General features: G+C 62.3%; 32 protein-coding genes and 2 tRNA genes (1 of these 34 running past the window's edge). 19 read left to right on the plus strand and 15 right to left on the minus strand.

Annotation, left to right across the window (positions count from 1 at the left end):
* A protein-coding gene (gene phbB, locus ACHWUQ_RS16785) for an acetoacetyl-CoA reductase (RefSeq protein WP_230777286.1) crosses the window boundary here: on the plus strand, nucleotides 1–699 show its 3' portion. The gene continues 39 nt to the left of window position 1, outside the view; 699 of the gene's 738 nt are visible here — the last part of the coding sequence; its start codon lies beyond the left edge, outside the window; its stop codon occupies nucleotides 697–699.
* Between the two features lie 59 nt (nucleotides 700–758).
* On the opposite strand, the gene ACHWUQ_RS16790 is transcribed toward phbB, so the two are convergent.
* From ACHWUQ_RS16790 to ACHWUQ_RS16800, 3 genes are all read right to left on the minus strand, one after another.
* Nucleotides 759–832 (minus strand) — tRNA-Gly (locus ACHWUQ_RS16790).
* 77 nt (nucleotides 833–909) lie between these two features.
* Nucleotides 910–1,524: a GAF domain-containing protein gene (locus ACHWUQ_RS16795; RefSeq protein ID WP_239811958.1), complete on the minus strand. Its 615-nt coding sequence runs from the start codon at nucleotides 1,522–1,524 to the stop codon at nucleotides 910–912.
* Nucleotides 1,525–1,682: 158 nt separating this feature from the next.
* Nucleotides 1,683–2,276, minus strand: coding sequence for a YigZ family protein (locus ACHWUQ_RS16800; protein WP_312458079.1), 594 nt, complete (start codon nucleotides 2,274–2,276; stop codon nucleotides 1,683–1,685).
* Nucleotides 2,277–2,493: 217 nt separating this feature from the next.
* On the opposite strand from ACHWUQ_RS16800, the gene ACHWUQ_RS16805 reads away from it, so the two are divergent.
* Both ACHWUQ_RS16805 and ACHWUQ_RS16810 read left to right on the plus strand, forming a co-directional pair.
* Nucleotides 2,494–2,676, plus strand: a complete 183-nt coding sequence (locus ACHWUQ_RS16805; protein ID WP_021028080.1) for a hypothetical protein — start codon at nucleotides 2,494–2,496, stop codon at nucleotides 2,674–2,676.
* Between the two features lie 405 nt (nucleotides 2,677–3,081).
* On the plus strand, nucleotides 3,082–5,595 hold the full coding sequence (locus ACHWUQ_RS16810) for a YgiQ family radical SAM protein (protein WP_394681823.1): 2,514 nt from the start codon (nucleotides 3,082–3,084) through the stop codon (nucleotides 5,593–5,595).
* A 114-nt stretch (nucleotides 5,596–5,709) separates the two neighbouring features.
* Here ACHWUQ_RS16810 and ACHWUQ_RS16815 read toward each other — a convergent pair whose 3' ends face one another.
* Both ACHWUQ_RS16815 and ACHWUQ_RS16820 read right to left on the minus strand, forming a co-directional pair.
* Nucleotides 5,710–6,879 carry a YncE family protein gene (locus ACHWUQ_RS16815; RefSeq protein ID WP_394681824.1) on the minus strand — a complete coding sequence of 390 codons (1,170 nt, stop codon included), beginning with the start codon at nucleotides 6,877–6,879 and terminating at the stop codon, nucleotides 5,710–5,712.
* A 321-nt stretch (nucleotides 6,880–7,200) separates the two neighbouring features.
* On the minus strand, nucleotides 7,201–9,720 hold the full coding sequence (locus ACHWUQ_RS16820; RefSeq protein ID WP_394681825.1) for a putative bifunctional diguanylate cyclase/phosphodiesterase: 2,520 nt from the start codon (nucleotides 9,718–9,720) through the stop codon (nucleotides 7,201–7,203).
* 383 nt (nucleotides 9,721–10,103) lie between these two features.
* On the opposite strand from ACHWUQ_RS16820, the gene ACHWUQ_RS16825 reads away from it, so the two are divergent.
* From ACHWUQ_RS16825 to bioB, 3 genes are all read left to right on the plus strand, one after another.
* Entirely contained in the window at nucleotides 10,104–10,571 is a 468-nt protein-coding gene (locus ACHWUQ_RS16825) for a VOC family protein (RefSeq protein WP_394681826.1), read from the plus strand.
* Nucleotides 10,572–10,584: 13 nt separating this feature from the next.
* Nucleotides 10,585–11,001 carry a glyoxalase superfamily protein gene (locus ACHWUQ_RS16830; protein WP_394681827.1) on the plus strand — a complete coding sequence of 139 codons (417 nt, stop codon included), beginning with the start codon at nucleotides 10,585–10,587 and terminating at the stop codon, nucleotides 10,999–11,001.
* Between the two features lie 476 nt (nucleotides 11,002–11,477).
* The gene (gene bioB / locus ACHWUQ_RS16835) at nucleotides 11,478–12,506 is read left to right on the plus strand and encodes a biotin synthase BioB (RefSeq protein ID WP_394681828.1); all 1,029 of its coding nucleotides are present in this window, start codon (nucleotides 11,478–11,480) and stop codon (nucleotides 12,504–12,506) included.
* Between the two features lie 85 nt (nucleotides 12,507–12,591).
* On the opposite strand, the gene ACHWUQ_RS16840 is transcribed toward bioB, so the two are convergent.
* A complete protein-coding gene (locus tag ACHWUQ_RS16840; RefSeq protein WP_394681829.1) occupies nucleotides 12,592–13,647 on the minus strand; it encodes a quinone-dependent dihydroorotate dehydrogenase in 1,056 nt (351 codons plus the stop codon).
* Nucleotides 13,648–13,701: 54 nt separating this feature from the next.
* Here ACHWUQ_RS16840 and rpiA point away from each other — a divergent pair, with 54 nt between their 5' ends.
* A complete protein-coding gene (rpiA, locus tag ACHWUQ_RS16845) occupies nucleotides 13,702–14,373 on the plus strand; it encodes a ribose-5-phosphate isomerase RpiA (RefSeq protein WP_312409092.1) in 672 nt (223 codons plus the stop codon).
* Between the two features lie 76 nt (nucleotides 14,374–14,449).
* Here the strand turns inward: rpiA and ACHWUQ_RS16850 are convergent, their stop codons facing one another.
* The 5 genes from ACHWUQ_RS16850 to ACHWUQ_RS16870 all read right to left on the minus strand — a co-directional run bounded on the left by ACHWUQ_RS16850 (nucleotide 14,450) and on the right by ACHWUQ_RS16870 (nucleotide 21,673).
* A complete protein-coding gene (locus tag ACHWUQ_RS16850; protein ID WP_394681830.1) occupies nucleotides 14,450–15,109 on the minus strand; it encodes a glutaredoxin domain-containing protein in 660 nt (219 codons plus the stop codon).
* 104 nt (nucleotides 15,110–15,213) lie between these two features.
* On the minus strand, nucleotides 15,214–17,271 hold the full coding sequence (locus tag ACHWUQ_RS16855; protein WP_312458133.1) for a M3 family metallopeptidase: 2,058 nt from the start codon (nucleotides 17,269–17,271) through the stop codon (nucleotides 15,214–15,216).
* Between the two features lie 202 nt (nucleotides 17,272–17,473).
* Nucleotides 17,474–18,322 carry a bifunctional methylenetetrahydrofolate dehydrogenase/methenyltetrahydrofolate cyclohydrolase FolD gene (gene folD / locus ACHWUQ_RS16860; RefSeq protein ID WP_239811971.1) on the minus strand — a complete coding sequence of 283 codons (849 nt, stop codon included), beginning with the start codon at nucleotides 18,320–18,322 and terminating at the stop codon, nucleotides 17,474–17,476.
* 162 nt (nucleotides 18,323–18,484) lie between these two features.
* A complete protein-coding gene (locus ACHWUQ_RS16865; protein ID WP_133856160.1) occupies nucleotides 18,485–19,117 on the minus strand; it encodes a response regulator transcription factor in 633 nt (210 codons plus the stop codon).
* 36 nt (nucleotides 19,118–19,153) lie between these two features.
* Nucleotides 19,154–21,673 (minus strand): PAS domain-containing sensor histidine kinase, encoded by a 2,520-nt coding sequence (locus ACHWUQ_RS16870; RefSeq protein ID WP_239811972.1) that lies wholly within the window; start codon nucleotides 21,671–21,673, stop codon nucleotides 19,154–19,156.
* Between the two features lie 216 nt (nucleotides 21,674–21,889).
* Here ACHWUQ_RS16870 and aceE point away from each other — a divergent pair, with 216 nt between their 5' ends.
* From aceE to lpdA, 3 genes are read left to right on the plus strand one after another with little or no spacing between them, the layout of a single operon-like run.
* A complete protein-coding gene (gene aceE / locus ACHWUQ_RS16875) occupies nucleotides 21,890–24,595 on the plus strand; it encodes a pyruvate dehydrogenase (acetyl-transferring), homodimeric type (RefSeq protein ID WP_239811973.1) in 2,706 nt (901 codons plus the stop codon).
* 21 nt (nucleotides 24,596–24,616) lie between these two features.
* Entirely contained in the window at nucleotides 24,617–26,296 is a 1,680-nt protein-coding gene (gene aceF, locus ACHWUQ_RS16880) for a dihydrolipoyllysine-residue acetyltransferase (RefSeq protein ID WP_394681831.1), read from the plus strand.
* A 15-nt stretch (nucleotides 26,297–26,311) separates the two neighbouring features.
* The gene (gene lpdA / locus ACHWUQ_RS16885) at nucleotides 26,312–28,171 is read left to right on the plus strand and encodes a dihydrolipoyl dehydrogenase (protein ID WP_394681832.1); all 1,860 of its coding nucleotides are present in this window, start codon (nucleotides 26,312–26,314) and stop codon (nucleotides 28,169–28,171) included.
* Between the two features lie 99 nt (nucleotides 28,172–28,270).
* On the opposite strand, the gene ACHWUQ_RS16890 is transcribed toward lpdA, so the two are convergent.
* Nucleotides 28,271–28,912, minus strand: coding sequence for a VOC family protein (locus ACHWUQ_RS16890; protein WP_394681833.1), 642 nt, complete (start codon nucleotides 28,910–28,912; stop codon nucleotides 28,271–28,273).
* Between the two features lie 265 nt (nucleotides 28,913–29,177).
* Between ACHWUQ_RS16890 and ACHWUQ_RS16895 the strand changes: the two genes are divergently transcribed.
* The 4 genes from ACHWUQ_RS16895 (at nucleotide 29,178) to ACHWUQ_RS16910 (ending at nucleotide 33,659) form a co-directional block, all read left to right on the plus strand.
* The gene (locus ACHWUQ_RS16895) at nucleotides 29,178–30,125 is read left to right on the plus strand and encodes a tripartite tricarboxylate transporter substrate binding protein (protein WP_312835846.1); all 948 of its coding nucleotides are present in this window, start codon (nucleotides 29,178–29,180) and stop codon (nucleotides 30,123–30,125) included.
* 131 nt (nucleotides 30,126–30,256) lie between these two features.
* Nucleotides 30,257–31,231, plus strand: coding sequence for a tripartite tricarboxylate transporter substrate binding protein (locus ACHWUQ_RS16900; protein ID WP_312462613.1), 975 nt, complete (start codon nucleotides 30,257–30,259; stop codon nucleotides 31,229–31,231).
* Between the two features lie 200 nt (nucleotides 31,232–31,431).
* The gene (locus ACHWUQ_RS16905; protein WP_312462603.1) at nucleotides 31,432–32,760 is read left to right on the plus strand and encodes a putative DNA modification/repair radical SAM protein; all 1,329 of its coding nucleotides are present in this window, start codon (nucleotides 31,432–31,434) and stop codon (nucleotides 32,758–32,760) included.
* Between the two features lie 11 nt (nucleotides 32,761–32,771).
* A complete protein-coding gene (locus tag ACHWUQ_RS16910) occupies nucleotides 32,772–33,659 on the plus strand; it encodes a TIGR03915 family putative DNA repair protein (RefSeq protein ID WP_394681834.1) in 888 nt (295 codons plus the stop codon).
* A 22-nt stretch (nucleotides 33,660–33,681) separates the two neighbouring features.
* On the opposite strand, the gene ACHWUQ_RS16915 is transcribed toward ACHWUQ_RS16910, so the two are convergent.
* A complete protein-coding gene (locus ACHWUQ_RS16915) occupies nucleotides 33,682–34,635 on the minus strand; it encodes a bile acid:sodium symporter family protein (RefSeq protein ID WP_239811981.1) in 954 nt (317 codons plus the stop codon).
* 736 nt (nucleotides 34,636–35,371) lie between these two features.
* On the opposite strand from ACHWUQ_RS16915, the gene ACHWUQ_RS16920 reads away from it, so the two are divergent.
* The 3 genes from ACHWUQ_RS16920 (at nucleotide 35,372) to ACHWUQ_RS16930 (ending at nucleotide 38,617) form a co-directional block, all read left to right on the plus strand.
* A complete protein-coding gene (locus ACHWUQ_RS16920; RefSeq protein ID WP_312528582.1) occupies nucleotides 35,372–36,655 on the plus strand; it encodes a cation:proton antiporter in 1,284 nt (427 codons plus the stop codon).
* Nucleotides 36,645–37,757, plus strand: coding sequence for a YbdK family carboxylate-amine ligase (locus ACHWUQ_RS16925; protein ID WP_239811983.1), 1,113 nt, complete (start codon nucleotides 36,645–36,647; stop codon nucleotides 37,755–37,757). The genes ACHWUQ_RS16920 and ACHWUQ_RS16925 overlap by 11 nt, the downstream gene beginning before the upstream one ends.
* 77 nt (nucleotides 37,758–37,834) lie before the next feature.
* Nucleotides 37,835–38,617: a glutamine amidotransferase gene (locus ACHWUQ_RS16930; RefSeq protein ID WP_394681835.1), complete on the plus strand. Its 783-nt coding sequence runs from the start codon at nucleotides 37,835–37,837 to the stop codon at nucleotides 38,615–38,617.
* Here the strand turns inward: ACHWUQ_RS16930 and ACHWUQ_RS16935 are convergent.
* The gene (locus tag ACHWUQ_RS16935) at nucleotides 38,590–38,904 is read right to left on the minus strand and encodes a DUF2322 family protein (RefSeq protein WP_369459276.1); all 315 of its coding nucleotides are present in this window, start codon (nucleotides 38,902–38,904) and stop codon (nucleotides 38,590–38,592) included. The two genes, ACHWUQ_RS16930 and ACHWUQ_RS16935, sit on opposite strands and share 28 nt — an antisense overlap.
* A gap of 140 nt (nucleotides 38,905–39,044) precedes the next feature.
* Nucleotides 39,045–39,527 (minus strand): EVE domain-containing protein, encoded by a 483-nt coding sequence (locus ACHWUQ_RS16940; protein ID WP_239811986.1) that lies wholly within the window; start codon nucleotides 39,525–39,527, stop codon nucleotides 39,045–39,047.
* A 456-nt stretch (nucleotides 39,528–39,983) separates the two neighbouring features.
* On the opposite strand from ACHWUQ_RS16940, the gene infA reads away from it, so the two are divergent.
* Together infA and ACHWUQ_RS16950 are read left to right on the plus strand one after the other, a co-directional pair.
* Nucleotides 39,984–40,232 (plus strand): translation initiation factor IF-1, encoded by a 249-nt coding sequence (gene infA / locus ACHWUQ_RS16945; protein ID WP_133856176.1) that lies wholly within the window; start codon nucleotides 39,984–39,986, stop codon nucleotides 40,230–40,232.
* A gap of 79 nt (nucleotides 40,233–40,311) precedes the next feature.
* Nucleotides 40,312–40,388 (plus strand) — tRNA-Pro (locus ACHWUQ_RS16950).
* The last annotated feature ends 327 nt before the right edge of the window (nucleotides 40,389–40,715 follow it).

Consider the following 40,715-nt stretch of genomic DNA (forward strand, 5'->3'; position numbering starts at 1 on the left):
GGCATTGGGACGGCCATTTGCCAGCGCTTGCACAAGGATGGATTCAAGGTCATTGCGGGCTGCGGGCCCACACGCGATTTCCAGAAATGGCTCGGCGAGCAAAAGGCGCTGGGCTATGAGTTCCACGCTTCTGTTGGCAATGTCGGCAACTGGGAGTCTACGGTGGAAGCCTTCAGCAAGACCAAGGCTGAACATGGCAGCATCGATGTGCTGGTGAACAATGCCGGCATCACCCGGGACCGCATGTTCATCAAGATGACGCCAGAGGACTGGCAAGCGGTGATCGAAACCAACCTGAACTCCATGTTCAATGTGACCAAGCAGGTTGTCGCCGACATGGTGGAAAAGGGCTGGGGCCGCATCGTCAACATCAGCTCCGTCAACGGCGCCAAGGGTCAGGCGGGCCAGACCAATTACTCTGCCGCCAAAGCAGGCATGCATGGTTTCTCGATGGCTTTGGCCCAGGAGCTCGCTGGCAAGGGTGTCACCGTCAATACGGTGAGCCCCGGCTATATCGGTACCGACATGGTCAAGGCCATCCGCCCCGATGTGCTGGAGAAGATCGTCGGCACCATTCCGATGAAGCGCCTGGGCGAACCGACCGAGATCGCTGCGATCATTGCCTGGTTGGCATCGGAGGATGGCGGTTATGCGACCGGTGCGGAGTTCTCGGTCAACGGTGGTTTGCATACCCACTGATCGCCGCAGCAGCAGCTACCGATAAAAAACGCGCCTCACAAGGCGCGTTTTGTTTTGTCTGGAGCGGGTGATGGGAATCGAACCCACATTATTTGCTTGGGAAGCAAGAGTCCTACCACTGAACGACACCCGCGAATCGATGCATTGTAGCGTGATAAGCAGCTGCGCCCACCTGCGCACTGCCGCATAGGCTACAGCCAGGTGTGCAGCCTAGTTTCCCTTCTTGTCTGGGAACTGCCAGCCTTGCTTTTTCTCCTCTAACGGCTGCAGCTTCCATTTTTCCAGTTCCGCCTCACGCTCCGTCTCGCGGCGCACATCGATGCGCTTGGCGGTGTGCTTGGCCACGACAGCCAGCTTTTGCAGATCGGTATCGCGCAGCGAAGGATCGGGCTCGGTGCTGAAGCAGCACAGCGTGCCGTAGATCTGGCCATCGGCAAGGATGATGGGGGTACTCAAATGGGCGCCGACGCGGAAGGGCGTGGCTGGGAGTTTCGCGGACTCTGTGTATTGGGCGGCATCGTGCACCAGCGGCGGCAGGCGGCCATCCAGCACGCATTGGCAGAACGATTGCTCCAGTGAGGAGCCACCACCGGTCTCGATCAAGGCCTTGTCGGCGCTGTGGTCCACATGCTTGAAAGTGCGCTGGCCGTTGCGGATCTCGGAGACAAAGATCACATCCATCTTCAGATGCTCGCGCAGCCCGTGCAGCACCTCTTTCACGTTCTGGTCGATCAGGTCATCGGCGCCTTCGGCCGTGGCCACCAGCAGCTCACTCATCGATACCTCCAGCGCGTCAGGTGCGTAATCCCATAAATGAATCGCCATAGTTACTCTCACTATTTCCATGCGCTACCCGCTAGCGCATCCCGGTCGCATTTGATGATAACGGCACTGAAAAGTGCTGGCCGGTCTGGCAGCGGGAATGAATTATTCTTTTACATCGAAGCGAGGGACCATGCCGCACGCACGTCAACAGCCGGGATTCAGGCCGGCGCGTCGATCCAGACCAGGCGGCCCTGGCCGAGTTCATTCATCCGGGCTACAAAATCGGGCACCTGCGACGCGACCAGCTCAATCTCTGCCAGCACATCGTCACCATGGCTCACGTGGAGCAATTGCGCATGGGCGCTGCTGACCTCACGCCGCATACCGCCTTCAAGCGCATAGGGCAATCGGCATTGCAAACGGGTCATGGCCTGGCGCTCGATTTTTTCGGCCTTCAACATGGCCTGCGCAATGGCATCGGTGTAGGCGCGGACGAGGCCGCCAGCACCCAGCTTGACGCCGCCAAAATAGCGCACCACGGTGGCCAGCGCGCCTTCGATCTGCTGGTGGCGCAGAACATCCAGCATGGGCCGGCCGGCGGTGCCGCTGGGCTCGCCATCATCAACGGCGGCAGACTGCCCGCCCGCCATCAGTGCCCAGCAGACATGGTTGGCGCCGGGGTGCTGCTCGCGCAGACCTTGAACGATGACCAGCGCCTGTGCGCGGTCCTGCACCGGTTGGACGCAGCCGATGAAGCGGCTTTTCTTGATGACCAGTTCGCTATGAACGGCCTGGGCCAGGGTGTAGGGCATGCGTTGCGTGGAGAAGACGTTTGCTTACACTGTGATGCGTCAACGTCGCCTAGATGTCATGCGTTAGACACATATCATTGTTTCAATGGCGGGAGCGCTCCAGTGATGGTGTGGCTGACCGCAGCGGAGACCTCAGGCGCAGCCAGGCGCGAAGTCTACCCCGATTTTTCCAAGAACCATTTCATACCACCGACTGACACATTACCCGGGAGCGATCATGCAACACCAACTGCAAACCAATTTGGATTCCTTGAACAACCATGGGTTCGGACGTGCAGGTTTGGAGACGCCCGCCTATGTGACGGAGGTGCTGGCAGCACTGCCCACTACCCCCAGTGCCAACGACGATGGCAGCTACGTGGACCTGGCCCAACGGGTTCGCGAAGGCGGCGAGTGGTGAGGCGCTGAACAAGAGCGCCAGATTCCGGTACCGGTTGACTGACGAAACTCGCATCGCATCAACGCGATAGGCAGCTTGGGCTGCCTTTTTTGTTTGCGGTGCAATGCCTAGCCATGCGACAATGGCGGGCTATTTGATGCAGCGCAAAAAAATGCGGTTTTTGCAGCTCAGGCCCTTGAGGCCATGGCCCCGCCAGCCAGGGGCCGGCGATGGCCCCGGCCTGGAGCTGCGCTGCAACCCCTTGACCGCCCTGGTCCGAGCTAGGGCTTTGCGCCGTAGATGCTTCCAAATACATAGCATCAATACCCGTACAAATGCGCGCTACGGGCTATTTTTTTAGAATATCGGACCCTGCCACCGCTGGCACCGAGCCCCGCGTGCATTACTCCACGACTGTTGTTGCCCATGTCTGCCCCGATTGATGTCTCTTTTTTTGAACGTGCTGCCAAGCCGCTGACCAGCTACAAGCCGTACTGGGCCAAGCGCTTTGGCCCAGCGCCATTTCTGCCGATGAGCCGTGCCGAGATGGACCAGCTGGGCTGGGACAGCTGCGACATCATCCTAGTCACCGGCGACGCGTATGTGGACCACCCGAGCTTTGGCATGGCCGTCATCGGCCGTGTGCTGGAAGCCCAGGGCTTTCGTGTCGGCATCATTGCACAGCCCGATTGGCACAGTGCCGATGCCTTCAAGGCCCTGGGCAAGCCCAATCTGTTCTGGGGCGTGACGGCCGGCAACATGGACTCGATGATCAACCGTTATACGGCTGACCGCAAGATCCGCTCCGACGACGCCTACACCCCTGGCGACGTGGGTGGCAAGCGCCCCGACCGCGCGGCCATCGTCTACAGCCAGCGCTGCCGTGAAGCCTACAAGGATGTGCCCATTGTTCTGGGCGGTATCGAAGGCTCGCTGCGGCGCATTGCCCACTACGACTACTGGAGCGACAAGGTGCGCCGCTCCATCGTGGTGGACAGCAAGTGCGACATCCTGCTCTATGGCAATGCCGAACGTGCGCTGGTCGAAGTGGCCCACCGCATCGCTGCGCGGGAGCCAGTTGAGAACATCACCGATGTGCGCGGCACCTCGTTTTTCCGCCGCGCGTCGGAAGAGGGCTGGTTCGAGGTGGATTCCACCACCGTCGACGAGCCCGGTGAGGTCGAGCCCCACATCAACCCCTACATGACCACCAGCGAGCAGGCAGAGGCCCAAGGCCAGAGCTGCGCGAAGGAAGACGCGGAAAAGCAGGGTGCTGATGCAGTGCCCGCCGCAACCGCTTGTGGCACCGCTGCTGGCGCTGCCAGCCCAGGCGCGCCAACGCTGTCGAATGTGCAGCCGCTGCAGTTTGTGCCCAACCTGTCGCTGCGTCACAAATCCAAGATGCCGGCGCGCGACCGCACCGTGCTGCGCCTGCCCAGCTTTGAAGAGGTCAAGAGCGACCCGATTCTCTACGCCCACGCCAACCGCGTGCTGCACCTGGAAACCAACCCTGGCAACGCCCGGGCACTGGTGCAGGCCCATGGGGAGGGCACCACGGCCCGCGATGTGTGGATGAACCCGCCGCCCATCCCGCTGACCACCGCCGAAATGGACTGGGTGTTTGGCCTGCCCTATGCACGCAGCCCGCACCCTGCCTATGCCGACGAGACCGGCAGCCACGATGGGGCGACCAAGATCCCTGCGTGGGAGATGATCCGCACCTCGGTCAACATCATGCGCGGCTGCTTTGGCGGCTGCACCTTCTGCTCGATCACCGAGCATGAAGGCCGCATCATCCAGAGCCGTTCGGAAGACTCCATCATCCAGGAACTCGAAGAGATCCGCGACAAGGTCAAGGGCTTCACCGGCACCATCTCCGACCTGGGTGGGCCCACGGCCAACATGTACCGCCTGGGCTGCAAGAGCCCGCAGATCGAGGCGGCCTGCCGCAAGCCCAGCTGCGTGTTCCCCGGCATCTGCCCGAACCTGCACACCGACCACGGTCCGCTGATCAAGATCTACCGCCGCGCGCGCAAGCTGCCCGGCATCAAGAAGATCCTGATCGGCTCGGGTCTGCGCTACGACCTGGCCGTCAAATCGCCCGAATACATCAAGGAGCTGGTGCAGCACCATGTGGGCGGCTACCTGAAGATCGCACCTGAGCATACCGAGGCCGGCCCGCTCAATAAGATGATGAAGCCGGGTATTGGCAGCTATGACCGCTTCAAGCAGCTGTTCGAAAAGTTCAGCGAAGAGGCGGGCAAGAAGCAGTTTCTGATTCCCTACTTCATTGCCGCCCACCCGGGCACCAGTGATGAAGACATGATGAACCTGGCGATCTGGCTGAAGAAGAATGGCTTCCGCGCCGACCAGGTGCAGACCTTCTACCCCAGCCCGATGGCCACCGCCACCGCGATGTACCACAGCGGCCGCAATACGCTCACCAAGGTGCGCCGCCAGATGCGGGACGAGGCCGAGGAGCGCGTGGACATCGTGCGGGGCGAAAAGCGCCGCCGGCTGCACAAGGCCTTCCTGCGCTACCACGATCCCAATAACTGGCCGCTGCTGCGCGAAGCGCTCAAGACCATGGGCCGCTCGGACCTGATCGGCAACGGCAAGCAGCACCTGATCCCGACCTTCCAGCCGCTGGTCGACGGCAGCTACCAGAGTGCGCGCAAGAAGAACAGTACCGCTTCCAAGAGTGGCACCGGCCTGGGCTACACCACCAACAAGGAGGGCAAGGCCGTGGCGATGGCGCCGCGCCGCCCGCAAGAGCAGCAAGAGCCCAAGGGGGATGTGCGTTTCCGCACTGCGCAGCCCAAGCCCGGTCAGCTGCTGACCCAGCACAGCGGCTTGCCACCCCGTGCGGGCGTGCGCGCTGCTGCGGGCAAGCCTGGCCAGTCCAGGAAACCCGGGTCCGCGCGCAAAAGCGGCCGCTGAGTCGGCTCTGCGCCTTCCAGCGCTGATTACGCCAACAAGGCGCCAAGCACAGGTTTGGCGCCTTGGTTTTTTGTGCAGGCGCCAAGACGGCCCGCCACCCGCCGACCGGCACGGTCAACCGGTGAATTTCTGGCCATGGCGGTGAAGCGCCGTGATGCCCGCAACCACCAGCAGCAGGCCCGCCCAGACGCCGCTGATCGGAATGGGTTTGGCGGCCACGACGCTGCCCGCCTCCAGGCCGCTGCCGTCGGCTTTGCCGGTTGCCATTCGCGCGTCGCTGGCAAAGGCCACACCCCAGGGTGCGCTGCCGACCGTCACGCTGCCCCGCGGCTGCTGGGTCATGGTATCGATGACGGACAGTGTGTCGGATTGCGGATGGCTGACATAGGCATGCTTGCCATCCGGGTGGAAGACCAAATGCTGGGGCGCCTGCTCAACAGGAATGGACCCGGCCACCGCATGGCGGGCCGTGTCGATGACGGACACTGTGCCATCGCCACTGTTGGTGACATAGGCGGGTGTGCCAGCGGGGTGAAAGGCGACGCGGCTGGGGTGCTTGCCGACCTTGATGGTTGCAATAACGGTGTGCGTGCGGGTATTGATCACGGTGACGCTGCCCTGGGCCTGGCGGGACTCTCCATTCACGACATAGGCATAAGCGCCCGCAGGGTGCACCTTGATGTCGGTCGCATCCATGCCCACGCTGATGCGTTCCAGAACGGTGCCGCTGACAGGATCGACTACCGCAACCTTTCCGGCATCCGGGGGGCGGTGCTGTTCAAGCGCATAAAGACGTGAACCATCGGGGTGAATGGCCATGCCACGCGTGTTCTGGGGGCTGACGACAAAGGTTCGCATGATCTGGTGGTTGGCAGTGTCAATGACGGCAATGGCGCCGCCGCTGGAAGTCGGGGTGTCTACATAGGCGAGGGCGCCCGAAGGGCTGAATACCACGGCGTTGCCGACGCTGTTCAACGGAATGCCGGCCAGCAACTGCTGTTTGCCCAGGTCCAGCACGGCAATGGTGGCGGACCAGACGCTGGACAGGTAGGCGAGGCATCCATCCGGGCTGATGGCGATTTCCTGTGGCATGGCCATGCCTGCAGGCAGCGTCCGGATCGTGCGTTGGCGCGCGACATCGACCACCGACACCAGGCTGTCGTCACGGTTGACGACATAGGCCAGAGGTGCTGCTGCCTGGGCCCATACGGTAGCGCTGCACAGCAGCAGCGCGCTGCAGTTGCGCACGGCGACTGACAGCCATTCTTTCGCATTGACTGACACGATTGAAATTATGTAATTGATTAATTATATTAATGTACATTACAAAATGGTAAAAGTGTCAGTATTGGCTCCCAGAGCTAAGGATTGTTGGCAATCAATGGGTTGTTTGCCAAGAATGGCATCAACTCAGAACGATTGGTATAAAAGATTGATCATTCGTTGGATGGTGGGATGCAGAATGCTGCGTCCGTGACTGCTTGAAACATGGCCCATGCCCATCCAGCGGAAAGGGCAACGCCCCACTGAAGTGGCAATGGTGGCCACGCAGAACGCGAGCCTTTGCCGGCCAGGCCCTGAGACAGGCCGGGTGCCAGGCCGGGGTCAGACCGGGAATGGTTCAGCAGCCGGGTGGGAAAAGGGCTGAGGCCGGCCCACCGCATAGCCTTGCGCATAGTCGATACCCATGCTGCGCAGCGTCTCGACAATCTCGGGCGTGGAGGCAAATTCTGCAATGGTCCGCATTCCCAGTGCGTGGCCGAGGTGGTTGATGGCGTCCACCATCGCGCGGTGCGCTGGCTCGTTGAGCATATCGGCCACAATGGCGCCGTCGATCTTCAGAAAATCCACCGGGAGGTTCTTCAGCGAGCTGAACGAGGACACGCCGGCACCAAAATCATCCATCGAAAAGCGGCAGCCCAGCGCTTTGAGCGCCTTGACCAGGCGGATGGCATTGGGCAGGTGCGTAATGGCAGCGGTCTCGGTGATCTCGAAGCAAAGCGTTCCCGGGTCGACCGCATGCAGCGCGATCTGCTCCTGCAAGAAGCCCAGCAGACGCTCATCACCCAGTGAGGTGCCCGACAGATTGATCGCACAGCAGGAGATGGCAGGCACCTGGCCGGATTTTTGCAAGTGGGCCAGCGTGCGCAGCGATTGCTTGACCACCCAGCGGTCCACCATCGGCATCAGCCCGTAGCGCTCTGCCGCGGGGATGAACAACACAGGGCTGATGATATTGCCATCGGGCAAACGCATCCGTATCTGCACCTCGATATGCAGGCCGCCGCCGGCGATGTCGTCGGCCGTGGTGTTCAACGCGCCGATCGTCTGGGCATACAGGCAGAAATGCCCGCCTTCCAAAGCGGCCTTGATCCGTTCGACCCATTCCATCTCGCCCACATAGCGGGCAATCTCCTGATCGACGCCAGGGTCGTAGGCATAGACGGTATTGCGGCCACGCTGCTTGGCGCCATAGCTGGCCATGTCTGCCACCCGCAGCACTTCTTCAACGGTGGCCAGCGGCGCAGCCAGCTTGACCAGGCCGATGCTGATGCCGGCGCTCAGGCTGCGCTCACCCCACTGTATGCGCACGTTCTGCGCGGCATCCCGGATCTGTTCGGCAATCCGCTGTGCTTCGCCGAATGCACATTCGGTCAGCAGAATGGCAAATTCATCGCCGCCCACGCGTGCCAGCACATCGCCAGTGCGCAGGCAGCGCTGCAGCATCGCGCTGATCGCGCGCAGCATCGCATCGCCGGCAATGTGGCCTGCGGTGTCGTTGATGACCTTGAACTGGTCCAAATCCAGGTACATGATCGCGTTGCCTGCGGAGGGCAGGTCGGCCTGCTGGTTCCTGGCGAGCAGCACACCGAGCAGGCGCTCGAATTCGTAGCGGTTGATCAGGCCGGTCAACTGGTCGTGGGTCGCCTGCCAGGCCAGTTCGCGGATGTAGCTTTGTTCCTGGCTGACATCGTGCAGCACCCATACCGCCTCGGTGGTGCCGGTATGGTCACCGATCGGCGTAAATGCCAGCCTGACTTCGCGCAGGTGGAACTGCGCGTCATAGAGGCGGAAAATCGTATCCCGTGGGTACTCATGGCCCCGCAAGGTCTCCGATATCGCGGTCTGCACCAGCGGGGCGACACCGGGTTTGTCCCCGTCGGTGACCAACGGTGGTGCATGCATGTGCTGCACCAGTTCACAGGTGACCAGTTGCTCCAGTGACATGCCCAGCAGCTCTTCTGCTGCCCGGTTCATGTACATGACATGGCCTGCCGCGTCGGTGGTGATGACCGCCTCACCAATGGCTGCCAACGTCGTCGATGCGCGCTCGCTGACCAGATCCAGCGCGTCTTCAGCGCGGGCGGTCTTGCGCTGCAAGCGCCAGGTGTGCCCCATCAGCAAGCTCAGCATCGCCACCGCGATGCCGATATTGATCGACCACAGCCATGCATTGAGCGCGCGCGATGTATCGCCCAGGACCTTGTTGAAGGCCCGCTCGGCCTCGGACAGCTGAATCTGCAGCGAGTTGATCTGGGCCAGCCAGCTTTGCTTTTGCGCCGGTGTGGGCGGTGCCAGCTGCAGGCAGGCATAGATGTCCCCCGCCAGGTTCTGCAATTCCTGCAGGGGCTCGTCGCTGTCCCGCCAGCGGGCGAGCAGTTGGCCGATGGACTCGGTGTGTTTGAAATACACCGTCAGCCAGATCAGGGCATTGATCTCCTCGGGCTCATTGTGGCCTTGCAGCAGCAGCAGCGATGCCTGGGGTCTGGCAGCGTAGCCGCGATCCTCCAGCATCAGGCGCGCCTGCATATCGCTCATCGGTATATGCAGGCCCTGGTGGAACTGCTCATACGCGGCAGCGTCACCGCTGACCGCATAGCGCGCCAGTGCATAGGTGGCGTCCTTCTGGCCTTTGCTCCACTGGCTTTCCCCGGAGCTGAAGGCCCGCATAGCTCCCAGAATATGCAGGCTGGAAATCGCCAGCACGGTTTGCACGATGGCCAGCGCCACAAACGGCCAGATGCTCAGCAGCAGGCTGCGTTTGCGTAAGGGGCCGCTAAAGCGCGCCGTTGGCGGCGCTCCCACCGAATCGATGCCCGGGGCAGGAGGACTTAGACGGGGCATGGTCCCCCCGGTTCGCGGCGAGTGCTGGCCAGCCCGGCTGCGTACAGGGCAGGCGGTCGAAGGTGGGAGCAGGGAAGGTCAGCAAATAACATGGTGGGAACAGGGCCGGGCAGCGTCGCAGGTGAGTGCCTCAAGCTATCCAAATATAGTAATACGCTATTCGATGAATGAGTCCTTTTAATTGTAGTTATTTAGGGTAAACACTGTACGCTTTGCGGTCACTGATTTAGAAGCAATGTGTAATTGGCGCCCCACCGTTCGTCCTGCCGATGATTGCGGTCGACGGCGCTTCGGGTCGCGCACTCTACCGCCAGCAGCGCCCGGCCTTGGCACAATGGCGTCTGCGGCGCAAGCCTCACACCACCTACAAGGAGCCAATCAGCATGCCGGTACAGCGTCCGTTCAAAGTTTTGGGAATTCAGCAAGTGGCCATAGGAGGCACTGACAAAGAGCGCATGAAAACACTCTGGGTGGACATGCTCGGGCTGTCACAAACGGGCAGCTTCCGCAGCGAGCGGGAGAACGTCGATGAAGACATCCTGGCGATGGGCAAGGGCGCCTTCGCGGTCGAGGTGGATATCATGCAGCCGCTGAATATCGACAAAAAGCCTGCCGTGCATGCCACGCCGCTCAACCACATTGGTTTGTGGATAGACGATCTGCCCAAGGCCGTGGAATGGCTGACGGCCCAGGGCGTGCGTTTTGCGCCGGGCGGCATTCGCCCAGGCGCTGCTGGCCATGACATCTGTTTTCTGCATCCCAAGAGCAATGACGAGTTCCCCATTGCGGGCGAAGGCGTGCTGATCGAGCTCGTGCAAGCGCCGGCCGATGTGATTGCCGCGCTGGATTGAAGGGATCGCAGCGATGGCCGATGCCACAACTTTTCAGCCTTGTGTGATCCCGGTGTTGCGCAGCTTCGACGCGCAACGGGCTGCAGAGTTCTACCAAGGGTTTCTGGGTTTTGTTCAGGACTGGACACACCGCTTTGGTGATGACTTTCCGCTCTACCAGCAGCTCAGCCTGCGCAGCGCTGCGGGCCTGGCCTGTGTGCTGCATGTGAGCGAGCACCATGGCGATGCCTGCCCCGGCAGTACGGTGCGTATTGCCTGGCCGCAACTGGAGGCCTTCCAGCAAAGTCTGCTGGCCAAGAACTACCGCTATGCCAAGCCCGGGCTGGAGCGCATGCCCTGGGGCATGCTGGAGATGCGCATTGCCGATCCCTTTGGCAACCATCTGGTGTTTTTTGAAGAACCGGATGCGCCGGGGAGCGCTGGCGGTTGAGCGCCATGCCAACCTCCACCACAGCCGCACGCCGTTGCGGCTTTTTTACGTCCGGCATCTGCAAAGACCCCCAGCGCTGCAAGGGCAAATCTGGGGCGCTGGCGTCAATAAACTCCCAAATAGTGCCAGTGGTATTGGGCTGGATGGTCTGCAAACGCACGGGATCGGCCTTGCTGCGGGGCTCCACCCCTTGCCAACCACTTATTTGCCGTTAATTGCATGCCTGGCGCGTGTTGTTTGGCGATCTAAAGCGCTCCCAAAGAGGGTCGTTGGCGATGCAATGCACGAAGTTGCAGCAATGCCGCTTCTTCTTGCCTGCAATCTGCCTGCAACAGCGCTTTAAATTAACGGCGCTGCAAAGCTGCCAAACGGCGCTTTCAGAGGCCGCTCTGCACGGGCTGGCCAGTCTTCGGTATTGGACACAATAAGTGCCATACCCGGGCATCCCGCACCGGGTAGCGATTGAGGAGAGCTTCATGTCCAGCCCACATAGCCCCGATGCGAGCACATCGGCGCTGCATTGGCATCCCAAAGTAGCAGTGACCGATCGGACGTCGGCCGCAGAGCCCTGGCCGGTAGCCCAGGTGCAAGCCCTGTTCGATATGCCTTTTATGGCCTTGATGTTCCACGCGCAGACGGTGCACCATGCGCACTGGCCAGCGGGTGATATCGAGCTGGCAACCTTGCTTTCCGTCAAGACGGGCGGGTGCCCGGAGAACTGCGGTTATTGCCCGCAGTCGGCGGCCCACGACACCGGAGTCAAGGCCGATAAGCTGATGGATGTTGCAGAGGTGATCCGCGCTGCCCAAGCCGCCAAGGATGCAGGGGCCAGCCGCTTTTGCATGGGGGCCGCCTGGCGTTCACCCAAGGACCGCGATATCGCGCAGGTCAGCAAGATGATTGCGGCCGTCAAAGCCCTGGGGCTGGAAAGCTGCGCGACGCTGGGCATGTTGGCGCCCCACCAGGCGCAGGCGCTGAGCGATGCAGGTCTTGACTACTACAACCACAACCTGGATACCGGCCCCGCTTATTACCGCGATGTCGTCAGCACGCGCCAGTACCAGGAGCGGCTCGATACGCTGGCCCATGTCCGGGCCGCAGGTATCCGGGTCTGCTGTGGCGGTATCGTCGGCATGGGGGAGACGCCAGTCGACCGCGCAGCCTTGCTGGCCCAACTGGCCAACATGCAGCCCTATCCGGAGTCGGTGCCCATCAACAGCCTGGTGCGCGTGCCTGGCACGCCGCTGGCCGACAGTGAGCCGGTGGACCCGCTGGATTTTGTGCGCGTGATCGCAGTCGCCCGCATCGCCATGCCCAAGGCCCGCATACGCCTGTCTGCCGGCCGCCAGCAGCTGGGCGAAGCGGTGCAGACGCTGTGCTTCATGGCCGGCGCCAATTCCATCTTCTACGGTGACAAGTTGCTGGTGACCGGCAACCCGGAGGCCGACTGCGACGCAAAGCTGCTGGCCAAGCTGGGACTTGCGAGCTTGAAAACTGCGGCCTGAACGACGCGCCTGGACGCACCAGCGAAGCAGGCTGGCACAAAAAAGGCCAGCGCATGCTGGCCTGGTGCTGGTTCCGGTGGCTGAATCAGCGGCGACCGCCTTGCGCTTTCAGCGCCTGGGCAATCTCGGTGACCAGCCCGGGGCCGCGGTAGATCAGGCCCGTGTAGATCTGCACCACATCGGCGCCGGCCTTGATTTTCTCGACCGCATCGGCACCGCTCAGGATGCCGCCCACGCCAATGATCGGGAACTGGGGGCCCAGGGCTGCACGCAGCTGGCGAACCACGGCATTGCTGGCCTCGAACACAGGGCGGCCGGAGAGGCCACCGGTTTCTTGCGCATGCTGCAGGCCTTGCACCGCATCGCGGCTGATGGTGGTGTTGGTGGCGATCACGCCATCCATGCCATGGGTCTTGAGGCTGTTGGCAATCACGCTGATCTGTTCTTCGGTCAGATCGGGAGCGATCTTCAAGAACACGGGCTTGTGCTGGCCATGCTCGCGCTCCAGCTGCTCGCGGCGCTGCACCAGCGCGCTCAGCAGTGCATCCAGCGCCTCATCGCTTTGCAAGGCGCGCAGGTTCTTGGTATTGGGCGAGCTGATGTTGACCGTGATGTAGTCGGCATGGGGATAGACGCCATCGAGGCAAGCCAGGTAGTCGCTGGTGGCGTTTTCAATCGGGGTGGCCGCATTTTTGCCAATGTTCAGGCCCAGCAGCAGCGGCGATGCCTGCTTGCGGAACTGCGCCTTTTTCACATTGGCGACAAAGGCTGCCAGGCCTTCGTTGTTGAAGCCCAGGCGGTTGATCAGCGCATCGCGCTCCGGAATGCGGAACATGCGGGGCTTGGGGTTGCCCGGCTGGGCCAGCGGCGTGACCGTGCCCACCTCGACAAAGCCAAAACCCATGGCGCCCAGGCCGTCGATGGCGCGCGCATTCTTGTCCAAACCGGCCGCCATGCCCACCCGGTTGGGAAACTGCAGACCCGCCAAGCTAATGGGGTCATTGACCCGGCTTTGGCGCCAGGCGCAGGCCAGCGGCGTGTTCTGGCCCTTGGCCAGCATGTCCATCGTGAAGTCGTGGGCCGCTTCGGGCTGCATGCCGAACAGAACGGCGCGGGAGAGGGAATAGGGGATCAGGGACATGGGATGGGATAATCAAGGCGTTATCTGTATTTTCGCTGATCTGATCGCACTACCATGACACAAGACGAATTAAAGGCCGAGGTTGGCCGCGCAGCCCTGCAGTATGTGGTTGCCGGAGAAATCGTAGGCGTGGGAACCGGCTCCACCGTGAACAAGTTCATCGATGCGCTGGCCTCCATCAAGGACCAGATTCCTGGCGCCGTTTCCAGCTCGGTGGCCAGCACCGAGCGCCTGCAGGCGCTGGGCATCAAGGTGTTGGACGCCAACGAGGTCGAGCGCCTCGCAGTCTATATCGATGGCGCCGATGAGATCGACCACCAGGGGTTCATGGTCAAGGGCGGCGGCGCTGCGTTGACGCGCGAGAAGATCGTCGCTGCGCTGGCCGACCGCTTCATCTGCATCGCTGATGCGTCCAAGCAGGTGCAAACCTTGGGTGCGTTTCCGCTGCCGGTCGAAGTCATTCCCATGGCTGCCACCCAGATTGCCCGCCGCTTCGCAGCCAAGGGTGGCCAGGCCAGGTTGCGCCTCAAAGACGGCCAGCCCCTGGTCACCGACAACGGCCAGCACATCCTCGATGTCACCGGTCTGGCGATTGCCGATCCTGCCGCTTTTGAATCGGAAGTGAACCAGTGGCCCGGCGTGGTGACGGTTGGCGTGTTTGCGCACCAGAAGGCGGCAGTTTGCCTGCTGGGGACCGAGCAAGGCGTAGAGACGCTCGAGTTCTAAATCAACCAGTCAAACCTGACAAAATGGCCCGACGCAGGCAACACCTGGTCGGGCCATTGTTGTTCAGTGCGCAGGCTTAGAAAACAATCCCGGTCGGATTGCTGGGCGTGACACGTTCCGGTTCGACATTCTGGTTGCCAGAGGCCGGTGAGCCACCTGGCGCTGCAGGCTGCGCGGCAGCGGGCGCAGCAGGTGCAATGACCTTGGGGATCAGCGGCTGGGCCGGGGCGGGGCGGTAGCTGGACGGCAGCTTGGACTGGGCAGGGTAGCCGGCGGCATCCAGATAGGCGCTCCAGTCGTTTTCGTTGAAGCCACTCAGGTGCTGCGCACCCAACGTCGCAAAGGGGATCGTGCCATCGGGGTTGAGCTTGCGCAGCGCCTGGATTTCTTCGTTGGAGGTGACTGTCTTCTCCGTGAAAGGCACACCCCGCGTCAGCAGATAGCGGCGGGCCGTGTCACAGGCGCCGCAGTCCTTGCTGGTGTAGAAGGTCAGGGGGTACTTGGTAGCCGCTTGCTTGACCTCGAGCGGCAAGTCACTGAGCCGGGTACCAGTCGGCTCGGTGACGGCACCGGTCGAGACCGACTGGCTCGGCGTATCGGATGTCGGCGCACGGTCTGAAAAGGTCACCCTGCCATCGGGTCCCACGATCCGGTACACCGTTTGCGCGCTGGCCCAGCCAGTGGCACAGGCCAGTGCGGTGCCCACCAGGATGCTGCCCAAAGCCATTGTCCTCATGCGTTTCCCTCTCTATAGCTGTTGTGGCTCCATTATGCCTTCGCAACGCCAGCGCCATCAGCGGCTTGCAGGGCCCCAGGGGGCGGCGCTGCAAGCCGGAAGGCTCATGCGGTCAGGGGCTCCGCCATGCCCTGGTGGCGCAGCAGCGCGTCCAGCTGGGGCTCTCGGCCACGGAAGGCCTTGAACGACTCCATCGCCGGACGGCTGCCACCGGCTTCCAGGATGGCATGCAGGTAGCGCTGGCCCACCTCGCGGTCCACCACATCACTGCTGCCGCGCTTTTGCGCTGCTTCTTCAAAGCTGGCAAAGGCATCGGCCGACAGCACCTCGGCCCACTTGTAGCTGTAGTAGCCCGCTGCATAGCCACCCGCAAAAATATGGGTGAAGGTGTTGGGCATGCGGTTGAACTCCGGTTGATCGAGCACAGCCACCTGGCTGCGGACGTCGCGCATCACGCGGTAGATCGCATCTGCGTTGATGCCATCGCCTGACAGCTCGGTGTGGATGCGCATGTCGAACAACGAGAACTCGATCTGCCGCAGGGTCTGCATGCCGGACTGGAAGTTCTTGGCGGCAATCATCTTGTCGTAGAGTGCGCGCGGCAGCGGCTCGCCGGTGTCGACATGGGCCGTCATATGGCGCAGCACTTCCCACTCCCAGCAGAAGTTCTCCATGAACTGGCTGGGCAGCTCGACGGCATCCCATTCCACACCACCGATGCCGGAGACATCGCGCTCATTGACCTGCGTGAGCATGTGGTGCAGGCCGTGGCCGGTTTCGTGGAAGAGGGTGATCACGTCGTCATGGGTCAGCAGCGGCGGCTTGCCGTCCACGCCGGCTGCGAAATTGCAGACCAAGTGTGCAATGGGGGTCTGCAGCTCGCCATTGTCCGGGCGCAGCCAGCGGGTGCGCACATCGTCCATCCAGGCGCCGCCACGCTTGCCATTGCGGGCAGGCGGATCGAGGTAGAACTGGCCCACCAGCTCGCCATCGCGCTCGATGCGGTAGAAGGCCACGTCCTGGTTCCAGACAGGCGCCAGGTCACCCTTGATCTGCACGCCGAACAAGGTCTCGACAATGCGGAACAGACCGGCCAGCACCTTGGGCGCCGGGAAGTACTGCTTGAGTTCCTGCTCGCTGAAAGCGTAGCGTGCCTCTTTCAGGTGTTCGCCGATGTAGCCCCAGTCCCAGGCCTGGGGGTTGTCCAGGCCCAGTTCGGTGCGGGCATAGTCGCGCAGGTCCTGCACATCCTTTTGGCCATAGGGCTTGGCCTTGCTGGCCAGCTCCTGCAAAAACTCCATCACCTGCACTGACGACTGGGCCATCTTGGGCGCTACCGAGAGTTCGCCAAAACTGGGGTAGCCCAGCAGATGCGCTTCCTGCTCGCGCATCTTCAGAATCTCGACCATCAGCGGCGTATTGTCGAGCTTGGCATCGCCAAACTCACTGGCCCGCGTGGTGTAGGCGCGGTAGAGCTTCTCGCGCAACGCGCTGCTCTTGGCAAACTGCATCACCGGCAGGTAGCTGGGGATCTTCAAGGTCAGCTTGTAGCCGGGCTTGCCTTCGGCCTCGGCTGCGGCGCGTGCGGCCTGGATGACGTCTTGGGGCACGCCGGCCAACTCGTCCAGTTCGGCATAGTAGGCAAACTGGTCGGTCGCATCCATCGCGTTTTCGCTGTACTTCTGGCAGGCGATGGCGCTTTTCTCTTGCAGTTGGGCATAGGTCTCGCGGGCCTGGCCTTGCAGCTCGGCACCACCGAGCACAAAGTTGCGCATTGCGTTGTCCCAGGCCTGCTTCTGCTCGCTGTTCAAGCTTGCCGGGTCGATGGCCTTGTATTTGGCATACAGCGCTTCGTCCGCACCCAGCTGGGTCCAAAACGCCGTGACCTTGGGCATCTCGGCGTTGTAGGCAGCGCGCAGCTCGGGAGTGTCTGCAACAGAATTGAGGTGACCGACCATGCCCCAGGCGCGGCCCAGCTTCTCAGTGCTGACATCGAGCACTTTGGCAATCTCGTTCCATTGCGCCGGGAACTCTGGCGCCGTTACTGTCTTGAGGGCCGCTTCACTGTCGGCCAGAAGCTGGTCGATGGCGGGGGCAATGTGTTCAGGTTGGACCTGGTCAAAGCGGGGCAGGCCGCTGAAGTCGAGCAATGGATTGGTCATGGTGCTGTATATGGGGCCTCGCGCGCCGCAATCAATGCCATGTTGGCACAGGCTTGCAAGGCATGATGGCACTTGGGTCTTGCCTGTCATTTAAGCACAAAAAAAAGCCGCTGGCACCGGCAAGGCGGATGCCAACAGCTATCGTTTTCATAGTTTTACCGGCGCGATAAATCGGCGCGGAATCGAGGTGATTTTGTGGAGATCAGGCGCGCTCGGCCGACTCCAGCGTATTGACCATCAGCATGGTGATCGTCATCGGGCCGACACCGCCGGGCACGGGGGTGATGTAGCCTGCCACTTCCTTGACGCCGTCAAAATCCACATCGCCGCAAAGCTTGCCTTCAGCATTGCGGTTCATGCCCACATCGATCACCACGGCGCCGGGCTTGACCATGTCGGCGGTCAGCACATTGAGCTTGCCCACGGCAGCCACGATGATGTCGGCCTGGCGGGTCATCGCGGCCAGATCGGCCGTGCCGCTGTGGGTGATGGTGACGGTGGCATTGGCGGCCAGCAGCATCATGGCCATGGGCTTGCCGACGATGTTGGAGCGGCCGATGACCACGGCATGCTTTCCGCGCAGGTCCTTCATGCCGATCGATTCGAGCATCTTCATGCAGCCATAAGGCGTGCAGGCCTTGAAGCCCACTTCACCCACCATCAGCGCGCCGGCGCTGGCCACATGGAAGCCGTCCACATCCTTCTTGGGTGAGATGGCTTCGATGACCTTGTGGTCATCGATGTGCTTGGGCAGCGGCAGCTGCACCAGGATGCCGTGGATGCTCGGATCGTTGTTGAGCGCTTCGACCCGGGCTAGCAACTCGGCTTCGGTCATGTTGGCGTCGTACTTCTCCAGCACCGAGTGGAAGCCGCACTCTTCGCAGGACTTGACCTTGTTGCGCACGTACACCTGGCTGGCCTGGTTGTCACCCACCAGGATGACGGCCAGCCCCGGCACGATGCCCCGGGCCTTGAGCTGGTCGGCGCGCGTCTTGACATCGGCACGCAGTTGCTGGGAAAGGGCCTTGCCATCGATCAATTGAGCAGTCATGTGGTCATCCAAAAAGGGTTGCGCGTGGTCCAGAAGCCGGGCGAGCCCCCAGCATGGCGCGCGGAATTGAAAAATGCGCCGTACCGAAACCGGTACCGGCGCATTGCGCTTTGAGCAGCGTTGTTGGAACGTCGTCCTTAGGGCGCGAAGGCCACTAATTTATCACGTTGCCTTGGCCGCTGCATTCGAGCCCAGGGCAATCTTGAGCAGATCAGCGACGGTATTGGCACCCAGCTTTTCCATGATGTTGGCGCGGTGCGCTTCCACGGTCTTGATGCTGATGCCCAGGTCGTCGGCGATCTGTTTGTTGAGGCGGCCGGCGACAATGCGTTCGAGCACTTGCGATTCGCGTCCGGTGAGCTTGGCCAGCAGCGCATCGCGGCTGGCGGCCTGCTGGTGGCCTGCGAATGCATCGCGCGCCTGGTCGAGCATGCGCTCGACCAAGGTGTCCAACTGGGCTTCGTCAAAAGGTTTCTGGATGAAATCCATCGCACCCTTTTTCATCGTATCGACCGCCATGGGCACATCGCCATGGCCGGTGATGAAGACGATGGGCAGGGGCGACTTGTTTTCGATCAGACGATCCTGCAGTTCCAGGCCGCTCATGCCGCCCATGCGGATATCGACGATCAGGCATGCCACTTCGCGGGCGTCGTAGCGTGCCAAAAAGGATTCGGCTGAATCAAAGCAGCGCACACGGTAATCCTTGCCCTCCAGCAACCATTGAAGCGAGTCGCGAACCGCTTCATCGTCATCGACTACGTAGACCGTGCCCTTTTTGGGGATCAAGCTCATGCACAATTCCTTCTATCAGTATTGGTATAGCGCTGGCTATTCAGCGGACTCCGCCGGCGTGGCCACCGGAATCCAGAAGCTGAAATTACAACCCGTCACCTCCGAGCCATTGTAGAGGTTCTCTGCCTGCATCCGGCCATGGTGAGATTCGACAATGCTGCGGCAGAGATTGAGGCCGATTCCCATGCCTTCGCTCTTGGTGGAGAAGAAGGCCTGGAACAGGCGCTCCAGTGCTTCAGGTGACAGGCCGCGCCCCGTATCTTGAACGGAAAACTCTATCACATCCGTGGCGTCGATCTTGCGAGGTACAACGCGCAGCTCGACCATCCGCTGGTGGGCCGGGCGCTCGGCGTTAGCGATGGATTCGGCGCCGTTCTTCATCAGGTTGATGAGCACCTGCTCGATCAGGATGCTGTCCACCTTCACTTTGGGCAACCGTGCGGCAACGTGGTGCGAAAGCCGCACATTGTGCCGTTTGAGCTCGATCGAGCCCAGCTCGACCGCTTCGCTGACGATGTCGCTGACATCGGCCAGCGCCCGGTTGGGTTCGCTGCGTTTGACAAACGAGCGTATGCGGTGGATCACCTGGCCGGCACGCTGCGCCTGGTGGGCTGTCTTTTCCAGCGCGCCCAGCAAAGCCTCTTCGCTGAGGCTGCCGTTCTTGACGCGGGTGATCATGCCCGAGCAGTAGTTGCTGATCGCGGACAGCGGCTGGTTGAGCTCATGCGCGACGCTCGAGGCCATCTCGCCCATGGTCACCAGGCGGCTCACGGTGGCGGCTTTTTCGGCCTGGCGCGCGGCTTGCTCTTCGGCATGGCGGCGGGGTGTGATATCGGTCGCAATCACCATTTGCGCGAGCCGTCCGTCCACCCAGTTGAGGTAGCGCGAGCGCACCTCCAGCCATTTGCCCAGTTCAGCGATGTAGATCTCGGCGTTGCCGCTGACGGCCGTCGTGATCTGGTCACTGGGCAGGCCCATCAGCCCGTCCTCATCGTCCATGCTGGTGCTGGCATTGCTGCTGCTGGGCAGCACGCCCGCCTGGGCGACCAGCTGCAAATGGCCCACCGTTTGCGAGCCGAACCACTGCCGGTAGAGCTTGTTGGCAAACAGCAGCTCGGCACTGCCCAGCGGTGCCACCGACACCGAGGCATCCAGTGCTTCGAGCACGATGGTAAAGCGCTCGTAGGAGGCGGAGAGCTGCTCTCGGATGCGGTTGGGCTCGGTGATGTCGGTCATCGAGGTCATCCAGCCGGTCTGACGGCCATGGCCATCGATGAGCGGCGAGACATAAAGCCGCGCCTCGAACATCGTGCCATTCTTGCGCTTGACCCGCATCTGGAAGCCACCGGGAAACACCTTGCCGCTCATCTCGTCGATCAGCATGTCGTGGTAGGTGCTTTGGTCGCCTTCGGGCCAATAAGGGTAGGGGGGCAGCTTGCCCACCAGCTCTTCTTCGCTCCAGCCGGTCATCTGGCAGAAGGCGGCATTCACGTAGGAGATGCGGCCTTGCAGATCGAGCGCACGCATGCCTGTGAGCACGCTGTTCTCCATCGCACGGCGGAAATTGGTTTCTCCCTGCAGCGCCTCCTGCGCGCGGATGCGCTTGCGCGTATGGCGCCAGGTGGCCACCAGCAGCCAGGCCGTCATGAAGCTCAGCACACAGACAAGCCAGAACAGCCCGTTGCTGACCAACCCCAGTGAGGTGTGGTAGGCCTGCGCACGCAGCTTGAGGCTGTTGCCCACCGGCGCCACTGGCATGTCGAATTCGTTGGGCCCCGTGCGCCAGGGCAGCAGCCGCTGCGCAGCCACACGCGGCGCCAGCGGCGTGCCGGCCAGCGTGGTGCCCTTGCCATCCTGCAGCGTCACCGCATAGCGCGCGAGGATCTCGGTGGGCGTGCCGTAGCGCAGCAGATTGTCAATCGAGAACTCGGCCAGCAGCACGCCGCCAAAGCGGCCTTTTTGACTAATGGGTACCTCCAGCAGCAGCATCGGTGCCGTCTCGCTGGTTGCCAGCGGCTGCGAGAACACGGGCTGCTGCAGGTCGCGCGCCATCTCGAACAGCTCCAGCAATTCCTTTTTCTGGATCACCTCATCAAGGGTGAGCAGGTTCTCGGCCGCCACGCTGGGGCCGAACTGGGTGGCCCGCACCTGACGCGCGGTATCGATCCAGGTCAGTGCTTGCAGCTCTGCATACTGGCTGATCAGCGTATCGGCACGGTCATTGAAGCCGTTCTTGTCCACGTCCTGGTTGCCCACATCGCGGGCCAGGCGCATCAGCTGCTCCTGACGCTCCGACAGGCGCAGCCGAATGCGCTGCTGGGCATATTCCACATCCCGGCGCATGGCCTCGCGTTCGCGTTCCAGCTCCTCACTGCGCAGGTACCAAAAGGCCGCGACGATCGCGATGAAGAACATCACCACCGCCACCAATGGAGCAATGGCCGCATAGCGGTCTTGTCTCGAAGGTGACAATCCGCGCCACCAGGTTTGCCACATCTGCACCAAACGGGGTCGGCTGTTCGGGGGCGGGGTGGCGGGGCGCTCGGTCGAATTCATGGTCGATGAGTGTAGACGAGGGCGGTGCAGCCGTGCCCTGATGCTGGGCAAATCTCCTGTTTTGTCCGCGAAGCATCGTGCTGTAGCGCCCGTGGATTGTGCGTTTGCAGCAATTTTCCATAATATGAAAATGAAGACCGCTATTTGAAATCTTCAAAAAATGTGAGAAACTCTGGCACAGTCATTCATAGCAGATCACTTGAAGGAGACGCCAGCATGTCCGAACCATCCGAACAAAAAGCCGTCAACGGCCCCACCCGCACAGACGGCCAAGAAACCCGAGAATGGATGGACGCGCTGTCCGCTGTGATCGACCGTGAAGGCGCCGAGTACGCGCATTCGCTGATCGAGCAACTGCTCGAGCACGCGCGCCAGAACAGCGTCGATCTGCCTTTCTCCGCCAAGACCGGCTACGTCAACACCATCGAGACCGAGCAGGAAGCCCGCAGCCCCGGCAACCTCGAGATCGAACAGCGCCTGCGCGCCTACATGCGCTGGAACGCCATGGCCATGGTGGTCAAGGCCAACCGCATTCACCCGCCAGAAGGCGGCGACCTGGGCGGCCACATCGGCTCCTTCGCGTCGCTGGCCAGCATGTTTGGTGCTGGCTTCAACCATTTCTGGCATGCCGAGAGCGACAACCACGGCGGTGACTGCCTTTACATCCAAGGCCACGTATCGCCCGGCATCTATGCCCGCGCCTACCTGGAAGGCCGTATCAGCGAAGAGCAACTGCTCAACTTCCGCCAGGAAGTGGACGGCAAGGGCCTGTCCAGCTACCCCCACCCCAAGCTGATGCCCGATTTCTGGCAGTTCCCCACCGTCTCGATGGGCCTGGGCCCCATCATGGCGATCTACCAGGCACGCTTCCTGAAGTACCTGCACGCCCGCGGCATTGCCAACACCGAAAACCGCAAGGTCTGGGTGTTCTGCGGCGACGGCGAAATGGACGAAGTCGAATCCCTGGGCGCGATTGGCCTTGCCGCGCGTGAAAACCTCGACAACCTGATCTTCGTGATCAACTGCAACCTGCAGCGCCTGGACGGCCCGGTGCGCGGCAACGGCAAGATCATTCAGGAGCTCGAAGGCGAGTTCCGTGGCTCCGGCTGGAACGTGATCAAGCTGATCTGGGGCAAGGGCTGGGATGCCTTGCTGGCCAAGGACCATGACGGCGCACTGCGCAAGATCATGATGGAGTGCAACGACGGCGACTACCAGGCTTTCAAGGCCAACGATGGTGCCTATGTGCGCAAGAACTTCTTCGGCCGCGATCCACGCACCTTGAAGATGGTCGAGCACATGAGCGACGACGAGATCTGGAACCTGCAGCGTGGTGGCCACGATTCGCAAAAGGTCTACGCCGCCTTCCACGCCGCACAAAACCACCAGGGTCAACCGACCGTGTTGCTGGTCAAGACCGTCAAGGGCTTTGGCATGGGCAAGGTCGGTGAGGGCAAGAACAACGTCCACCAGACCAAGAAGCTGGCCGATGAGGACATCAAGGCCTTCCGCGACCGTTTCAACATCCCGATCCCGGACAGCCAGATCGCCGACCTGCCTTTCTACAAGCCAGCGGACGACACCCCGGAAATGAAGTACCTGCACGAGCGCCGCAAGGCCTTGGGCGGCTACCTGCCCAAGCGCCGCGAAAAGGCCGACGAGCAGTTCACCGTGCCTCCGCTGGAGACCTTCAAGGCCGTGCTCGAAGCCACGCCCGAAGGCCGTGAGATCTCGACCACGCAAGCCTATGTGCGCTTCCTCACCCAGCTGCTGCGCGACAAGGAAATCGGCCCCCGCGTCGTGCCCATCCTGGTCGACGAGGCCCGTACCTTCGGTATGGAAGGCCTGTTCCGCCAGATCGGTATCTACAACCCGCATGGCCAGCAGTACACCCCGGTCGACAAAGACCAGGTAATGTACTACAAGGAAGACACCAAGGGTCAGATTCTGCAGGAAGGCATCAATGAAGCGGGCGGCATGTCCAGCTGGATTGCAGCGGCAACCAGCTACAGCCACAGCAACCGCATCATGATTCCGTTCTATATCTACTACTCGATGTTCGGATTCCAGCGCATTGGCGATCTGGCCTGGGCAGCGGGTGACCTGCAGGCGCGCGGTTTCTTGCTGGGCGGCACCTCGGGCCGTACCACGTTGAACGGCGAAGGTCTGCAGCACGAAGACGGTCACAGCCACATCCTGGCGGGCACCATCCCCAATTGCATCAGCTACGACCCGACCTTCTCGCACGAAGTGGCCGTGATCATGCACGAAGGCCTGCGCCGCATGGTGCAGAACCAGGAAAACGTCTTCTACTACCTGACCCTGCTGAACGAAAACTATGCTATGCCTGGCCTGACGCCCGGCACCGAGGAAAAGATCCTCAAGGGCATGTACCTGTGCAAGGCCGGTGGCGCAGGGGACCTGCGCGTGCAACTGCTGGGCTCGGGCACCATCCTGCGCGAATCCTTCTTTGCGCAAGAGCTGCTGGCTGCCGACTGGGGCGTGACCGCCGACGTCTGGAGCTGCCCATCGTTCAACGAACTGACCCGCGACGGCCAGGATGCTGACCGCTGGAACCTGCTGCACCCGCTGGAAACTGCCAAGGTGCCGTATGTGACCGCCGAGCTGGGCAACAGCACCGGCCCGGTGATCGCCTCGACCGACTACATGAAGTCCTACGCCGAGCAGATTCGTCCCTTCATTCCTGCTGGCCGCACCTACAAGGTGCTGGGCACGGACGGCTTTGGCCGCTCGGACTTCCGCCGCAAGCTGCGCGAGCACTTCGAGATCGACCGCCACTATATCGTGGTTGCCGCGCTCAAGGCGCTGGCCGAAGACGGTAAGCTGCCCGCCCAGAAGGTCGCCGATGCGATTGCCAAGTACGGCATCAATGCCGACAAGATCAACCCGCTGTACGCCTAAATTGCACCAGGAGACACCACAATGGCATTGATTGACATTCAAGTCCCCGATATTGGCGACTTCGCAGAAGTGGGCGTGATCGAGTTGCTCGTCAAGCCCGGTGACACCGTCGCCAAGGACCAGTCGCTGATCACCGTCGAGTCCGACAAGGCCTCGATGGAAATCCCGTCCAGCCACGCTGGCGTGGTCAAGGAGATCATCGTCAAGATTGGCGACAAGGTCGCCGAAGGCTCGGTCATCGTCAAGCTCGAAGCGGCGGATGCAGCGGCTGCGGCACCCGCTGCGCAAGCTCCGGCGCCAGCACCGGCTGCTGCGGCACCCGCTGCTGCAGCTGCACCGACGCCTGCACCCCAGGCTGCTGCTGCGCCTGCGGCCTCGGGCCCGGTCGAAGTGAAGGTCCCCGATATCGGTGACTTCAAGGACGTGGCCGTGATCGAGCTGCTGGTCAAGGTGGGCGATACCGTCACTCCAGAGCAATCGCTGTTCACCGTCGAATCCGACAAGGCCTCGATGGAAATTCCATCGCCCGCCGCTGGCGTGGTGAAGGAACTCAAGGTCAAGATCGGCGACACCATCAATGTTGGCGATCTGGTCGCAATCCTGGAAGGCAGCACCGCTGCGGCGCCCGCATCCGCACCGGCTGCGCAAGCCCCCGCTGCTGCTGCGCCTGCCCCCGCTGCCAGCGCACCTGCTCCTGCAGCAGCACCTGTCGCCGCTGCGCCGGCTGCTGCCGTGCCGGCCCACAACCCCACCGTGCCGCCATCGGGCGCCTTGCCTTATGCATCGCCATCGGTGCGCAAGTTTGCGCGTGAGCTGGGCGTGCCGCTGGAAGAGGTCAAGGGCTCGGGCAACAAGGGCCGTATCACCTCCGACGACGTACAGGCCTTCACCAAGCAGGTGATGGCCGGCGCCGTGCAGACCAAGGCCCAGGCGGCCAAGGCGCCTGCCGGTGGTGGCTCTGGCGCAGGTCTGGATCTGCTGCCATGGCCCAAGGTCGATTTCAGCAAGTTCGGCACGGTCGAGCGCAAGGATCTGTCGCGCATCAAGAAGATCTCGGGCGCCAACCTGCACCGCAACTGGGTGATGATCCCGCACGTCACCAACAATGACGAAGCCGACATCACCGAGCTCGAAGCCTTCCGCGTCTCGACGAACAAGGAAAACGAGAAGAGCGGCGTCAAGGTCACCATGCTGGCCTTCGTGATCAAGGCGCTGGTGTCTGCACTCAAGAAATTCCCTGAGTTCAACACCAGCCTGGATGGCGACACCCTGGTCTACAAGCAGTACTTCAACATCGGCTTTGCGGCGGACACGCCCAATGGCCTGGTGGTGCCGGTGCTCAAGGATGCCGACAAGAAGGGCATCATCCAGATCAGCGCAGAAATGGGCGAGCTGGCCAAGAAGGCGCGCGACGGCAAGCTGGGCGCGGCCGACATGCAAGGCGGCTGCATCTCCATCTCGTCGCTGGGCGGCATTGGCGGCACGCACTTCACGCCTATCGTGAACGCCCCTGAAGTGGCGATCCTGGGCCTGTCCAAGTCGGCGATGAAGCCCGTCTGGGACGGCAAGCAGTTCGTGCCACGCCTGATGCTGCCGCTGAGCCTGTCGTACGACCACCGCGTCATCGACGGCGCCTCGGCCGCACGCTTCAATGCCTACCTGGGCCAGGTGCTGGCGGACTACCGCCGCATCATCCTGTAATCGGAGACGCACACTATGGCAATCGTAGATATCAAAGTGCCCGACATTGGTGATTTCGCTGAAGTGGGCGTGATCGAGCTGCTGGTGAAGCCTGGCGATACCGTCGCCAAGGACCAATCGCTGATCACCGTCGAATCGGACAAGGCCTCGATGGAAATCCCGTCGAGCCATGCCGGCGTCGTCAAGGAACTCAAGATCAAGATCGGTGACAAGGTCGCCGAAGGCTCGGTGATTCTGTCGCTGGAAGCCGCTGAGGGCGCTGCCCCTGCGCCTGCTGCGCCAGCACCTGCACCGGCAGCCTCGTCGCCCGCACCGGCTCCTGCAGCAGCGGCGCCCGCTCCCGCAGCGCAAGCTGCAGCGCCCGCACCGGTGGCCAGCAACTACAGCGGCCAGGTCGATGAAGACTGCGATGTGGTCGTGCTCGGCGGCGGCCCTGGCGGCTACTCTGCGGCATTCCGCGCGGCCGATCTGGGTCTCAAAGTGGTGCTGATCGAGCGCTACAAGACGCTGGGCGGCGTCTGCCTGAACGTGGGTTGCATCCCATCGAAGGCCCTGCTGCACGTGGCGGCCGTGATGGACGAGGTCAAGCACCTGGAAGTCGCCGGCGTCAAGTTCGCCGCGCCTGAGGTCAACATCGACCAACTGCGTGCCCATAAAGAGAAGGTTATCGGCAAGCTGACCGGCGGTCTGGGCCAGATGGCCAAGATGCGCAAGGTCACGATCGTGCGCGGCTATGGCAATTTCGTCAGCGCCAACCATATCGAAGTGCAGGAAACCTCGGGCGACGGCCAGGACAAGACCGGCGCCAAGAAGGTCGTGCAGTTCAAGAAGGCCATCATCGCTGCGGGCTCGCAGGCGGTGCATCTGCCCTTCATGCCCAAGGACGAACGCGTGGTCGATTCCACCGGCGCACTGGACTTGAAGGCGGTGCCCAAGCGCATGCTGATCCTGGGCGGCGGCATCATCGGCCTGGAAATGGGCACCGTCTACAGCACCCTGGGCGCACGCCTGGATGTGGTCGAGATGATGGATGGCCTGATGCAAGGCGCTGACCGCGATTTGGTCAAGGTCTGGCAAAAGATGAACGCGCCGCGCTTTGACAACATCATGGTCAACACCAAGACCGTGGCTGCCGAAGCAACGCCCGAAGGCATCAAGGTCTCGTTCGAGCCTGCCAAGGACGGCGTGACCGTGCCCGAACCCCAGGTGTACGACCTGGTGCTGCAAGCCGTGGGCCGCACGCCCAATGGCAAGAAGATCGGCGCAGAGGCTGCAGGCGTGTCCGTGACCGACCGTGGCTTCATCAATGTCGACATCCAGATGCGCACCAATGTGCCCCACATCTTCGCGATCGGCGACATCGTGGGCCAGCCCATGCTGGCACACAAGGCCGTGCATGAAGCCCATGTGGCCGCTGAAGTCATCGCCGGCGAGCTGCAAGGCAACAAGGAACTGGCTGCTGCCGCTTTCAATGCCCGCGTGATCCCATCGGTGGCCTACACCGATCCCGAAGTGGCATGGGTGGGTCTCACCGAAGACCAGGCCAAGGCCCAAGGCATCAAGGTCAAGAAGGGCCTGTTCCCCTGGGCCGCCTCCGGCCGCGCGATTGCCAATGGCCGCGACGAAGGCTTCACCAAGCTGCTGTTCGACGACTCGCCCGAAGCCCATGGCCACGGCAAGATCCTGGGCGGCGGCATGGTCGGCACGCACGCCGGTGACATGATCGGCGAGATCGCGCTGGCCATCGAGATGGGTGCAGATACCGTGGACATCGGCAAGACCATCCACCCGCACCCGACCTTGGGCGAAAGCATCGGCATGGCCGCAGAAGTGGCCCATGGCACCTGCACCGATGTGCCGCCTGCGCGCAAGTAAGACCAGCCGGTCTTGAGCCACTCTGCAAAAGACAGCCTGCGGGCTGTCTTTTTTTGCATCTTGGTCAGGCGTTCAAGGCCGTGCCAACAGGGCCCGGGCTTATTCGTCATCAAACTCCGCCCGGTAGTCATCCGGGTTAATGCCTTCAGCGCGCAGCGGCTCCACCAGGCGAAAACGTGTGACCTTGGCCGATGCGGTGATATAGCCTTTGATGACCCATTCACGGGTAACAGCGCTGTGTGCTTCTTGCGCCAGTTGCTCGATCACGCGCGTGGTTTTGCGCCGGGCTAGCATGCGGAAGAATGCGGGCACATGGGCGAGCAGGCGTTGCAGCAGCTCTTCGGCATCGGCGGCCCATTCGCCTTGCTTGGGCAGTTCCGGCACAAAACCCCATTCGTCTTCTGTCAACGCGCGCCACAGCACGATCGCATGGCCATCGGCATCGTTCACGCAGGCCATCTCTTCGAGCTCGGGGGTGCGCATCGGCGCATAGCGTGAGCTGCTGCCTGCCGCCAACAGGCTTTGGTAGGCCTGGGCCACATCGGCCACCTGCAGGCGCAGGCTTGTCTGCGACTCCACCTTGGGCACCTGCAGCAGCCGCAGCAGGGCGCTGCCGGTGTCGATATCGACATAGCCCTCGCCGCTGCGCGCGGCCCTGAAGCCGATCACATCACGCCAGAGGTGCGTTGCTTTTTCCAGATCGCTGCAGGGGAGGACGAGGTGGCTGATTCCAAAAAACATGGCATGCGGTGGTAAAAATGACAATGCTGATGATAGCTTTTGGCTGCGCCATCGATCAGAACTGATCGTCCCAGCGAGCAACGATACCCACCACCAGCAGTTGTCTTGGAGACAGCCCAGACTGCCCATTCGCCACTGGATGGGCGAAGATCCCGGCTACACAAGCTCGCGCAGCGCATCGGCGCTTTCTGCCAACGCCGCTGCAGCTCTTCAGGAGACCCACCCCATGATCCCCCATGCGCTCGCTTCTGCTGCCGCATTGGCAATGGCTGCTAGCTTGGCCGTTGCGGCCAGTCCGGCCCTTGCCGCCTATCCAGACAAGCCCATCAAGCTGATCGTGCCGTTCCCACCCGGCCAGGCCACCGATATCTTTGCCCGTGCGCTGGCCGACAAACTCGGCCAAAAGCTCGGCCAACCGTTGGTGGTGGAGAACAAAGCCGGCGCGGGCAGCAATATCGGCTCCGAGCAGGTTGCGCGCAGCGCCGCCGACGGCTACACCTTGCTGGTGGCGGGCAGCGCGATGGCGGTGAACCAGACCTTGTACAAAAAGGTGAACTTCGATCCCCGGGCCGACCTGGTTGGCATCAGCTTGATCGCCAAGGTGCCGCTGGTCTTTCTGGCCAATCCGGCCAGCGGCATCAAAAGCATGAACGACCTGGTGAGCAAGGCCCGCGCCGAGCCCGGCAAGCTGAGCTATGCCAGCGCCGGCATTGGCGGCACCCAGCATTTGAGCGCGGAGATGGTCAAGGCCCGCGCAGCGCTGCAGATCGAACATATTCCCTACAAAGGCAGCGGCCCGGCGCAGGCGGATTTTCTGGGCAACCAGGTGCCGCTGATGGTGGATTCGGTCACTGCGGCCTTGGCCAATATCCAGGCTGGCAAGGCCGTGCCGCTGGGCGTGACCTCGGCTACGCGCTCCAGCCAGCTGCCCCAGGTGCCCACGATTGCCGAATCCGGCCTGCCCGAGTTCAAGGGCTTTGAGGCTGTTGGCTGGTTGGGCCTGATGGCTCCCAAGGGAACGCCCAAAGCCATTGTCGACAAGTTGACCCAAGAAACGGTGGCCATTCTCAGCAGCGCCGAGATGCAGAAATTCATCCGTGACCGGGGCTCCGAGCCCGCACCGACCAGCGGCCCGGAGATGGACCGCTTTGTCGCCAGCGAAATGGTGGAATGGGGCAAGGCCGTCAAGCAATCGGGCGCGACGGTGGAATAGGGCTACCCCCAGGCTGCGCGGTCAGAACCCTTACGCCCCGCCGACCATGTCACCCAGGCGTCCCGGTGCCTGGATGCGCTTTTCTACACTCTTTGTCGCCTATAGACCGAAATGGAGACAAAGACATGGTGTTGACGCGCAGAAGCCTGGTGCAAGCCGGGGCCGCCACGGCAATGGGAGCTTATATCGGGGCCGGCGCATCGCTGGCCCACGCGAACAAGCGCTTTCCCAACCGGGCGATCAAGCTCGTAGTGGCCTTTCCCGCCGGCGGGCCGACCGACCTGACAATGCGCCAGCTCGCCGAGAACGCCGCCAAGGTGCTGGGCCAGCCGATTGTGGTGGAGAACCGCCCCGGCGCGGCGGGCTCGCTGCCTGCGACCCAGCTACAGAACACGGTGGCCGATGGCTATACCATCGCCCAGCTGCCGATGAGCGTGATGCGCCTGCCTTTCACCACGGGCCTCAAATGGAACCCGGTGGAGGATCTGAGCTACATCATCAATGTCACCGGCTATGCGTTCTGCATGGTGGCCAGCACGCAGTCCGGGCTCAAGAATTGGCAGGAGGTCGTGGCCTGGGCCAAGGCCCACCCTGGCAAGCTGACCTTGGGCAATACCGGTACCTATACTTCGCCGCATGTCACCTCGGCCATCATTGCGCAGCAGCTCGGACTGGATGTCGTGCATGTGCCCTACAAAGGATCGGCGGAGCTGATGCGCGCGACGATGGCAGGCGAGGTGATGGTCGCGGCCGACACCAGTGCCGTAATCCCCTATGTGGACCAGGGCCGCATGGTCGCGTTGAACGTCTGGACCGAAAAGCGCCTGCCCACCTTGCCCAATACCCCCACCTTGATCGAGCTCGGCCTGCCGACCACGCAATACTCGCCGTTTGGCCTGGTGGGCCCCAAGGGCATGCCGGCCGATGTGCAAGCCACTTTGCACAAAGCGTTCAAGGAAGCGATGGAGATGGAAAGCTACCAGGCGATGCTGCAGCGCTTTGAGATGCTGCCGATTTACATGAACAGCGCCGACTACAAGAAGTTTGCCGCCGAGTCGACCGTCAAGGAAAAGGCCGTGCTGGCCAAGCTGGGTCCCCAGGCTTGACGGAGCCGAGGCGGCCCATGGGCGCGGCAACGGCAGCAGGGTGATGAAAACTGTATTTATATACAGTATTTGTAAAACACCGCTTCATCTGATCGGTGCCGCCCCTCTATGAAGGGGTCTGCTTACGCTGACAGCATGGAAGGCAGCGCTGGTCATCGCCGGGAGGTTTTGCTAGAATACTGTACATATACACAGTATTTATGCAAACCCTCGCCAAACTCCAGATTCTGGCCGATGCCGCCAAATACGATGCCAGCTGCGCATCCAGCGGCAGCAAGCCCCGCAATTCCCTGGGCGGCAAGGGGATGGGCTCGACCGAGGGCATGGGCATCTGCCACAGTTACACGCCCGATGGCCGCTGTGTCTCGCTGTTGAAGATTCTGCTGACGAACTTCTGCATCTACGACTGCCGCTACTGCATCAACCGCAAAAGCTCCAATGTGCAGCGCGCCCGCTTCAGCGCGGCCGAGGTGGTGGGGCTCACTCTGGACTTCTACCGCCGCAACTGCATAGAAGGCCTGTTTCTGTCCAGCGGCATCATCCAGTCGTCCGACTACACGATGGAGCAACTGGTCGAGGTGGCCCGCAGCCTGCGCGAGGACCACGATTTTCGCGGCTACATCCACCTCAAGACGATTCCAGATGCGTCCCCCGAGTTGTTGGCGCTGGCGGGCCGCTATGCGGACCGGCTCAGCATCAATATCGAGCTGCCCACGCAGCAGGGCCTGCAGCAATTGGCGCCGGAAAAGGATGCTGTGGGCATTGCCTCGGCCATGCACCAGGTCGCGGAGCATATCGAAGTGGCCCGGCAGCAGAAGCAAGACCAGCAGGGCAGCAAGCTGGTATCGCTGCCCCGCCAGCGCCAGGCGGCCCGGGCGGCAGCGCCCAGCTATGCGCCTGCGGGCCAAAGCACCCAAATGATTGTCGGCGCCGACAGCGCCAATGATGCGACCATTCTGCTCACCAGCAGCGCGCTCTACACCGGCCAGCGTCTGCGCCGGGTCTACTACTCGGCTTTCAGCCCCATCCCCGATGCCTCATCCGATCTGCCCCTGCAGGCGCCGCCGCTGATTCGCGAGCACCGGCTCTACCAGGCCGATTGGCTGATGCGCTTTTACGGATTCAGCCCGGCTGAGATCACCGCGCCAGCGAGCGGCGGCATGCTCGATCTGGAGCTGGACCCCAAACTTGCCTGGGCGCTGTCGCAGCGCCAGCATTTTCCGGTGGATTTGAACCGCGCGGCCAAGGCCTGGCTGCTGCGGGTGCCGGGCTTGGGTGTTGGCAGTGTCGAGCGCCTGCTGGCCGCCCGCAGGGTGCGCCGGCTGCGGCTGGCAGATCTGCAGCAGCTGCGCGTTGCCACCAGCAAGGTGCTGCCTTTTGTCGAGCTCGATGATTACCACCCGCCACTGGCCATGCTCGACAGCCCCGGCTTGCGCCAACAGCTGCTTGCCCAGATGGGGCAGGGGGCTGTGCAGCGCCGGCACAGTGGCATGCAACTGGCGGCTGCGGCGCAGATCGCCTTGTTTTGAGGAGGCCAGGCATGCCAGCGGAGAACGACAGCTTGACGGTGATGCTGGAAACACCGGATGACTTTGCCGGCTTTCGCCAGGCCGCGCGGGTGTTATTGGCCCTGGGCGCAGCGCCCGAGGTGGTGCACTGGCGCTGGTCGGATGAGTTGGCTACCCAGGCCGAGGATGGTGATTTGTTTGCGGATGCCGCGGCGGCCAATGATGCACCCGATGCACCAGCCCGCGTCATCAGTCCCGATGCGCTGGACCGTTTGGCCATCGCACCCGGCCAGCCGGTGCACATCCGCAAACCCCAGCTGGCTGTGCTGCGCAATGCTTGCTGCCACCGCAATCCGGGGCGCTTCATGCTGTGCTACCGCTGGCTGTGGCGGCTGCAGGCCATGCCCAGCCTCGCGGGCGATGCGCTCGATGCCGATTGGCGCGATATCGAACGCCTGGCGCATGCGGTGCGGCGAGAGATCCACAAGATGCATGCCTTTGTGCGCTTCCGGCCCGCACAGGACGAAAACGGCCACCCGCTGCATGTGGCCTGGTTCGAGCCTGAGCACCACATCGTTCGCGCGGCCTCGGGCTTTTTCATGGAGCGCTTCGGCAATATGCGCTGGGCGATTCTGACGCCGGACTGCAGCGTGCTCTGGGACCAGGAATGCCTGCAATGGGGCCCTGGCGCCACGGCGGCCCAGGCGCCGGGCCCGGATGCGGGTGAAGCGCTATGGCTGGCCTATTACCAGTCCACCTTCAACCCGGCGCGCCTCAAGGAGCAGGCCATGCTGCGCGAGATGCCACGCCGGTACTGGAAGAACCTGCCCGAGACCCAGCTGATCAGCGGCCTGGTGGCAGGCGCGCGCAGCCGCACTGGAGACATGCTGGCGGCGCAGCCAGGCGCCCAGCGCGCCTGACGCGGACAGCGGTTTTTCAGGCTCAGTGCAGTGACACGTCTTCGCGGCGCACATGGTCGTTGGCTGTGCCGGTAGGCCGGCTCGACCAGTAGCCGGCGAGCAGCGATCCCGATATGTTGTGCCAGACCGAGAAAATGGCGCCTGGCAGCGCGGCCATCGGGCTGAAGAACTTCGCGCCCAGGCTGGCCGCGAGGCCCGAGTTCTGCATGCCCACCTCGATCGCCAATGTGCGGCAGACCGATTTGTCAAAGCCCAGCAGGCGACCGCCCCAGTAACCACCCAGGTAACCGATCAGGTTGTGCGCAATCACGCCCGCCACCACGACGCCACCCACGGTGGCAATGCGGTCGCGACTCAAGGCCACGACGGTGGACAGCACCAGCAGGATCGCCACCATCGACACGAGCGGCAGCAGACGCTCGACGCGCTTGATCTGCGCATGCCAGAAATGGTTCAGCAGCAGGCCCAGGCCAATCGGCAGCAGCACGATCTGTGCAATCTCCATCAGTAGCGCGCTCACCGGCACATCGATCGACGCCGAGATATAGAGGCGCGCAAGCAGCGGCGTGGCCACAATGCCGACCAGGGTGGACAGTGCACTGATCGTCACCGACAGCGCCACATCGCCTTTGGACAGAAAAATCATCACATTCGACGACGTACCGCTGGCGACGCTGCCGACCAGCACCATGCCGGCCGTCAGCTCGGGCGGCATGTTCAGCGCCTTGGCAATCAGCCAGGCGGCCAGCGGCATGATGAGGTAGTGCAGGAACAACCCGGCCGCAATCGGCGCAGGGCGCTGCAGTACGCGGCTGAAGTCGCTGATGCGCAGGGTGACGCCCATCGCAAACATGATCAGCATCAGCAACTGGGCAATATGGGGCTTGAAGCCCAGGAAGGCGGAGGGCGCGCTGTAGGCGATCAGCGCCATCACAGCTGCCCAGACGGGAAAAAGACGGGTCAACAAAGCAAGCACGGAAGTATCCAGACCAAAGCAAAGCCTGGGCGCTGCGCTTTCGGCCAGAGCCGGTGCAACGCCCGTGGGAGAAGAACGGGGTGGGGGCTGATGCGATGCGGCGGAGGTGGCGCTGTGCCGGGCCAGGGATAGCGGCCAGTGCGACAGCGCTGCGATGAATGCAGGCTACAGGTGGTAGCGGGCAAGCGCCGGATGCTTGTGGCGGGCCGCATCAGGCCTGCCATCATAAAGTTACGATTGCAACTGGTTGGGGGCAGGCTGCGGTGGCAACACAGCACACTCGGATATCCGCAGGCGCGTGTCTGTCGGCGCAATGCCTGTTGCAGACGCAGACCCTGCCGCGCGCAAAGTTGGCATTTTTTGTACCCGAAGCCTGCTACGTTCTGCATAGCAATGTTGGTCCCATGCGTGGGCCCCATTCAACGCCGGTGCGGCGCGGCGCAAGGTTTGGCCACTGCAGTTTTTATTGTAGGACTGCAGGCATTTTGTAACCTTTGGACGCAGGCCGCCGCTGCAATCTGCAGATCATCCGGTAGAGTCGTTGAGATTGGTTAACGATCTGATGCATTAATGCAACACCGTGACAGTGTCACTGGTGGCAATGCATCTCCTGCTCTGGAACAGCCGCTGCGACGCGCTGCCAGGGCCATCTCTAACTCGGTGCCATGCGGCCATGCACGCTGGACACATTTTTTGGGAGGAAGGTGCAGTTATGCCACCCCATGCAGCATCCTCAATGCCCTTGCCGCAAGTTGGCGGCTGGCTTGAACACAGTGTTGGCCCGTTGATGAGCTGGTGCGTGCTGGTAGCGGCCGCCGCGCTGGCCGGCCATATGGTTTTTCGGCTTACCGGCTTTCCCCGCATGCTGGGTTATACGGTCGTCGGCCTATTGGCCGGCTGGCTCGGGTTTGGCGATCTGCCCTGGCCGCTGCAGGGCAATACCCAGGTGCTGCTGCATACGGCCGTAGGCACCAGCATGCTGATTGCCGCCTCGCAAATCTCGCTCAAATGGTTGGTGCGTCAGCCGTTTTTGCTGCTGCAAAGCCTGGTCGAATCGCTGGCAGCCCTCGTGCTGGTCACGGGCACTCTGCAACTGCTCGGCATGGGCTGGGCGGTGTCACTGGGTGTTGGCGTGATCGCGATGGCGGCGTCTCCATCCGTTCTTTTGCGCATCTCCTCGGATCTGCGCTCCAGCGGGGCCGTCACCGACCGCAGCGTGCTGATGGCAACGCTCAGCTGCGTATACGCACTGGTGCTGGGCTTGGTCATCACCGTGGCATGGTCGCCGGTGGCTGGCACGGATGCCCAGTCGGGCCTGATGCTGACCGCAGCCGGCATGGGCCATCTTTTGTGGAACCTGGGCCTGACCCTGTTGTGGGCGCTGCTGACCACCGCCGCCTTGTGGCCGGTGTTGCGCTGGACCTCGTCGCGCAGCGACTCCACCGCGCTGTACATGCTTGCCGTGCTGGTGGCAGCCAGCCTGCTGTCTGAACGCCTGGGCGGCTCGGCAGCGCTGGCCTTTGTCCTCGCCGGCGTGATGCTGCGCAATCTCAGCCCCAGGCCGATGATCTGGCCCACGGCCTTCATGGCGGGCAACACCATGCTCAATCTGCTGATGTTTGTGCTGGTGGCCAGCATGGCCGGCCAGATGGCGCCGAGCGCAGCGCTGATCAGCGTGGTGGCGGCAGCCAGCCTGGCGCGCCTGCTGGGGAAGATGGGCGGGGTCATCTTGCTGGGCGCAGGCACCGGTATTGGCTGGCTGCGCCAGTGGCCAGTCGCCTGCGCGCAATCGCCCAGCTCGGGCCTGGCACTGCTGATTGCCTCGGCCCAGGTGGCGCAATGGGCCACCACCAACCCGGATGTCGCCATCAGCGTATCGTCGATTGCGCTGCCAATGATTGTGCTGTGTGAGGTGATCGGTGTGCTGCTGGCCTCGCTCGCGCTGTGGCGCAGTGGCGAGGCCCACCGCGGTATCGGTCTGTCCGCCCTCACCAGCAAGGAGAAACGCCATGACGCTTGAAGCTTTCCAACAATCCCAGGCACTGACCTTGGGGGTGGAGCTGGAGCTGCAGCTGGTCAACACCAACCACTATGACCTGACGCCTTACGCCCCCGATATGCTGGCCCTGCTGAAAAATGCGCAGGTGCCGGGCTCGATCGTGCCGGAGGTGACCACCAGCATGATCGAGATATCGACCGGTATCTGTACCGATGCGCAGGATGCCTACCAGCAGCTGACGGTCACGCGCGACGCCCTGGTCAAGGCGGCCGACAAGCTCAATATTGCGCTGGCCGGCGGGGGAACCCACCCGTTCCAGCAGTGGCACCAGCAGCGCATCTATAACAAGCCGCGTTTCAAAGAGATCACTGCGCTGTACGGCTACCTGACCAAGCAATTCACGATCTTTGGCCAGCATGTGCATGTGGGCTGCCCCGGTGCCGACGCGGCCTTGATGATGCTGCACCGGCTCTCGCGCTATATCCCGCACTTTATTGCGCTGTCGGCCTCCAGCCCCTTTGTGCAAGGGCAGGACACGGCTTTCGATTCGGCGCGGCTGAACTCGGTGTTTGCGTTTCCGCTGTCTGGCCGGGCACCGTTTGCGCTGCACTGGGAGGACTTTGAGCGCTACTACGAGAAGATGACCGCCACTGGGGTGATCCACAGCATGAAGGATTTCTACTGGGATATCCGCCCCAAGCCCGAGTTTGGCACCGTCGAGGTGCGGGTGTTTGACACGCCGCTGTCCATCGAGCGCGCCGTTGCACTGGCCGCCTATGTGCAGGCGCTGGGGGCCTGGTTCCTAGCCGAGGAGCCGTTCGAGCCCAGTGAGGACGACTACCTGGTCTACACCTACAACCGCTTCCAGGCCTGCCGATTCGGCCTGGAAGGCGCCTATGTGGACCCGGCAAGCAGCGAATCCTTTGGGCTGCGGGAGCACATCCTGCTGACCTTGCAGCGCATCCAGTCCTATGTGCCGGACAACAGCAAGGAGGCCTTGCTGCAGCTGCGCAAGACCGTCAACGAAGGGGTCAACGACGCCAGCCGCCTGCGCGAGGCCTATGCCCAGGCCCAGCAACTGCCCGAGGTGGTACGGCAGTCCACCCTGCGCTTTCGGTATTGATTGAAATACACCGGGTTGAAAGCCATCCGGGGCTGGCCTGCATTACAGTGCATGGTCAGCCTTTTTTGCCTTCACCCGTGTCTGAAAAATCTCTGCTGCTCATCCAGGTCGGCACACCGCCCGACGATATCCGTGCCCAGGCCGGCGATTTGCCACTGTGGTTCTCCGCCGTGCTCGCCGCTGGGCCCGCGTTCAAGGTGGTGCGGGTGTTCGAGGGCGAGCCCTTGCCGCCGCATGACGCGCACAGCGCCGCGATCATCACCGGCTCCTGGGCGATGGTCACCGATCGTCTGCCGTGGAGCGAAGCGGCGGCCCAGTGGATACGCGACGCGATGGCATTGGGGTTTCCGCTGTTTGGCGTCTGCTACGGGCACCAGCTGATGGCCCATGCGCTGGGTGGCAAAGTCGATTACCACCCCAAGGGCCGCGAAATGGGCTGCCTCGATATCGACCTGCTGGCCGGGGCCGAGGAAGAGGCATTGCTGGCCGGCTCAGGCCCGCGCTTCAAAGCCCATCTGACCCATATGCAAACGGTGCTGGAGCTGCCGCCAGGCGCCCGGGTGCTCGCAAGATCAGCCCATGACCCGCACCAGGTGGTGCGCTATGGGGCCCATGCAGTGTCCACCCAGTTCCATCCGGAGTTCAGCCAGAAGGTGGCTGCTGCCTGCATCCAGCTGCGTGCGCAGGTGCTGCAGTCGGAGGGCTTTGACCCGCAGGCGATGCTGGAGCAGCTGCGCGACACGCCTGTGCCGCAGCGGATGCTGCAGCGCTTTGTAGCCGCCTATGCCTGCCCGCCAGCAACCGCGCCGGCGCTGAACACGGCCTTGGGTGCTCAGGCCGGGACGACCTTGACGGTATAGCCCTTGCCGGAGGTGATGACTTCCAGCAGTCGGTCGATATTGGGATGCGCGCCGGGGCGGGCCTTGGCGTCTTCCGTATGTTCAGCAAAAATCTGCAGGCCTTCTTCAGCCGCTGCCACATTGATGCCGCCATGCTTGGCGGCCAGTGCGTTGTAGACCTTGGCAGAACCCGCTTTGCCGGGGGCATTCGGAATGGTGGCTGCGACCTGGCCATCGGCATCGATCAGTTGCAGCTCGGCGATATGGTCAATGGAAGGCAGGGATTGGAGGTTGTCAGCAAATGCCATGGGGCTCCTGGGCGCAGAAGTGGTATCAAAAAAATAGCTGCCGGTGCTTATTGCATGGGCAGCTCACGGGTTTTATATTATGCAGCAAAGCCTTGCTGGCCAAGGGGGCAGGGCGGCCATCCTGCCGCCCACAGCCATCGTCAGTCCTGTGCCTTCACCAGGCCCATGATGAAGTCCCAATGCCGCGCATCCACCGGCGTGATCGACAGGCGGTTGCCTTTTTGCAGCACCCGCATATCTTCTAACGCTGGATATTGGCGCAGCGCAGCCACCGTGATGGGCTGGATCTTGCGCAGCGCCTGCACATCCAGCATCAGCCAGCGCGGGGCCTCGGGTTTGGACTTGGGGTCGTAGTATTTGGAGTTCGGGTCGAACTGGCTGGCATCGGGCCGCAGATGGCCCGCGATGCGGGCAATGCCGTAAATACCGGGCTCGGCGCAGCTCGAATGCCAGTACAGCACACCATCGCCCACCTGCATGTCATCGCGCATGAAGTTGCGCGCCTGGTAGTTGCGCACGCCATCCCAGGCGATCGTCGCCTGGGGCGCGTTGAGCGCGCGGTCGATGGAGAATTCATCGGGCTCGTTTTTCATCAGCCAGTAGCGGGTCGATGCAGCGTTCATGGTGCTTGGATGTAAGGAGGGCGGGGCAGGCGGGTAGCGCGGCCCAGACCTGAGCGCGCATGCTGCTGATGCTAAACGATGCGCCGCTCTGTTTATGGAAGCACAAGCGCTGCGGCAGTGTTGATGCCAGGCGGCGTTTATACGAGACAGCCCAAGCGTAAACAGCAGCAACATAGTACAATAGAGAGCTTTGCAAGCTTTTGTGGCTTGACTGCGTTGGCTGCCTGGCGGCTGCGCGGTACATCGTGTGCGGGATGCTGGTTGTTGGGGCCCGTTGGCGGGCCCGCTGATGGCCGCTTCGCTGAGTGGCCTGGCACGGCGCTTGCCCCCTGGGAGGTGAGAGCTGGCAAGACCATCCCGAACCATGGAGAGAGCCACCGCTTGTTGGTGGCACAGAGAACAGCATGGCGAACCGGTTTCGTTCATGCACCACTAGACAAGGATTCGTCGACTTATATGGCTAAAGAAGAACTGATTGAGATGCAAGGCTCCGTGACCGAAGTGCTGCCGGATTCGCGCTTTCGCGTGAAGCTGGACAACGGCCACGAGCTGATTGCCTACACGGGCGGCAAAATGCGCAAGCACCACATTCGCATTCTGGCCGGTGACAAGGTGTCGCTGGAGATGTCGCCTTACGATCTGAGCAAAGGCCGCATCACTTTCCGTCACCTGCCTGGCCGTGGCCCGGCGCCTACCCAACGTTAACCGCATGGGTGGCCGCTGTAAAAAAATCGTCAAATACGAAATTCAGCTGCCAAAACCCTGGTTACAATAACGGCTTAGTCGGAGCGTAGCGCAGCCTGGTAGCGCATCTGCTTTGGGAGCAGAGGGTCGCGAGTTCGAATCCCGCCGCTCCGACCATTCCATTTAAAAACCTGTTGCATGCAAATGCAGCAGGTTTTTTGTTTTGCTGATCCACGATTCGATTCGATGCTGTTTGTCTTGTTAAAGCGCTGGCAACGCTGGTTGACCGTCCGGCCAGGGTGGGGCGCTGGGTGCAGCGCCGAGGCCCATGCTGCGCAGCGGGCAGGGCGGCTGCCTGCCAACCGTCCGATCCGCTAAAAAGTTGTCAAAGTAATCATTTTTCGCCAGAAGGGGCTGCGGCTCGATATACAATAGCGGCTTAGTCGGAGCGTAGCGCAGCCTGGTAGCGCATCTGCTTTGGGAGCAGAGGGTCGTGAGTTCGAA

It is taken from the genome of uncultured Comamonas sp. (genome assembly GCF_964277875.1).
Lineage (GTDB): Bacteria > Pseudomonadota > Gammaproteobacteria > Burkholderiales > Burkholderiaceae_C > Comamonas > Comamonas sediminis.

Coding starts and splice junctions, on each gene's coding strand:
- ACHWUQ_RS16920 (WP_312528582.1), top strand. CDS start 35,372: ATGCCCTTGCCGCAAGTTGGCGGCTGGCTTGAACACAGTGTTGGCCCG.
- ACHWUQ_RS16820 (WP_394681825.1), bottom strand. CDS start 9,720: ATGCCCCGTCTAAGTCCTCCTGCCCCGGGCATCGATTCGGTGGGAGCG.
- ACHWUQ_RS16865 (WP_133856160.1), bottom strand. CDS start 19,117: ATGAGCTTGATCCCCAAAAAGGGCACGGTCTACGTAGTCGATGACGAT.
- lpdA (WP_394681832.1), top strand. CDS start 26,312: ATGGCAATCGTAGATATCAAAGTGCCCGACATTGGTGATTTCGCTGAA.
- ACHWUQ_RS16925 (WP_239811983.1), top strand. CDS start 36,645: ATGACGCTTGAAGCTTTCCAACAATCCCAGGCACTGACCTTGGGGGTG.
- ACHWUQ_RS16840 (WP_394681829.1), bottom strand. CDS start 13,647: ATGTCCCTGATCCCCTATTCCCTCTCCCGCGCCGTTCTGTTCGGCATG.
- ACHWUQ_RS16830 (WP_394681827.1), top strand. CDS start 10,585: ATGGCCGATGCCACAACTTTTCAGCCTTGTGTGATCCCGGTGTTGCGC.
- ACHWUQ_RS16910 (WP_394681834.1), top strand. CDS start 32,772: ATGCCAGCGGAGAACGACAGCTTGACGGTGATGCTGGAAACACCGGAT.
- ACHWUQ_RS16825 (WP_394681826.1), top strand. CDS start 10,104: ATGCCGGTACAGCGTCCGTTCAAAGTTTTGGGAATTCAGCAAGTGGCC.
- ACHWUQ_RS16810 (WP_394681823.1), top strand. CDS start 3,082: ATGTCTGCCCCGATTGATGTCTCTTTTTTTGAACGTGCTGCCAAGCCG.
- ACHWUQ_RS16890 (WP_394681833.1), bottom strand. CDS start 28,912: ATGTTTTTTGGAATCAGCCACCTCGTCCTCCCCTGCAGCGATCTGGAA.
- ACHWUQ_RS16795 (WP_239811958.1), bottom strand. CDS start 1,524: ATGGCGATTCATTTATGGGATTACGCACCTGACGCGCTGGAGGTATCG.
- ACHWUQ_RS16870 (WP_239811972.1), bottom strand. CDS start 21,673: ATGAATTCGACCGAGCGCCCCGCCACCCCGCCCCCGAACAGCCGACCC.
- ACHWUQ_RS16940 (WP_239811986.1), bottom strand. CDS start 39,527: ATGAACGCTGCATCGACCCGCTACTGGCTGATGAAAAACGAGCCCGAT.
- rpiA (WP_312409092.1), top strand. CDS start 13,702: ATGACACAAGACGAATTAAAGGCCGAGGTTGGCCGCGCAGCCCTGCAG.
- ACHWUQ_RS16850 (WP_394681830.1), bottom strand. CDS start 15,109: ATGAGGACAATGGCTTTGGGCAGCATCCTGGTGGGCACCGCACTGGCC.
- ACHWUQ_RS16905 (WP_312462603.1), top strand. CDS start 31,432: ATGCAAACCCTCGCCAAACTCCAGATTCTGGCCGATGCCGCCAAATAC.
- folD (WP_239811971.1), bottom strand. CDS start 18,322: ATGACTGCTCAATTGATCGATGGCAAGGCCCTTTCCCAGCAACTGCGT.
- aceF (WP_394681831.1), top strand. CDS start 24,617: ATGGCATTGATTGACATTCAAGTCCCCGATATTGGCGACTTCGCAGAA.
- ACHWUQ_RS16805 (WP_021028080.1), top strand. CDS start 2,494: ATGCAACACCAACTGCAAACCAATTTGGATTCCTTGAACAACCATGGG.
- ACHWUQ_RS16935 (WP_369459276.1), bottom strand. CDS start 38,904: ATGGCATTTGCTGACAACCTCCAATCCCTGCCTTCCATTGACCATATC.
- aceE (WP_239811973.1), top strand. CDS start 21,890: ATGTCCGAACCATCCGAACAAAAAGCCGTCAACGGCCCCACCCGCACA.
- infA (WP_133856176.1), top strand. CDS start 39,984: ATGGCTAAAGAAGAACTGATTGAGATGCAAGGCTCCGTGACCGAAGTG.
- bioB (WP_394681828.1), top strand. CDS start 11,478: ATGTCCAGCCCACATAGCCCCGATGCGAGCACATCGGCGCTGCATTGG.
- ACHWUQ_RS16895 (WP_312835846.1), top strand. CDS start 29,178: ATGGCTGCTAGCTTGGCCGTTGCGGCCAGTCCGGCCCTTGCCGCCTAT.
- ACHWUQ_RS16855 (WP_312458133.1), bottom strand. CDS start 17,271: ATGACCAATCCATTGCTCGACTTCAGCGGCCTGCCCCGCTTTGACCAG.
- ACHWUQ_RS16800 (WP_312458079.1), bottom strand. CDS start 2,276: ATGCCCTACACCCTGGCCCAGGCCGTTCATAGCGAACTGGTCATCAAG.